This is a genomic window from Pseudomonas sp. KB_12, from assembly GCF_052114545.1.
Taxonomy (GTDB): Bacteria; Pseudomonadota; Gammaproteobacteria; order Pseudomonadales; family Pseudomonadaceae; genus Aquipseudomonas; species Aquipseudomonas brassicacearum.
The window spans coordinates 1-57671 of the sequence record NZ_JBFREY010000030.1 but is presented as its reverse complement, the minus strand read 5'-3'; the positions used below and the strand labels follow the sequence as shown (position 1 = coordinate 57671).

General features: G+C 62.0%; 45 protein-coding genes and 1 riboswitch (1 of these 46 running past the window's edge). Of the genes, 32 read left to right on the top strand and 13 right to left on the bottom strand.

What is annotated here, in order from left to right; all coding sequences use genetic code 11:
* Positions 1-427, top strand: the 3' end of a protein-coding gene (gene putP, locus AB4Z20_RS21870; protein ID WP_253471177.1) for a sodium/proline symporter PutP. 1058 nt of this gene lie to the left of the window's left edge; 427 of the gene's 1485 nt are visible here — the last part of the coding sequence; its start codon lies off the left edge, out of view; the stop codon is at positions 425-427.
* A gap of 88 nt (positions 428-515) precedes the next feature.
* Here the strand turns inward: putP and AB4Z20_RS21865 are convergent, their stop codons facing one another.
* On the bottom strand, positions 516-1010 hold the full coding sequence (locus AB4Z20_RS21865; RefSeq protein ID WP_043042997.1) for a DUF2165 family protein: 495 nt from the start codon (positions 1008-1010) through the stop codon (positions 516-518).
* Between the two features lie 268 nt (positions 1011-1278).
* Between AB4Z20_RS21865 and AB4Z20_RS21860 the strand changes: the two genes are divergently transcribed.
* The 3 genes from AB4Z20_RS21860 to AB4Z20_RS21850 all read left to right on the top strand — a co-directional run bounded on the left by AB4Z20_RS21860 (position 1279) and on the right by AB4Z20_RS21850 (position 4982).
* Positions 1279-3333 carry a type VI secretion system Vgr family protein gene (locus AB4Z20_RS21860; protein WP_258690246.1) on the top strand — a complete coding sequence of 685 codons (2055 nt, stop codon included), beginning with the start codon at positions 1279-1281 and terminating at the stop codon, positions 3331-3333.
* Complete coding sequence (locus AB4Z20_RS21855; protein WP_253471181.1) at positions 3330-4061, top strand: DUF4123 domain-containing protein; 732 nt, start codon at positions 3330-3332, stop codon at positions 4059-4061. Before AB4Z20_RS21860 ends, AB4Z20_RS21855 begins: the two co-directional genes overlap by 4 nt.
* A gap of 81 nt (positions 4062-4142) precedes the next feature.
* Entirely contained in the window at positions 4143-4982 is an 840-nt protein-coding gene (locus tag AB4Z20_RS21850) for a 23S rRNA (adenine(2030)-N(6))-methyltransferase RlmJ (protein ID WP_003197086.1), read from the top strand.
* 218 nt (positions 4983-5200) lie between these two features.
* Here the strand turns inward: AB4Z20_RS21850 and msrA are convergent, their stop codons facing one another.
* The 5 genes from msrA to aceE form a co-directional block, all read right to left on the bottom strand.
* Positions 5201-5848 (bottom strand): peptide-methionine (S)-S-oxide reductase MsrA, encoded by a 648-nt coding sequence (gene msrA / locus AB4Z20_RS21845; RefSeq protein ID WP_214511502.1) that lies wholly within the window; start codon positions 5846-5848, stop codon positions 5201-5203.
* 85 nt (positions 5849-5933) lie between these two features.
* Positions 5934-8627, bottom strand: coding sequence for a putative bifunctional diguanylate cyclase/phosphodiesterase (locus AB4Z20_RS21840; protein WP_320389809.1), 2694 nt, complete (start codon positions 8625-8627; stop codon positions 5934-5936).
* Between the two features lie 182 nt (positions 8628-8809).
* Positions 8810-10201 carry an alkaline phosphatase D family protein gene (locus AB4Z20_RS21835; RefSeq protein WP_442090579.1) on the bottom strand — a complete coding sequence of 464 codons (1392 nt, stop codon included), beginning with the start codon at positions 10199-10201 and terminating at the stop codon, positions 8810-8812.
* Positions 10202-10593: 392 nt separating this feature from the next.
* Entirely contained in the window at positions 10594-12228 is a 1635-nt protein-coding gene (gene aceF / locus AB4Z20_RS21830) for a dihydrolipoyllysine-residue acetyltransferase (protein WP_442090578.1), read from the bottom strand.
* An 11-nt stretch (positions 12229-12239) separates the two neighbouring features.
* Positions 12240-14885, bottom strand: coding sequence for a pyruvate dehydrogenase (acetyl-transferring), homodimeric type (gene aceE, locus AB4Z20_RS21825; RefSeq protein WP_053177864.1), 2646 nt, complete (start codon positions 14883-14885; stop codon positions 12240-12242).
* A gap of 382 nt (positions 14886-15267) precedes the next feature.
* Here aceE and glnE point away from each other — a divergent pair, with 382 nt between their 5' ends.
* From glnE to AB4Z20_RS21750, 15 genes are all read left to right on the top strand, one after another.
* Positions 15268-18219, top strand: coding sequence for a bifunctional [glutamate--ammonia ligase]-adenylyl-L-tyrosine phosphorylase/[glutamate--ammonia-ligase] adenylyltransferase (gene glnE / locus AB4Z20_RS21820; protein WP_442090577.1), 2952 nt, complete (start codon positions 15268-15270; stop codon positions 18217-18219).
* Between the two features lie 342 nt (positions 18220-18561).
* Positions 18562-19596, top strand: coding sequence for a lipopolysaccharide heptosyltransferase II (gene waaF / locus AB4Z20_RS21815; protein ID WP_442090576.1), 1035 nt, complete (start codon positions 18562-18564; stop codon positions 19594-19596).
* A 1-nt stretch (position 19597) separates the two neighbouring features.
* Positions 19598-20656: a lipopolysaccharide heptosyltransferase I gene (gene waaC, locus AB4Z20_RS21810; protein ID WP_442090575.1), complete on the top strand. Its 1059-nt coding sequence runs from the start codon at positions 19598-19600 to the stop codon at positions 20654-20656.
* Positions 20656-21780 (top strand): glycosyltransferase family 4 protein, encoded by a 1125-nt coding sequence (locus AB4Z20_RS21805; RefSeq protein ID WP_253471193.1) that lies wholly within the window; start codon positions 20656-20658, stop codon positions 21778-21780. The genes waaC and AB4Z20_RS21805 overlap by 1 nt, the downstream gene beginning before the upstream one ends.
* Entirely contained in the window at positions 21777-22583 is an 807-nt protein-coding gene (gene rfaP / locus AB4Z20_RS21800; RefSeq protein WP_214511493.1) for a lipopolysaccharide core heptose(I) kinase RfaP, read from the top strand. Before AB4Z20_RS21805 ends, rfaP begins: the two co-directional genes overlap by 4 nt.
* On the top strand, positions 22583-23317 hold the full coding sequence (locus tag AB4Z20_RS21795) for a lipopolysaccharide kinase InaA family protein (protein ID WP_214511492.1): 735 nt from the start codon (positions 22583-22585) through the stop codon (positions 23315-23317). The genes rfaP and AB4Z20_RS21795 overlap by 1 nt, the downstream gene beginning before the upstream one ends.
* Positions 23314-24066, top strand: coding sequence for a lipopolysaccharide kinase InaA family protein (locus AB4Z20_RS21790; protein WP_253471195.1), 753 nt, complete (start codon positions 23314-23316; stop codon positions 24064-24066). The genes AB4Z20_RS21795 and AB4Z20_RS21790 overlap by 4 nt, the downstream gene beginning before the upstream one ends.
* Positions 24066-25526: a lipopolysaccharide kinase InaA family protein gene (locus AB4Z20_RS21785; RefSeq protein WP_442090574.1), complete on the top strand. Its 1461-nt coding sequence runs from the start codon at positions 24066-24068 to the stop codon at positions 25524-25526. Before AB4Z20_RS21790 ends, AB4Z20_RS21785 begins: the two co-directional genes overlap by 1 nt.
* Before the next feature lie 511 nt (positions 25527-26037).
* Positions 26038-27795: a carbamoyltransferase family protein gene (locus AB4Z20_RS21780; RefSeq protein WP_003197115.1), complete on the top strand. Its 1758-nt coding sequence runs from the start codon at positions 26038-26040 to the stop codon at positions 27793-27795.
* Complete coding sequence (locus tag AB4Z20_RS21775; RefSeq protein WP_258690254.1) at positions 27779-28909, top strand: glycosyltransferase; 1131 nt, start codon at positions 27779-27781, stop codon at positions 28907-28909. The genes AB4Z20_RS21780 and AB4Z20_RS21775 overlap by 17 nt, the downstream gene beginning before the upstream one ends.
* Positions 28910-29806: an antimicrobial resistance protein Mig-14 gene (locus AB4Z20_RS21770; RefSeq protein ID WP_214511488.1), complete on the top strand. Its 897-nt coding sequence runs from the start codon at positions 28910-28912 to the stop codon at positions 29804-29806.
* 8 nt (positions 29807-29814) lie between these two features.
* On the top strand, positions 29815-31215 hold the full coding sequence (locus AB4Z20_RS21765) for a PIG-L deacetylase family protein (protein ID WP_442090583.1): 1401 nt from the start codon (positions 29815-29817) through the stop codon (positions 31213-31215).
* A gap of 84 nt (positions 31216-31299) precedes the next feature.
* Positions 31300-32256, top strand: coding sequence for a glycosyltransferase family protein (locus AB4Z20_RS21760; RefSeq protein WP_214511487.1), 957 nt, complete (start codon positions 31300-31302; stop codon positions 32254-32256).
* Between the two features lie 55 nt (positions 32257-32311).
* The gene (locus tag AB4Z20_RS21755) at positions 32312-33076 is read left to right on the top strand and encodes a glycosyltransferase family 2 protein (protein ID WP_442090573.1); all 765 of its coding nucleotides are present in this window, start codon (positions 32312-32314) and stop codon (positions 33074-33076) included.
* Positions 33077-33123: 47 nt separating this feature from the next.
* Positions 33124-34224 carry a glycosyltransferase gene (locus AB4Z20_RS21750; protein ID WP_442090572.1) on the top strand — a complete coding sequence of 367 codons (1101 nt, stop codon included), beginning with the start codon at positions 33124-33126 and terminating at the stop codon, positions 34222-34224.
* Here AB4Z20_RS21750 and AB4Z20_RS21745 read toward each other — a convergent pair.
* On the bottom strand, positions 34213-34815 hold the full coding sequence (locus AB4Z20_RS21745) for a toluene tolerance protein (RefSeq protein ID WP_442090571.1): 603 nt from the start codon (positions 34813-34815) through the stop codon (positions 34213-34215). The genes AB4Z20_RS21750 and AB4Z20_RS21745 overlap by 12 nt on opposite strands.
* 107 nt (positions 34816-34922) lie before the next feature.
* Here AB4Z20_RS21745 and AB4Z20_RS21740 point away from each other — a divergent pair, with 107 nt between their 5' ends.
* From AB4Z20_RS21740 to hldE, 5 genes are all read left to right on the top strand, one after another.
* The gene (locus AB4Z20_RS21740; RefSeq protein WP_442090570.1) at positions 34923-36095 is read left to right on the top strand and encodes an O-antigen ligase family protein; all 1173 of its coding nucleotides are present in this window, start codon (positions 34923-34925) and stop codon (positions 36093-36095) included.
* A gap of 15 nt (positions 36096-36110) precedes the next feature.
* Complete coding sequence (gene msbA, locus AB4Z20_RS21735) at positions 36111-37916, top strand: lipid A export permease/ATP-binding protein MsbA (RefSeq protein WP_253471210.1); 1806 nt, start codon at positions 36111-36113, stop codon at positions 37914-37916.
* 423 nt (positions 37917-38339) lie between these two features.
* Positions 38340-39044: a sulfotransferase family 2 domain-containing protein gene (locus AB4Z20_RS21730; RefSeq protein WP_253471212.1), complete on the top strand. Its 705-nt coding sequence runs from the start codon at positions 38340-38342 to the stop codon at positions 39042-39044.
* A complete protein-coding gene (gene cysC, locus AB4Z20_RS21725) occupies positions 39037-39645 on the top strand; it encodes an adenylyl-sulfate kinase (RefSeq protein WP_253471213.1) in 609 nt (202 codons plus the stop codon). Before AB4Z20_RS21730 ends, cysC begins: the two co-directional genes overlap by 8 nt.
* Positions 39646-39744: 99 nt before the next feature.
* Positions 39745-41166, top strand: coding sequence for a bifunctional D-glycero-beta-D-manno-heptose-7-phosphate kinase/D-glycero-beta-D-manno-heptose 1-phosphate adenylyltransferase HldE (gene hldE / locus AB4Z20_RS21720; protein ID WP_214511479.1), 1422 nt, complete (start codon positions 39745-39747; stop codon positions 41164-41166).
* Between the two features lie 128 nt (positions 41167-41294).
* On the opposite strand, the gene AB4Z20_RS21715 is transcribed toward hldE, so the two are convergent.
* The 4 genes from AB4Z20_RS21715 to AB4Z20_RS21700 all read right to left on the bottom strand — a co-directional run bounded on the left by AB4Z20_RS21715 (position 41295) and on the right by AB4Z20_RS21700 (position 44820).
* Positions 41295-42260 (bottom strand): metal ABC transporter ATPase, encoded by a 966-nt coding sequence (locus tag AB4Z20_RS21715; protein WP_214511478.1) that lies wholly within the window; start codon positions 42258-42260, stop codon positions 41295-41297.
* 34 nt (positions 42261-42294) lie between these two features.
* The gene (locus AB4Z20_RS21710; protein ID WP_253471214.1) at positions 42295-43107 is read right to left on the bottom strand and encodes an aldo/keto reductase; all 813 of its coding nucleotides are present in this window, start codon (positions 43105-43107) and stop codon (positions 42295-42297) included.
* On the bottom strand, positions 43104-44279 hold the full coding sequence (locus AB4Z20_RS21705) for an NAD(P)/FAD-dependent oxidoreductase (RefSeq protein ID WP_320389815.1): 1176 nt from the start codon (positions 44277-44279) through the stop codon (positions 43104-43106). Before AB4Z20_RS21705 ends, AB4Z20_RS21710 begins: the two co-directional genes overlap by 4 nt.
* A 208-nt stretch (positions 44280-44487) precedes the next feature.
* Positions 44488-44820, bottom strand: a complete 333-nt coding sequence (locus AB4Z20_RS21700) for a DMT family transporter (RefSeq protein WP_003197153.1) — start codon at positions 44818-44820, stop codon at positions 44488-44490.
* Between the two features lie 103 nt (positions 44821-44923).
* Here AB4Z20_RS21700 and AB4Z20_RS21695 point away from each other — a divergent pair, with 103 nt between their 5' ends.
* A complete protein-coding gene (locus AB4Z20_RS21695) occupies positions 44924-45814 on the top strand; it encodes a LysR family transcriptional regulator (RefSeq protein ID WP_258690255.1) in 891 nt (296 codons plus the stop codon).
* A 22-nt stretch (positions 45815-45836) separates the two neighbouring features.
* On the top strand, positions 45837-47117 hold the full coding sequence (gene waaA / locus AB4Z20_RS21690; RefSeq protein ID WP_442090569.1) for a lipid IV(A) 3-deoxy-D-manno-octulosonic acid transferase: 1281 nt from the start codon (positions 45837-45839) through the stop codon (positions 47115-47117).
* 107 nt (positions 47118-47224) lie between these two features.
* Here the strand turns inward: waaA and AB4Z20_RS21685 are convergent, their stop codons facing one another.
* Positions 47225-48664, bottom strand: coding sequence for a TolC family outer membrane protein (locus tag AB4Z20_RS21685; RefSeq protein WP_253471218.1), 1440 nt, complete (start codon positions 48662-48664; stop codon positions 47225-47227).
* Between the two features lie 157 nt (positions 48665-48821).
* Positions 48822-48927: riboswitch (TPP riboswitch) on the top strand.
* A 175-nt stretch (positions 48928-49102) separates the two neighbouring features.
* On the opposite strand from AB4Z20_RS21685, the gene thiC reads away from it, so the two are divergent.
* A complete protein-coding gene (thiC, locus tag AB4Z20_RS21680) occupies positions 49103-50992 on the top strand; it encodes a phosphomethylpyrimidine synthase ThiC (RefSeq protein ID WP_253471219.1) in 1890 nt (629 codons plus the stop codon).
* A gap of 170 nt (positions 50993-51162) precedes the next feature.
* Positions 51163-52455 carry a putative hydroxymethylpyrimidine transporter CytX gene (cytX, locus tag AB4Z20_RS21675; protein WP_442090568.1) on the top strand — a complete coding sequence of 431 codons (1293 nt, stop codon included), beginning with the start codon at positions 51163-51165 and terminating at the stop codon, positions 52453-52455.
* On the opposite strand, the gene AB4Z20_RS21670 is transcribed toward cytX, so the two are convergent.
* Positions 52424-53170, bottom strand: a complete 747-nt coding sequence (locus AB4Z20_RS21670) for a DUF3298 domain-containing protein (protein WP_253471221.1) — start codon at positions 53168-53170, stop codon at positions 52424-52426. The genes cytX and AB4Z20_RS21670 overlap by 32 nt on opposite strands.
* 214 nt (positions 53171-53384) lie before the next feature.
* Here AB4Z20_RS21670 and AB4Z20_RS21665 point away from each other — a divergent pair, with 214 nt between their 5' ends.
* The 4 genes from AB4Z20_RS21665 (at position 53385) to AB4Z20_RS21650 (ending at position 57179) form a co-directional block, all read left to right on the top strand.
* The gene (locus AB4Z20_RS21665; protein WP_253471222.1) at positions 53385-54002 is read left to right on the top strand and encodes an NUDIX domain-containing protein; all 618 of its coding nucleotides are present in this window, start codon (positions 53385-53387) and stop codon (positions 54000-54002) included.
* A complete protein-coding gene (locus AB4Z20_RS21660) occupies positions 53993-54445 on the top strand; it encodes a DUF1249 domain-containing protein (protein WP_003186471.1) in 453 nt (150 codons plus the stop codon). Before AB4Z20_RS21665 ends, AB4Z20_RS21660 begins: the two co-directional genes overlap by 10 nt.
* 99 nt (positions 54446-54544) lie before the next feature.
* The gene (gene cpdA, locus AB4Z20_RS21655; RefSeq protein WP_253471223.1) at positions 54545-55360 is read left to right on the top strand and encodes a 3',5'-cyclic-AMP phosphodiesterase; all 816 of its coding nucleotides are present in this window, start codon (positions 54545-54547) and stop codon (positions 55358-55360) included.
* 1486 nt (positions 55361-56846) lie between these two features.
* Positions 56847-57179, top strand: coding sequence for a DUF6124 family protein (locus AB4Z20_RS21650; RefSeq protein ID WP_043042863.1), 333 nt, complete (start codon positions 56847-56849; stop codon positions 57177-57179).
* The last annotated feature ends 492 nt before the right edge of the window (positions 57180-57671 follow it).

Sequence of the window (57671 nt, the reverse complement as noted above, 5' to 3'; positions counted from 1 at the left end):
GACCGAAGACTTCTACAAAACCTTCCTGCGCAAGGGCGCTTCCCAGCTGGAACTGGTCTGGGTCGGCCGCGCCATGGTGCTGCTGGTGGCCTTGGTCGCCATCGCCCTGGCCGCCAACCCGGAAAACCGTGTACTGGGCCTGGTGAGCTACGCCTGGGCCGGTTTTGGTGCCGCCTTCGGCCCGGTTGTCCTGATCTCCGTGATCTGGAAGAACATGACCCGCAATGGCGCGCTCGCCGGCATCCTGGTGGGTGCGATCACCGTGATCGTCTGGAAGCATTTCGCGTTGCTGGGGCTGTACGAAATCATCCCAGGCTTCATCTTCGCCAGCCTGGCTATCTACCTGGTCAGCAAGGCGGGCTCGCCTACCGCCGGTATGCTGCAGCGCTTCGACGCGGCGGAAAAAGATTTTCGCCTGAACCAGTAAGGCCTTCGGCGGGGCCTTGATGGCTCGCAGGACGACTTGCATAAAAACGGCCCGTCTCCAATGGAGGCGGGCCGTTTTTTCATGGGGCTCAGTCCGGATTGGCGTCAGGTTGGTTGAGAAAGATCAACACCCCCAAAATCGCCATATAGAACCTGAACGCAGCGTCCTGGCCATTCCAGATTTCTGATTGCCACATCAGGAACCACTCGCCACCGACCACCATGAAACCAAAGAACCAGACGAAGAAACCCACCGTCAGGCCGGCAACGGCCCAGCGCTTGGCACGGGCGAAAACCGCGGCCTCGGCTTGGCGTGCCAGCCACAGTTCCAGTGCGCCGTAGCCCAGCAACCCTGCCGTCATCGCTTCGCCGAGAATAATCAGCCAATAGGCCCCGTGCCACATCCACGGTTGATCGATGGCCCGATACCGGGCGGCGTTGTCGGGAAAGGTGGTATCCATACTCAGTACGTGATGGACGAAATTGAAGTTGGAGCTGTAGTCCGTGATGTTATTGAACACCGTCAGGAAGGCGAATGCGGCGAGCGCCAGGGTCATTGCGATCTTTGCGTAACGTGTCGTCATGCCGTGCATCCTTTGCTTTTTTTGCGACCAGCACACGTTATCACGGCTGTTACGGCGCCGAGATCCGCCGTGTTGCAGGAAACGGCTGATTCATTCGTGGGATGGTTGCGGTTGGCCGCGATGCCACGAATGTCTATCGGAAAATGCATCACGTCTTGCCGCTTTTAGCTCATTGGCTGTAAGGCAAATCTGTTTTTCCTGACCTCCAATCCACTCCCCCTATCGCTCGTGCAGAATCGCCCGCCTCCACTCAGCAGAGGCACATTGGATGTTCCCGCCTGCCAACCAACCACGTTTCACGCTGACGCTCGACAGCGGGCCGAATGAACTCAAGGTGCTTGAGTTCAAGGGCAAGGAAGCCATCAGCCAGCCCTATCGCTTTGACCTGGAACTGGTCAGCGAGCGGTCTGACCTGGCGCTGGAAGAGCTCCTGCATCGCCAGGCATTTCTGGGGTTCGATGATTGGGACCGTGGCATACACGGTCAGGTCTATAGCGTGGCCCAGGGGGATTCGGGCAAACGCCTGACCCGTTATCAGATCAGCCTGGTGCCCCGCCTGGCCTACTTGCGCCATCGCATCAACCAGCGAGTTTTCCAGCACCTGAACGTGCCCGATATCGTTGCCCGGGTGTTGAAGGATCACGGGATCCTGGCGGATGCCTGCCAGTTCACGCTGGGCGGGCAATACCCCGAGCGCGAGTATTGTGTGCAGTATGGCGAAAGCGACCTGGCCTTCATCGAGCGGATCTGCGCCGAAGTCGGCATCCATTATCACTTCAGGCACCGCCCTGACGGTCATCTGCTGGTATTCGGTGACGACCAGACGGTGTTTCACCGCCTGCCTGAGTCGACGCTATACCTGCCGGACAGCGGCATGGCCGCCGACGAGCCGGCCATCAAGCGCCTGGCAGTGCGGCTCCAGACCCGTACCACTGCCGTGACGTTGCGCGACTACGACTTCCGCAGGCCCGGTTTGTTACTGCAAACCCAACTCGACAATCGACAGCGCCCTGTGCTCGAGGACTATCACTATCCCGGTGGTTTCTGCGCCCGTGACGACGGCAAGCATCTGACCCGACGCGCCCTTGAGCGCCACGGCGCCGACCACTGCGTGGCAGAAGGCGGCAGCAATGAAAGCGCCCTGGTCAGCGGACATTTCATGCGCATCAAGGAGCATCCCCGGGAACCGTGGAATGATCTCTGGCTCCTGACGCAGATCGACCATCATGGCCGTCAACCGCAGGTGCTGGAAGAAACAGCCGCTGGCCCGGATGAATTCCAGGGCTACAAAAATACCTTTCTTGCCACGCCATGGGACGTGTTCTTTCGGCCACCTTTGCATCACGAAAAGCCCCGTGCCCATGGTTATCAGTCGGCGGTGGTGACCGGGCCGGTGGACAGCGAGATCCATTGCGATGAGTTCGGACGGGTCAAGGTGCAACTGGTCTGGGATCGCGACGGACAATGCGACGAGCATTCCAGCTGCTGGCTGCGCGTGGCCTCTGGTTGGGCTCACGATCGCTATGGCGCAGTGATGATCCCCCGGGTCGGGATGGAAGTCTTGGTGGGGTTCATCGATGGCGACGTGGACAAGCCGTTGGTCGTCGGGTGTCTGCCCAACGGCGCCAACCCGGTGCCGCTGGACCTGCCTGCGGACAAGACCCGCAGCGTGTGGCGCAGCCAGAGCAGCCCCGGCGGGGCAGGCTACAACGAATTGCGCATCGAGGATCGCAAGGGCGCCGAGGAGATCTACCTGCGGGCCCAGCGCAACTGGACCCAGCATGTGCTGCATGACCAGCGGGTGCAGGTCGATCACGAGCGCAGCATCGTTGTCGCCGGTGCGGCACGGCACGAGCTCAAGGCCGATGAGCAGCGCCTTACCCACGGTCAACGCCGGACAGAAGTGCGGCAGGACGATCATCTGCTGGTGAGCGGCGAGCGGCATATTCGTGTCACCAGCCAGGTCCTGAATGCCAGCCAGCAGTTTCATGTCAGCGCCGGCCAGCAGGTAGTCTTGGACGGGGGCGCGAGCGTGACCCTTCAGGCCGGCGGCCATTGGATCAACATCGGTGCCGGGGGGATTTCCAGCAGCGTACCCCTCGAGGTCGGTGGGGCGCCGATGGCGGTCATGAGCGCGGCATCCGGCTCTCCAGGCAGCGCCGAGAAGCTGGTCGCTGCGGCGGCGCCCGCGCTTTCCCTTGCGCAGACTCTCAGTTTCCAAGGTTCGGCGCCGTTCTGTGAGGAGTGCGAGCGTTGCAGGAGTGGCGCTTGTGCAGTGCCGCCGGTCGTTCACAAATCTATCGATGTCCGGGGGCGTCCATGAACAGCGATCAATCTCCCCGCGCCTGGCTTGAGGACCACCCCTTGCAGGCCTCCGAGCAACTTTTCGCCATTTTCAGCAATGCCAGTAGCGCCGGGGTGTTGTCGGCCTGGAGGCGCTCGATGAACTCGGTCGCCAGCCCGATCTGGGCCGACACGCCGTACGCCGAGTGGGAAGCGGTCATGCCCTATGTAGGGCTGGTCAGCGCAGACAGTGGGTTTGTTGATTGGATAGCCGCCACCGACTCCCTCGATTGGGGTTGGCTGGCGGTTTCGTGCGTGAGCCAGGAAATCCTTGTCGAACACTTGCGCGGGCTCACGCAGGTGCTGTTGCCCGGTGGCAAGCCGGTCTTCCTGCGTTTTTGGGATGGGCGCTTCATGCGGCCGATCCTGCAATCGACGGCGGTGGAGGCCGGGCAAGTCTTGCCGGTCATCAAGCGCTGTCTGATCAATGGGCAATCCCTTGAGGTCGTGGGAAATGCCCAGCGGCCGGCCCAGGCTTTTCCCTGGTGGCAAGTGCCCGTCGCACTGTTGGACGCAATGACCGAGGGCCCGACGGACTGTCTGCTGGACAACGTGCTCACTTGGCTGGGTGAAGAGCATCCGCATGTGTTCGAGCGGGTCGACGGCAGCGTCCTGCGCTGCAAGATTGCCCACTTTCTTGAGCGATCGGAGCCGACTGAGGCGCAAAAGGCGCCATTGCAGGCGTATTTGCTGCGAGAGCTGGTCTGATGGTGGCCTGTCCGCCGGGCTGCGAACCCCTGACGTCCGACGCGCTTCGAGGTAAACTCGTCGCCCTTCGCAGGAGCCGCCATGAATTATCGCCACGCCTTCCACGCCGGCAATCACGCCGATGTATTCAAACACCTGACCTTGACCCGCCTCATTGCCTTGATGTCGCGCAAGGAGCAGCCCTTCGCCTACCTCGATACCCACGCGGGCATCGGGTTGTACGACTTGCAGGGTGACCAGGCCAACCGTACCGGTGAGTACCTGGAAGGCATTGCGCGGTTGTGGGGCGAGAGCGATCTGCCGCCGCTGACCGCCGATTACATGAAGGTGCTGCACGAGATGAACCCGGACGGGCAGTTGCGCTACTACCCGGGCTCGCCGGAGTTGGCGCGGCGCCTGACCCGTTCGCAGGACCGTGTGCTGCTCAATGAGAAACACCCTGAAGACGGCGTGTTGCTCAAGGACAACATGAAAGGCGACCGTCGCGTGGCGGTCCACCTGGGTGAGGGTTGGCATGTGCCGCGGGCGCTGCTGCCGGTGGCAGAGAAGCGTGCCCTGATGCTGATCGATCCGCCCTTCGAACAGCTGGACGAGATGCAGCGCTGCGCCGCCTCCCTCAAGGAAGCCATTGGCCGGATGCGCCAGACGGTGGCCGCGATCTGGTACCCGGTTAAGGACCAGCGGATGTTGCGCCGCTTCTACCAGGACCTGGCCGGCACGGGCGCGCCGAAGCTGTTGCGGGTGGAGCTGCTGGTGCATCCACTGGCGACGCCCAACAGCCTGAACGGCTCCGGCCTGGCGATTGCCAATCCGCCGTGGGGGCTGGAGGAAGAGTTGCGTGAACTGCTGCCGTGGCTGTCGAAAAAGCTGGGGCAGACCCAGGGTGGGTGGCAGATGGATTGGTTGATCGCTGAAAGCTGAGTTTTGCTGGCGTCTGGAAGGGCGCTATCGCGAGCAAGCTCGCTCCCACATGGGATGTGAGGTGTTCACAGAACTGCAATTGACACAAATCCCTGTGGGAGCTGAGCTTGCTCGCGATGACGGTGGTTCAGCTGCATCGACGCTGAATGTGCCGCCGCGTCGCGGGCAAGCCTTGCTCCCACAAGCTCAGCTTCCACACTGGGTCTGGGGTTTAAAAGTCAGATCGGGCAGGTCACGCCCGTACCGCCAATCCCGCAATAGCCTTCAGGATTTTTCGCCAGGTACTGCTGGTGGTAAGCCTCGGCGAAGTAGACCGTCGGTGCTTCTTCGATTTCGGTCGTGATGGTGCCTTTGCCTGCCTTGGTCAACTCGGCCTGGAATACTTGCTCGCTGTGTTTGGCCGCCGCCAGTTGAGCCGGGTTGGTGGCATAGATCACCGAGCGGTACTGGGTGCCGATGTCATTCCCCTGGCGCATGCCCTGGGTCGGGTTGTGCAGTTCCCAGAACATTTTCAGAAGCTGCTCGTAGCTGACTTTGGCCGGCTCATAGACCACCAGTACCACTTCACTGTGGCCGGTCAGACCCGAACAGACTTCTTCATACGTCGGGTTCGGCGTGAAGCCGCCGGCGTAACCCACCGCTGTACTGACCACGCCTTCGCGCTGCCAGAACTTGCGCTCCGCGCCCCAGAAGCAGCCGAGGCCGAAGATCGCGAAATCCACGTCCATGGCAAACGGGCCGAGCAGGGGCGCGTCGTGGACGAAGTGTTTTTCCGGCACGGTCATCGGCGTTTCACGGCCAGGCAGGGCTTGTTCTTGAGTAGGGAGCACGTTTTTGTTCACCAGGATTTCCGAGCGCAAGACCATTTATCAGTCCTCTCAGTCAGATTGAGTTGAGCGAAATAGACCGTCAGTGTGCCTCAGAAAAGCCGCCGCAAGCTATACGCAGCTGTCAGACCAGAGGCCCGCGCGGGTAGCGCTTGAGCTTTTCGACCAGCTCGGCGCCGGGGATTGGCCGGTCGAACAGGTAGCCCTGGCCGACGTCGCAGCGGTGGCGCCGCAGAAACGCCAGTTGCTGGGCGGTTTCGATGCCTTCGGCCACGACCTTGAGTTTCAGGTTGTGGGCCATGGCGATCACCGCCGAGGTGATTTCCATGTCGTCCTGGTTGTCCGGGATTTCGTGGATGAAGCTGCGATCGATCTTGATGATGTCGATCGGGAATTTCTTCAGGTAGCTCAAGGACGAATAACCGGTGCCGAAGTCGTCCATGGCCAGGGTCAGCCCCAGGCGCTTGAGCTGGTCGAGCTGCAAGTGGGTGTCTTCGGTGGCTTCCAGCAACAGGCCTTCGGTCAGCTCCAGTTCCAGCAGCCGGGCCGGCAGTTGTTCCTCCTTGAGGATGCTGGCGATGGAGGCGACCAGGTCCGGGTCGGAAAACTGCTTGGGTGACAGATTGATCGCCACTTGCAGGTTACCCAGGCCGGCTGCGGTCAGCTGTTTGCTCATGCGGCAAGCCTGGCGGGCGATCCATTTGCCGATGGGAATGATCAGGCCGGTTTCTTCGGCCACGCTGATGAACTGGTCCGGGCGGATCATGCCCTTTTCCGGATGGTTCCAGCGCAGCAGCGCTTCCATGCCCAGCAGGCGGCCGCTGCGCAGGCACAACTTGGGCTGGTAGAACACGTCCAGTTCGTTCTGGGTCAAGGCGCGACGCAGGTTGTTTTCCACGAACAGCTTGTAGCTGGCCTCGGCATTCAGTGCTTCGGTGAACACCTGGACCTGGTGCTTACCGTTGGCCTTGGCCTTGTGCAGGGCGAGGCCGGCGTTGCGCATCAGGGTCTGTGGATCGCGGCCGTGCAGCGGCGCGCAGGCCAGGCCCACGGAGCCGGTCACGCTGATCAACTGGTTATCGACGAACATGGGTTTGTCGAGGGTCATCAGCAACTGGCTGGCGATCTGTTGCCCGGCCTCCAGGCTCGTGTCGTCCAGCAGGACCGCGAATTCGTTACTGGCAAATCGCGCCAGGCTGCCGCTGGGGCTCAAGCTGTTGCGCAGGCGCCGGGCCAGGCTGATCAGCAGTTTGTCACCGGTCTGGTGGCCGAGGCTGTCGTTGATGCGCTTGAAGTTGTCGATGTCCACCAGCAGCAGGCTGATGGGCGAATCACTGTCCCGGGCGAAGCGTTCATCGAGGTTGCGAATGAACGCCGGACGGTTGCCCAGGTTAGTCAGGTTGTCGGTGTACGCCAGGCGCTCGATGCGCTGCTGGGCCAGCTTGGTCTGGGTGATGTCTTCGTAGATGCCGATGTAATGGGTCAGCTCACGGTTGTCGCCGTAGACCTTGGAAATCGACAACTGGCCCCAGTAGGGCTCCAGGTTCTTGCGCCGACTCTTGAACTCACCCTGCCAACTGTTGCTCTGGGCCAGCGCCGAGGGTGCGTCGAACAGCAGTTCGCTGAGGTTCTCCAGGGCCGGCAGTTCCGAGAGGCGTTGGCCGTGGACTTCTTCGGTGGTGTACTGGGTGATCGCGGTGAAGCTCGGGTTGACGTACTCCACCACGCCGTCGCAATTGACCAGCAGGAACGCGTTGGCGCTCTGCTCCACGGCGCGCTGGAACAAGTGCAGGGCGCTGGTGGCGATGCGTCGATTATGGTTGTTGATGACCTGGGCGAACTGGTCCGCGAGCTCGCCGGCAAAGGCGATTTCATCCGACTGCCAGGCGCGGGTGGCGCCTACTTGCTCCAGGCACAGCACGCCCACCACCTGGCCGTCGATACGCACGCTGGCGTCGAGAATGGCATTGACGTCACGGGCGCGCAGGCTCTCGGCCATTTCCCGGGTGCGCGGGTCGCGTATCGCATTGTGGGCGTCAATGGCGCGGCTGGTCTGCAGCGCTTCCATGTAGTCGGGAAAGTCGTTGGCGTCGATCACCGCCGGCAGGAAATAATCCTGGGACGCGCGGTTGTAGGCGGAAATCGGAACCAGTTTGCCATCGTCCAGATTCCAGAGGCTGGCGCAGTCGATCTGGTAGATGTCGCAGGCGCTGCGGGTGATCAGTTCGGCGGCTTCGAGCAGGGAGTTGTTGGCGCTGTAGCGTTGACGGGTCAGCAGCAGGATCAAGTCCTGTTGGGCGCGTACCCGGTCCAGGTGCTGGAGTTGCTCTTGCTGGGCGCGCTGGTTCAGTTCCAGGGCGATCTGCAGGCGTGAATTCTGGGTTTCCAGGTCCAGGGCCGGCACGGAGGGTTCGCCTTGCAGCAAATCGTCCACCGCCAGCAGGTAACCGCGCAGCAGATGACGATTGTGTTGCTTATAGGCCTCACCCGTCTCCAGCACGTTCATCGGACCCTTGGCGGTGTGGAGCGTGTAGCGAATCTGGTAATGCGTGGCCTGGGCCAATTGTTGCTGGATGGCATCGTGCAACTGATAGCGTGCTTCGGGCTCCATCAAGCTGGCGTAAGGCGCACTGACCAGCGAGCACAGCTCTACCGCCGGCAGGCCGAAGTATCGCTCGCAGTTGGGATCGAGGAACAACAGCGCCCAGCTTGCTTCATTCAGCCGTTCGAAACGCAGCATACCGAGCCGCGAGGGCACCGGTAACTGCGTCACTACCTCGGCCGCCATACGGCTGGCGGCATCGGGTTGGCTTTTCATGGGGAAACTCGCTTCGAAAATGCTGATCGCGCCGGGCTGACGCCCTCGTTATTACGGATTGGCGCAAGGTTGCATCATTGCGGCACTGGCTGACAAGAGAGATGAAGGCCAAGTGCTATAAACCCTTTATCGGCCGACAAGAGGATTTCTCCAGTCGCCGACCGATCAGAGGGCAAGGAAGATCATTGCAGTGGGATATCGACCGCCTGCAAGGGGTTGCCGTCCCGGTCGTGGAAGGTGACTTGAAGGCTCTGGGCCGTGACATGCAGGCAGGCGAAGTTGTCCTGGCTCACCACTTTGCTGGTCAGTTCATAGTGGTACTGACCGCTTTTGGTGCGGGCCATGGGGCTGTGGAAAATAAAATCCGAGACTTTCGCAAAAGGCAGCAATTTACTGTTGTAGAACGGTGAGGAAACGACGGTATTGACCTCGAAATCAGGATCCGCGCTGTGACGCAGGCGGCTGGTCATGGAGCCGTGGACATCGCCCGAGACGAAAATCACGTTTTTGATCCGATGGCGGCGTATGGTTTCCAGCAGGCGCAGGCGTTGTTCCGGGAAGGCCTGCCAGGCGTCGCCGTCATCGTGCCTGCTGTCAGGGAAGAACATGACGCTGGTCACGACGAGTTTGACCCGGGCGGGGCTGTCGATGAGCCATTGGAGCAGGGACTGTTCCTGTTCCTCGTCGAGAATGCGCCGATCGTGCGCCGACAGGTTGCGTTGCGTCCGACTGTCGGTGACGAACCATTGGATATCGCCGTGGGTGAAGGTGTACCAGTAGCGGGTTAACGACTTGTGTAATGTTCCGTCGCTCGACAGTTCATGGGCGGGCCCGTGGCTGGCCTGATAAAGCCCATAAGCGCCCATGGCATTGGCGTATAGAACGTCGTCGTTGACGGTTTTCCTGGCGGGCCAGTTGTCTTCGATCTCATGGTCGTCAAGGATCATGTAGGTAGGGGTGCCAGACATCAGTTTGCGGATATGCGGCTGGCTAAATACCGATCGGTATCTGAAAAGGATGTTCTGATAGGTTCGGTCCGGTCCGATGACATTCAGGTCATCCAGATAAACCTGATCGCCGGTCATCAATACCGCGCTGATCGGTGGGTCGGCCTGCGCCACGATGCGGTTGATACCGGCAAAGGTGCGGTCCCCAAGCCCAGGTAGCAACGGGGTGCCGGCGGCGATTCGCAAGTAGCGACAAGAGCCCACGATGTAAGCGCGTGGCGCATCGGTTTTGCTGGCCGGCGTGCGTAGGCAGTAGGTGTTCCTGGGCCATTGCAGCGGCAGTTCCTGGACGGTTTCCATGGTATGGGTCGGGCTCAGGGGGCTGAACCAGCCGGCCTGGTACTCGTAGGCGGTGTCGGGTTGAAGGCCTTTCAACACGATGACATCGGACATGTCGCGGTAGGCCTTCAATTGGACAAAGTGCCCTTTCGACCAGCGTGTATCGCCTTGGCGCCGGTGGCGAATACCGGCGAATACCCGGTTGTTGCCGCGATCGCCCCGCAGGAATATCCGGGCGTGGTCCGTTGTCGTGTGGCCGACAATGGGGCCAACGGTAGGTTTGAACATATTCGAATCCATTCGAAGTTTCAGTAGTGGGGGCAAGCATCAAGTTGCCATGAGGCTCTGATGCTAAAGCTCGATGCGGGATAAATATTGATCGAGGAGAGGGCGCAAGTTGTGGGTAATGACTAACAGGGGGCGTAGTCATTTCAAACTTGCGGGGTAGGAAAGTTGCCGCGCCGCCTGACCTTCCGTCATCGCGAGCAAGCTCGCTCCCACAAAGGACTTGTGCTGCTCCTGTGGGAGCGAGCTTGCTCGCGATGAGGCCGGCACATCCAGCATCCAGGCTGGAATTCCAGGCAAAAAAAGCCCCGCCAAACGGGCGGGGTTGAGGTACGAGCGTGGCGCTCGGAAAACAGTGCTCCGAATGACCCTCCGCAAGGGAGGGCCGCCCGGTGTTACAGCAGGATGGTGCGGATGTCGCCCAACAGGTCGCTCAGACGCTTGGTGAAGCGTGCAGCGGCGGCGCCGTTGATCACACGGTGATCGTAGGACAGCGACAGTGGCAGCATCAGCTTCGGCTGGAAGGCTTTACCGTCCCAGACAGGCTGGATGGTGGCCTTGGAAACACCCAGGATCGCCACTTCCGGCGCGTTGACGATCGGCGTGAAGCCGGTGCCGCCAATGTGGCCGAGACTGGAAATGGTGAAGCAGGCGCCTTGCATGTCGTCGGCGGTGAGCTTCTTGTTCCGGGCTTTTTCGGCCAGGGCAGCGGCTTCGGCAGCCAGTTGCAGCAGGCTCTTCTGGTCGACGTTGCGGATGACCGGTACCAGCAGGCCTTCCGGGGTGTCGACGGCAAAGCCGATGTGCACGTATTTCTTGCGGATCACAGCCTTGCCGCTTGGGGCCAGGGAGGCGTTGAAGTCCGGCAGTTCCTTGAGCAGGTGCGCACAGGCCTTGAGCAGCAGCGGCAGTACGGTCAGCTTCACGCCGGCCTTTTCCGCCACGGCTTTCTGCGCGACGCGGAAGGCTTCCAGCTCGGTGATATCAGCCTGGTCGAACTGAGTCACGTGCGGGATGTTCAGCCAACTGCGGTGCAGGCTCGACGCGCCGATCTGCATCAGGCGAGTCATGGCCACTTCTTCGGTTTCGCCGAAGCGGCTGAAGTCCACCGCGGGGATCGGCGGAATGCCCGCGCCGCCAGTGGCGCCTTCGGCCGGTGCGTTCTTGGCCTTCTGCATCATGGCCTTGACGTAGGCTTGCACGTCTTCTTTCAGCACACGACCGTGAGGGCCGCTTGGGCCGACGGCGGACAGCTCGACACCGAATTCACGGGCCAGCTGACGCACCGCAGGGCCGGCGTGCACCTTGGCACCGCTTGGCGCAGGCGCGGCGGCAACCGGAGCAGCCTCGGCCTTGGCGGCTGGCGCGGCAGCCGGAGCCGGAGCGGCTTCAGCTTTGGCGGCAGGCGCAGCGGCTTGGGCTGGCGCGGCAGGTGCGGCGGCACCGGCTACTTTCAGCTTGAGGATGAAATCGCCTGTGCCCACTTCATCTTCCAGCTTGACCGCGATGCTTTCCACCACGCCGGCAGCCGGCGATGGGATTTCCATGCTGGCCTTGTCGGATTCCAGGGTGATCAGCGACTGGTCGGCTTCGACGGTGTCGCCCACCTTGACCAGCACTTCGATGATCTTGGCCTTGCCCGACGAGCCGATGTCCGGGACATGAATGTCCTGGACCGTGGCAGCGGCAGGCGCTGCAGCCGGAGCTGGAGCTGCCGCAGCAGCCGGTGCAGCGGCAGGTTTTTCAGCCGCCGCCGGTGCAGCAGTCGGAGCAGCCGCTTCAGGTGCCGCAGCGGCGCCTTCGACTTCCAGCTCCAGCAGTTCGTCGCCTTCTTTCAGGCGGTCGCCCAGCTTCACTTTCAGGCTCTTGATGACACCGGCCTTCGGCGCAGGCACTTCCATGCTGGCCTTGTCCGATTCAAGCGTCAGGATGCTCTGGTCGGCTTCGATACGGTCGCCGACCTTCACAAACAGTTCAATTACTTCACCTTCACCGCTGCCGATGTCAGGTACGCGAATGAGTTCGCTCACGAAAATTCTCCTCAGCAGTCCAGTGGGTTGCGTTTTTCTGGATCGATGCCGAACTTGACGATGGCCTCGGCCACCACCTTGGGTTCGATATCGCCACGGTCAGCCAGGGCTTCCAGGGCTGCCAACACAACGAACTTACGGTCGACTTCGAAGAAGTGACGCAGTTTCTTGCGGCTGTCGCTACGGCCGAAACCGTCGGTGCCCAGCACTTTGAATTCCTTGGAAGGAACCCACTGGCGGATCTGCTCGGCGAACAGCTTCATGTAGTCGGTAGAGGCGATGACCGGACCTTTGCGGCCGTTCAGGCATTCTTCGACGTAGCTCAGCTTTGGCTTCTGGCCAGGGTGCAGGCGGTTGCTGCGTTCTACGGCCAGGCCGTCGCGACGCAGTTCGTTGAAGCTGGTGACACTCCAGACGTCGGCGCCGACGTTGAATTCTTCACGCAGGATCTTCGCTGCCTCACGCACTTCGCGCAGGATGGTGCCGGAGCCCATCAACTGGACGTGGTGCGCCGCTTCGCGGGTGTCTTCTTCGAGCAGGTACATGCCCTTGATGATGCCTTCCGGGGCGCCGGCCGGCATGGCTGGCTGCTGGTAGGACTCGTTCATCACGGTGATGTAGTAGAAGACGTCCTGTTGCTCTTCGGTCATCTTCTTCATGCCGTCCTGGATGATCACCGCCAGCTCGTAGCCGTAGGTTGGATCAAAGGTGCGGCAGTTCGGGATGGTGGCAGCCAGGATGTGGCTGTGACCGTCTTCGTGTTGCAGGCCTTCGCCGTTCAGTGTGGTCCGGCCAGCGGTGCCGCCGATCAGGAAGCCACGGGTGCGGCTGTCGCCAGCGGCCCAGGCCAGGTCACCGATACGCTGGAAGCCGAACATCGAGTAGAAGATGTAGAACGGCAGCATCGGCTGGTTGTGGCTGGAGTACGAAGTGCCGGCAGCGATGAAGGAGCTCATGGCACCTGCTTCGTTGATGCCTTCTTCGAGGATCTGGCCTTTCTTGTCTTCCTTGTAGAACATCACCTGGTCTTTATCGACTGGCTCGTAGAGCTGGCCGACGGAGGAGTAGATGCCCAACTGACGGAACATGCCTTCCATACCGAAGGTACGGGCTTCGTCCGGGATGATCGGGACGATGCGCGGGCCGATTTCCTTGTCCTTGACCAGTTGCGCGAGGATCCGCACGAAGGCCATGGTGGTGGAGATTTCACGGTCGCCCGAGCCGTCGAGGATAGCCTTGAGGGTATCCAGCGATGGGGTTGGCACGCTGAAGCTTTGCGCGCGGCGCTGCGGCACGAAACCGCCCAGTGCAGTGCGGCGCTCGCTCAGGTAGCGGGCTTCGGCGCTGTTTGGCTCTGGCTTGAAGAACGGCAGGTTCTCCAGTTCGTCGTCTTTGACCGGAATGTCGAAACGATCACGGAACAACTTCAAGCTGTCGACATCGACTTTCTTGGTGTTGTGCGCAGTGTTCTTCGCTTCGCCGGCACCGGTGCCATAACCCTTGATGGTCTTGGCCAGGATGACGGTAGGTTGTTCTTTGTGGTTGACCGCTTCGTGGTACGCCGCGTAGACCTTGTACGGGTCGTGGCCGCCACGGTTGAGTTTCCAGATCTCGTCGTCGGACAGGTCTGCAACCATTGCCTTGAGTTCAGGCGTGTTGAAGAAGTGTTCACGCACGAACGCGCCGTCTTTGGCTTTGTAGTTCTGGTACTCGCCGTCGATGACTTCGTCCATGCGACGTTGCAGGATACCGTCGACGTCCTTGGCCAGCAGTGGGTCCCAGAAACGGCCCCAGATGACTTTGGTCACGTTCCACTGGGCACCGCGGAATACGCCTTCGAGCTCCTGGATGATCTTGCCGTTGCCGCGAACCGGGCCGTCGAGGCGCTGCAGGTTGCAGTTGATGACGAAGATCAGGTTGTCGAGCTTCTCGCGGCCGGCCAGGGAGATCGCACCGAGGGATTCCGGCTCGTCGCACTCGCCATCGCCCAGGAAGCACCAGACTTTCTGCTTGCCTTCCGGGATGAAGCCACGGGCTTCCAGGTACTTCATGAAACGTGCCTGGTAGATCGCCTGGATCGGGCCCAGGCCCATGGATACAGTCGGGAACTGCCAGAAGTCGGGCATCAGCCAAGGGTGCGGGTAGGACGACAGGCCCTGACCGTCCACTTCCTGGCGGAAGTTGTTCATCTGCTCTTCGGTGATACGGCCTTCCATGAACGCACGGGCGTAGACGCCTGGGGAGGTGTGGCCCTGGAAGTAGATCAGGTCACCGCCGTGTTCGTCGGTCGGGGCCTGGAAGAAGTAGTTGAAGCCGATGTCGTACAGGGTTGCGCTGGAGGCGAAGCTGGAGATGTGACCGCCCAGGTCAGAATCTTTCAGGTTCGTACGCATCACCATGGCCATCGCGTTCCAGCGTACCAACGAGCGAATGCGGCGTTCCATGAACAGGTCGCCAGGCATGCGTGCTTCGTGGGTGACGGGGATTGTGTTGCGGTACGGCGTGGTGATGGCGTAAGGCAGTTGCGAACCGCTGCGGGTTGCGAGTTCGCCCATACGGGTCATCAGATAATGAGCACGGTCTTCGCCTTCTTTGTCGAGAACCGATTCCAGGGCGTCCAGCCATTCCTGGGTTTCGACGGGATCGAGGTCTTGCATGGCTTGCTCCAGGGCGGAAAGGCTACCAGAATCGGTTGCCTGAGTTTGCGACTGGCCTTGTGGGCAGACGATATAAATTCTTGGATTGCCGAAGGTTGTTTCGGCGGCGTGTAGTTTTACTACAAATCGTCGGCCGTTTCAGCCTTTCGAATGTATAGACGAGTAGTAAAACTACACATGAGCGGCTTATGGCCCCTCGTTTCGTTGTGAGAATAATCGTTACTGTTGGTCTTTAGCCAACTCGAACAGGTAAAAACTTGATGCCGGCTGCCAATAAAATCAGATTTTCAGCTATTTATCATCTTTGTTCGACAGTCGATCAGGTAGTGTCTTCTGAAAAAACACTACATCCAGCCTCTCCCGCGCCGATCAAGGATAGACCATGAGCCTGCCCTCGCTTGCCCCAATACCGCAAACGGTACCGGCCATTCTCCAGTCATTGGTCAGTCGTGCCGAGCAGTCGTTCCGTGCGGTGGTCGCCTTGTTCGACGACGACCACGGGCTGTCGGCCTGGACCCCGCAGCGTTGGGAGGCGTTCAACCGTATTGCCGCCGCCAGCGACTTTTTCATCGAGCAGAGTGTCCGCGACCCGGTGATGCTGCTGGAGCTGGTGCGCAGCGGCGAGCTGGACCGCAGCCTGGCGCCCGGTGAAATGTGCGCGCAGATCGGTGCCGCCGTGCAGGCCGCCGAGACTGAAGACGAGCTGGGCCGCGTCCTGCGCCGCCAGCGCACCCGCCAGCAGGTACGGATCATCTGGCGCGACCTGACCCGCCAGGCCGACCTGGTCCAGACCTGCCGCGACCTCTCGGACATGGCCGACACCTGCATCGACCAGGCCTATCAATGGTTGTACCAGCGCCTCAGCCAGCAATTCGGCGTACCCACCGGACGACGCAGCGGCGAGCCGCAGCAGATGGTCATCCTGGGCATGGGCAAGCTGGGTGCCGTGGAGCTGAACCTGTCGTCGGACATCGACCTGATCTTCGCCTACCCCGAGGGTGGCGAAACCGTGGGCGTCAAGCGACCGCTGGATAACCAGGAATTTTTCATCCGTGTCGGCCAGCGCTTGATCAAGGCTCTGGATCCGATGACCGTCGACGGTTTTGTCTTCCGCGTTGACATGCGCCTGCGCCCCTACGGCTCGGCCGGGGCGCTGGTGCTGAGCTTCAATGCCCTGGAGCAGTATTACCAGGACCAGGGCCGCGACTGGGAACGCTACGCCATGATCAAGGCGCGCGTGGTGGCGGGCGACCAGGTGGCGGGCGCGCAATTGCTCGACATGCTGCGCCCGTTCGTCTATCGCCGTTACCTGGATTTTTCCGCCATCGAAGCGCTGCGCACCATGAAGCAGTTGATCCAGCAGGAGGTGCGGCGCAAGGGCATGGCCGACAACATCAAGCTGGGCTCGGGCGGCATTCGTGAGGTGGAGTTCATTGCCCAGGCGTTCCAACTGATCCACGGCGGTCGCGACCTGAGCTTGCAGCAGCGTCCGCTTCTCAAGGTGTTGGGGACCCTGGAAGGCCAGGGCTATCTGCCGGCCAAGGTGATCGACGAGCTGCGCCAAGGCTACGAATTCCTGCGTTATACCGAACATGCGATCCAGGCCATCGCTGACCGCCAGACCCAGATGTTGCCGGACAACCCGCAGGACCAGGCGCGCATTGCGTTCATGCTGGGTTTTGCCGACTGGTCGGCCTTTCACGAGCAATTGATGTACTGGCGCGGGCGTGTGGCCTGGCATTTCGGCCAGGTCATCGCCGACCCGGACGAAGAGGCGGGTGGCGAAAGCGAAGTGGTGGTGGGCGGCGAATGGTTGCCGTTGTGGGAAGACAGCCAGGATGAAGAGGCGGCGTGTCGTCAGTTGGAGGAGGGTGGCTTCGTCGACGCACCCAAAGCCCTCAAGGCCTTGGCCGCCCTGCGCGGCAGCCCGCAACTGCGCGCCATGCAGCGCCTGGGGCGCGAGCGTCTGGATGCCTTTATTCCACGCCTGCTGGCCCAGGCCGTGGAACATGCCGATCCGGACCTGGTGCTGGAGCGGGTGCTGCCCTTGGTCGAGGCCGTGGCCCGCCGTTCGGCCTACCTGGTGCTGTTGACGGAAAACCCCGGCGCCCTGCGTCGTTTGCTGACGTTGTGCGCAGCGAGCCCGTGGATTGCTGAACAAATCACCCGTTTCCCCTTGCTGCTCGATGAATTGCTCAATGAGGGTCGGCTGTTCAAGCCGCCCTTGGCGCCGGAGTTGGCGGCGGAGTTGCGTGAGCGCCTGACGCGCATCCCCGAGGATGACCTTGAGCAACAAATGGAGGCGCTGCGGCATTTCAAGCTGGCGCACCGCCTGCGGGTGGCCGCCTCGGAAATCTCCGGCAGCCTGCCGCTGATGAAAGTCAGCGATTACCTGACCTGGCTGGCCGAGGCGATTCTCGAACAAGTGCTGGCCCTGGCCTGGCGCCAGACGGCCGCCAAGCACGGCGTGCCATTGCGCACCGATGGCAGCCTGTGCGATCCGGGCTTCATTATTGTCGGTTATGGGAAAGTCGGCGGCCTGGAATTGGGGCATGGTTCCGACCTGGACCTGGTGTTCATCCACGATGGCGACCCGCACGCGGAAACCGACGGCCCCAAACCCATCGACGGTGCGCAGTTCTTCACCCGGCTGGGCCAGCGGATCATTCACCTGCTGACTGCCCAGACCAACTCCGGGCAGCTGTATGAAGTGGATATGCGCCTGCGGCCATCCGGGGCGTCGGGGTTGCTGGTCAGTTCACTCGGGGCTTTTGCCCGTTACCAGGAGAGCGAAGCCTGGACCTGGGAGCATCAGGCGTTGGTGCGGGCGCGGGTGCTGGTGGGCAGCCAGGACGTGGGCCAGGCGTTCGAGAAGGTCCGCGTCCAGGTGTTGGGACGCAAGCGTGACTTGCCGACGCTGCGCCAGGAGGTCAGCGAGATGCGCGCCAAGATGCGCGACAACCTTGGCAGCAAGGCCACTGCCGCCGGGACCGCGCCGAATGCCTTCGAGGCCACGGCGCCCTTCGACCTCAAGCAGGATGCCGGAGGTATCGTCGATATTGAATTTATGGTGCAATACGCGGCCCTGGCGTGGTCCGAGGAACATCCGTCGCTGGTGCGCTACACCGATAACATCCGCATTCTGGACGGGTTGCAGGAGGTCGGGCTGATGCCGGCCGAAGATGCCACGCTGTTGCGCGAAGCCTACAAAGCCTACCGCTCCGCCGCTCACCGCCAGGCCTTGCAGAAAGATGCCGGGGTGATCGCAGGCGACCAGTTCGTGGATGAACGCCAGCAGGTACTGCGGATCTGGCGGGAGCTGGGCCTGAGCTGAAGATTTAAATGTGGGAGCGAGCTTGCTCGCGATGACGGAGTGTCAGGCGACATTGATGTTGGATGTGCCGGCCTCATCGCGAGCAAGCTCGCTCCCACAGTGGATTTGTGGTGTTGCACCGTGCTGAAGACATATGCAGACCCCTTGTGGGAGCGAGCTTGCTCGCGATAGCGGAGTGTCAGGCAGCATTGATGTTGGATGTGCCGGCCTCTTCGCGAGCAAGCCCGCTCCCACAGGAGATGGGTGGTGTGTTGTAGATTAGGGCAACAGGCAACGACCTAAGCCACAGTGATTCTCGAGGCGGGGAGGCGTAGGCCTCCCCGTATCGTTTTTGGAAAGCACATGAATATTCTGATCGTTGGGCCCAGCTGGGTCGGTGACATGGTGATGGCGCAGACACTGTTCCAGTGTCTGAAGCAGCGTCATCCGCAGTGCGAAATCGACGTCCTGGCCCCAGAGTGGAGCCGGCCGATCCTTGAGCGCATGCCAGAGGTACGCAAGGCCTTGAGCTTCCCGCTCGGCCACGGCGTGCTGGAATTGGCGACCCGTCGGCGCATTGGCAAATCCCTGGCCGGTCAGTACGACCAGGCGATCCTGTTGCCCAATTCGTTGAAATCGGCACTGGTGCCGTTCTTCGCCGGCATCCCCAAGCGCACCGGCTGGCGTGGCGAGTTTCGCTACGGCCTGCTCAACGACCTGCGCACGCTGGACAAAGAGCGTTATCCGCTGATGATCGAGCGCTTCATGGCCCTGGCCTACGAGCCTGGGACCGAGTTGCCCAAGCCGTATCCACGACCGAGCCTGCAGATCGACCCGGTCACCCGCGAAGCGGCGCTGGCCAAGTTCGGCCTGAGCCTGGACCGTCCGGTATTGGCCCTGTGTCCGGGGGCCGAGTTCGGTGAGTCCAAGCGCTGGCCGGCCGAGCATTACGCCCAGGTTGCCGAGGCGAAGATTCGCGAAGGCTGGCAGGTCTGGCTGTTCGGCTCGAAAAAAGATCATCCGGTGGGCGAGGACATCCGCTCGCGACTGATCCCGGGCCTTCGGGAAGAATCGGTAAACCTCAGCGGCGACACCTCCCTGGCCGAGGCCATCGATCTGTTGTCCTGCGCCGATTCGGTGGTCTCCAACGACTCCGGCCTGATGCACGTGGCTGCGGCCCTGAACCGCCCATTGGTGGCGGTCTACGGTTCCACCTCACCGGGCTTTACGCCACCGCTGGCCGACAAGGTCGAAGTCGTGCGCCTGGGTATCGAATGCAGTCCGTGCTTCGACCGCACCTGTCGCTTCGGTCATTACAATTGCCTGCGCCAGCTCATGCCGTCGTCGGTGAACGAGGCCCTGGAGCGTCTGCAGGGCACACCCGTGGAGGTTCGGTAACTTGCGGGTATTGCTGATCAAGACCTCTTCGCTGGGGGATGTGGTCCACACCCTGCCGGCGCTGACCGACGCGGCGCGGGCGATTCCTGGCGTCAAGTTCGATTGGGTGGTGGAAGAAGGCTTCGCCGAAATCCCCACCTGGCACCCGGCCGTGGGCAAAGTCATTCCGGTAGCGATCCGTCGCTGGCGCAAGAACCTCTGGCAAACCATCAAGAGTGGCGAATGGCGACGCTTCAAGCAGAGCGTGCGCGCCGAAAAGTACGACCTGGTCATCGACGCCCAAGGCCTGCTGAAAAGCGCCTGGCTGACCCGCTACGTCAAGGCCCCGGTGGCCGGCCTGGATAAAAATTCGGCGCGAGAGCCCCTGGCGGCGCGCTTTTATTCCCGGCGCCTGGCGGTGGCTCGCGGTCAGCATGCGGTCGAGCGCGTACGACAGCTATTTGCCCTGGCGCTGGGTTATGACTTGCCGCAGACCCAGGGCAGCTATGGTCTCGACATCGACCGACTGGTGGAATTGCCACGCCCCTATCCCTATGTGGTGTTCCTGCACGGCACGACCTGGGAGTCCAAGCATTGGCCCGAACTTTACTGGCGCCAGCTCACCGAACGCATGGGGCAGTTCGGCGTGGTGGTAAAACTGCCGTGGGGCAACCCGGCCGAGAAGGCCCGGGCCGAACGCATCGCCAGCGGGCTGCGCAATGCCTTGGTGCTGCCGAAGCTGAACCTCGGCGGGATGGGCAAGGTGCTTGCCGGTGCCCAGGCCTGTGTGGCCGTGGACACCGGTCTCGGTCATCTGGCCGCGGCCCTGGACGTACCGACCATTTCGCTGCTCGGCCCGACCAATCCGGTGCTGACCGGCGCCTACGGCAAGGGCCAGATTCACCTCGCCAGTGATTTCCCTTGCGCACCGTGCATGCAGAAACACTGCACTTACCCGCCGACCGCCGAAGATGCCCGGCGGTTTGATCTGAAACGCGAGCAGCCCCTGTGCTTCACGCGTCTGAACCCCGAGCGTGTTGCCAGCCACCTGAGCACGTTATTGGCTGAGGAGTCGCGCTGATGCAATTGGCTTTTGTCCTTTATAAGTACTTCCCCTTCGGTGGCCTGCAGCGTGACTTCATGCGCATCGCCCTGGAGTGCCAGCGACGCGGTCACCAGATCCGCGTCTACACGCTGATCTGGGAGGGTGACGTGCCGCCCGGCTTCGAAGTGCTGGTAGCGCCGGTCAAGGCGCTGTTCAACCATCGCCGCAACGAGAAGCTCAGTGCCTGGATGGAGGCCGACCTGGCCAAGCGCCCGGTGGACCGTTTGATCGGCTTCAACAAAATGCCTGGCCTGGACGTGTACTACGCCGCCGACGGCTGCTTCGAAGACAAGGCGCAGAACCTGCGCAATTCGCTGTACCGGCGCTGGGGCCGCTACCGGCATTTCGCCGAGTACGAGCGGGCAGTGTTCGCCAAGGACGCCAAGACCGACGTGCTGATGATTTCCGAAGTCCAGCAGCCACTGTTCATCAAGCACTACGACACGCCGCTTGAGCGCTTTCACCTGCTGCCGCCGGGCATCGCCCAGGACCGCCGTCGGCCCGCCGATGCCGACGAGATCCGCGCGGCGTTCCGGGCCGAATTCGAACTGGCCGATGACGACCTGCTGCTGGTGCAGATCGGTTCCGGGTTCAAGACCAAGGGCGTGGATCGCAGCCTCAAGGCCCTGGCCGCGCTGCCCGCCGAATTGAAAAAACGCACCCGGCTGTTTGTAATCGGCCAGGACGACCCCAAGGTATTCCAACTGCAGAGCGCCGCACTGGGGCTCGGTGACAATGTGCGGTTCCTCAAGGGGCGCAGTGACATCCCGCGTTTCCTGCTGGGTGCCGACCTGTTGATCCATCCGGCGTACAACGAGAACACCGGCACCGTTCTGCTCGAGGCGCTGGTGGCCGGGTTGCCGGTGCTGGTCAGCGCGGTGTGTGGGTACGCCCATTACATCGCCGAGGCCGACAGTGGCCTGGTGTTGGACGAGCCGTTCGAGCAAGCACAGCTCACCGAGTACCTGGGTCGCATGTTGAACGATGCCGATGCCCGGGCGGCCTGGAGCCACAACGGTCTGGCCTTCGCCGAGACGGCCGACCTCTACAGCATGCCGCAGCACGCGGCCGATGTGATTTTGGCGGAGCACGCACAATGAAGTTGATGCTGGCCGAACCGTTCAAGAGCCTTTGGGCCGGGCGCGATGCGTTCGCCGAAGTCGAGGCGCTCAAGGGCGAGGTCTATCGCGAACTTGAAGCCCGGCGCACCTTGCGCACGGAGGTGGACGGTCGTGGTTTTTTCGTGAAGATCCACCGCGGCATCGGTTGGGGCGAGATCTTCAAGAACCTGTTCACCGCCAAGTTGCCGGTACTCGGCGCAGGGCAGGAATGGAAAGCGATCCAGCGTTTGCAGGAAGTCGGCGTGCCGACCATGACCGCTGTCGCGTACGGCGAGAAGGGTAGCAACCCGGCAGACCAGCACTCGTTCATCGTCACCCAAGAGCTCGCGCCGACCGTCAGCCTCGAAGACTTCAGCATCGACTGGGTCAAGCAGCCGCCGCAACCGGCACTCAAGCGTGCCCTGATCGCCGAAGTGGCGCGCATGACCGGCATGATGCACCGCGCCGGGGTCAACCATCGCGACTGCTACATCTGCCACTTCCTGCTGCACACCGACAAGCCGGTGACGCCTGCCGACTTCAAACTTTCGGTGATCGACCTGCACCGTGCCCAGACCCGCCCAGCCATCACCACTCGCTGGCGCAACAAGGACCTGGCGGCGCTGTATTTCTCGGCGCTGGACATCGGCCTGACCCGGCGCGACAAACTGCGTTTCCTCAAGGGCTATTTCCAGCAGCCACTGCGCCGGATCCTCGTCGAAGAAGCGTCGTTGCTGGCCTGGCTCGAAGGCAAGGCCAACAAGCTGTATGCCCGCAAGCAGCGATACGGGGACGCGCTCTGATGTCAGGCTGGAAACTGGAACCGGCCTACGCCGATCTGGCGCAGGATTTCGGCAGCCTCGAGGCAGTGTTCGCGTTGCAAGGGGAGCGTTTGACCCGTGATCCGTTGTCAGAGGTGATCCGGGTGCAGCGCAACGGCGTGAATTACTACGTCAAGCGCTACGTCGGAGCCGGCAAAGGCTTGCGGCGTTACCTGGGCAAGCCGCGGGTCAAGTCCGAATGGCAGAACCTCAAGCGCTTCGCCAAATGGGGCATTCCCACCGCCGAAGTCGTGGGCTGGGGCTTGGAACGAAGCGGTGCGACCTATGCCCGTGGCGCGATGATCACCCGCGAACTGCCGCAAACCGAAGACCTCTCGGCTCTGGCCGAGCGTCGCGATCCGAGGCTGGCCGACCGCGCCTGGGTCGAAGGCGTGAGCCGGCAACTGGCCGGTTACACACGGACCATGCACGAGCAGCGCTTCACCCATAATGATCTGAAATGGCGCAACCTGCTGGTCGATGACCAGGCGAAACTGTTCCTGATCGACTGCCCGAACGGCGACTTCTGGCGCGGTTTCTGGCTCAAGTACCGTATCACCAAGGATTTGGCATGCCTGGACAAAGTGGCCAAGTATCACTTGTCGGCCACGCAGCGCTTGCGGTTTTACCTGCAATACCGCCAGCGCGACCGGCTCGATGCGTGCGACAAGAAACGCATCCGTCACGTGGTGAGATTTTTCGAGGGGCGTGAATGACTGATTTTCTGGCCGCTGAAGACCGGGCGTTGTTGCAACGTCATGGCCTGGACAGCTTCGAGGCCTTGTGGGTACGGCAACTGGATGCGGTGGACGAACCCAATACCGCGGGTGACGGCTGGAGCAGTGTGTTCCGGCTGGACCTGGAGGGGCAGGGTTATTACCTCAAGCGCCAGAGCAATTACCTGACCCGGACCTTGTCCCACCCGTTTGGCGAGCCAAGTTTCTCCCGGGAGTTTCGCAACATCAGCCGTTATCGCCAGCTGGGCATTCCGGCCCTGCAAGCGGTGTTCTATGGTCAGCGCAAGGTGAACGGTGAGGTGCGGGCGATCCTGCTGACTCGTGCCCTGGACGGCTGGGATGACCTGGATTCACTGGTGCAGCGCTGGTCGAGCCTGACGGCGGCGCAGCGCACCACCATCCTCAACGCCTGTGGTTTGCTGGCGCGGCGCCTGCACGGCATGCATCAGGTGCACGGTTGCTTCTATCCCAAACACATCTTCCTGCAAGCCAGCGCCGACGGTTATCAGGCGCAATTGATCGACCTGGAAAAGACCCGGCCGCTATTGTTCGGCCTGCGTGATCGGGTCAAGGACCTGGAGCCTTTGCTGCGTCGCGCCTCTGTCTGGAGTGAGGCCGATGTGCGCCAGTTACTGTCCAGTTATCTGGACCAGCCGCTCGACAGTGGACTGGTCGACCGCTGGATGATCCGTCTGAACGCTCGGCGCAGCCACAAGGAAGCCCGTTGATGCATCTGTCCGAATTGAAAAATGCCGGCCGCAGCCCCGGCCTGCCCCTGAGCCTGGAACTGGCCGATGCCGCCGGCCCGGCTACGTTGCAACTGCTTTCGCTGTTGCGGGTGTTGCCGGGGCAACGTTACGTCGGCGCGGGCGTCTGGCGTGGCCGGCCGGTATTGGCCAAATTATTGGTGGGCAGCAAGGCCGCCCGGCATTTCCAGCGGGAACTGCAAGGCGTGCGCCTGCTGGCGGAGCAGGGGTTGACCACGCCGTTGTTGCTGGCCGATGGCCTGAAAGAGGGGGAAGGTGGTTGGCTGTTGTTCGAATTGCTCGAAGGCGCCGAGAGCCTGGGGGATGCCTGGAAACAGGTCGAACACCTGCCATTGCTGGCCGACGAACAGGCGGCGGTGCTGGCCGAAGCCCTGGGCGCTATCGCGCAATTGCACGGCAAAGGCCTGTGGCAGGAAGACCTGCACCTGGACAATCTGCTGCGTCACGACGGCAAGCTCTACTTGATCGACGGCGCCGGCATCCGCGCTGAAACTCCAGGCCAACCGTTGTCGCGGCAGAAAGTCCTGGAGAACCTGGGAGTGTTTTTCGCCCAGCTTCCCAAAGCCCTCCAGCCGTTCAATGAAGAGCTGTTGGTGCATTACCTGCTGGGCAACGCCGAACACGCGCTGCCCATGGAAGCGTTGCAAAAACAGATCGACAAGGTGCAAGCCTGGCGCCTGAAGGATTTCCTCGCGAAAGTCGGGCGCGAGTGCAGCCTGTTCAGCGTGCAACGCGGGGCGTTTGGCCTGCGGGCGATCCGCCGCGATGAAGAAGCGGCCATGACACCGGTGCTGGAGCAGGCCGATGCATTGCTCGACCAGGGCCACCTGTACAAGACCGGCGGCGCGGCCAGTGTCGGCAAAGTCGAGGTGAATGGTCGTACCTTGGTGATCAAGCGCTACAACATCAAGAACTTCGCCCATTGGCTCAAGCGCTTCTGGCGTCCGAGTCGCGCCTGGCATTCCTGGCGCGAAGGCCATCGCCTGGCCTTTCTCGGCATCGCCACGCCCAAGCCCCTGGCGCTGCTGGAAAAGCGTTTCCTGTGGCTGCGCCGCGGCGCTTACCTGGTCACCGAACACCTGGCGGGGCCGGACATCATCGAGCGCTTCGGCCCTTACGTGGAGAGCGGTGAAGCCCCCGAGACGGAATTGCTGGCGCTGGATCGTTTGTTCGCCGACCTCATCCGCGAGCGCATCAGCCATGGCGACTTCAAGGGCCACAACCTGTTCTGGCAGCACGACCGCTGGGCGCTGATCGACCTCGACTCCATGTGCCAACACCGCACCCACGCCAGCTTCGCCCCGGCCTACGCCCGGGATCGCGCGCGGTTCATGCGCAATTGGCCGCAGGACAGTGCGTTGTATCGGGTGATTGATCTGCGGGTGCCCAAGGGCGTCGATAGCGCGCCATCTGTCTTGTAACCGGTCACCGTGGCGAGGGAGCAAGCTCCCTCGCCACGGACCGTGTACACCCTTTAGACCGGACGTGAAACGCACCGCTGCTATCGCGAGCAAGCTCGCTCCCACAGGTTTTTGTATCGTCTGCAAACATTGTGAGCATCCGCAAAACCATGTGGGAGCGAGCTTGCTCGCGATAGCGGTGGTTCAGCTACAGGGATGCTGACCGCACTACGGGGAGGAAGGTTTGGGGGAATCTGCGCTCCAGAAAGCGAAAAGCCCCGATGAAACTCACCGAGGCTTAGACGCCGACCGGGATCTCCCAGTCCATTTGCGCGAAGCCTATGTTGGTGGCCATGGACTGTCAATGAACGCCCGAGCGGCAAAACCCACAAGCCCGCCACTCACCGCTAGAGGCTTAAGGCCGCTTTTAAGCTATAATCCCGCCCTTTAGCTGCTTCGTGCCCTGGGCGCGCGGCACATCAATTTTTCGAGGCGCTTGTCGCCCGTATGCAGACATAAGAGGCTAGACCCTGTGGCATTGACGATTCTTGGCCTGTCCGGCGCCCTTAGCCATGATCCTTCCGCTGCGCTGTACATTGACGGCAAGCTGATCGCGGCGGCCGAGGAAGAGCGCTTCGTACGCGATAAACATGCAAAGAACCGCATGCCCTACGAGTCGGCGAAGTTCTGCCTGGAGCAGGCCGGCATCAAGCCTTCCGACGTCGATGTAGTGGCGATCCCCTTCGCCCCGATCAGCCTGTTCGGCGAGGCGCGCTGGCACTACGCCAAGCGCTACTGGTACGCCCCGGACCGGGCCCTCGACGCGATCCTGATGGGCAACCGTCGCTACAAACGCTATCGCCGCAAGATCGTCTGGTGCCTGGAGCAACTGGGCTTCGATCCGAAAAAGATCAAGATCGAGCCGGTCGAGCATCACCTGGCCCACGCCTCAAGCGCTTACCACTGCTCGGGCTTCCAGGAGAAAACCGCAATCCTGGGCATCGACGGCAAGGGCGAATACGCCACGACCTTCTTTGGCTACGGCGAAAACGGCAAGATCCACAAGATCAAGGAATTCTTCGACCCGGACTCCCTGGGCGGCCTGTACGGCGCGATCACCGAGTTCCTGGGCTTTGAAATGCTCGACGGTGAGTTCAAGGTCATGGGCATGGCGCCCTACGGCGATGCCACCAAGTACGATTTCTCGCGCCTGGCTTCTTTTGAAAACGGCGAGCTGGTGATCAACACCGACTACGCCAACGTGATCGGCCTGCGTCGCTATAAAGAGAAGGGCAAGGGCTTCTACTTCTCGCCGAAGCTGATCGAATGGCTCGGCCCGAAACGTGAAGGCGACATCGCCGACGAGCCGTACATTCACTACGCGGCGAGCATGCAAGCGCTGTTCGAGAAGCTCGCGCTGCAAATGATCGACCACTACCTGGGCGACGTGCTCAAGGAAACCGGCAAGCTGGCCTTCGCTGGTGGCTGCGCGTTGAACGTCAAGCTGAACCAGAAAATCATCGCCCGTGACGACGTCAAGGAGCTGTTCGTGCAACCGGCTTCCGGCGATGCCGGTACGGCCGTGGGTGCGGCGGCTTATGTGTCCCACGCTCGTGGCGTGCCAGTAGAGAAGATGGAACACGTCTACCTCGGCCCGGCCTACAGCAACGAAGATGTGATCGCTGCATGCGCCCGTCATCCGAGCAAGCCTGCGTGGCGCAAGATCGACAACACCCCCGAGCGCATCGCCAAGATCATGGTCGACGGCAACCCGGTGGCCTGGTTCCAGGGGCGCATGGAGTTTGGTCCGCGTGCCTTGGGCGGTCGTTCGATCATCGGTTGCCCAAGCGCCAGCGGCGTGGCCGATCGCATCAACGAGCAGATCAAGTTCCGCGAGCGCTGGAGGCCTTTCTGCCCGTCGATGCTCGACACCGTAGCGCCGCAGATGATCAAGGTCGACCACCCGGCGCCATTCATGACCTTCACCTTCGAAGTGGCCGAAGAATGGAAAACCCGCGTGCCGGAAGTCGTCCATGAAGACGGCACGTCCCGGGCCCAGGTGCTCAAGCGCGAATACAACCCGCGCTACTACGACATGATGAAGGCCCTGGAAGTCCTGACCGGCAATGGCGTGTCGCTGAATACCTCGCTCAACCGTCGTGGCGAACCGATGATCTGCTCGCCGACCGACGCGCTGAACATGTTCTTCGGTTCCGACCTGCAGTACCTGATCATGGAAGACATCCTGGTGGTCAAAGACGGCGTGGACGCTTATGACACGCTCGGCTGAGCGACATGTGCTGCAGTTCTGCCACGGTTATGACGGGCCGTTCCTGGACTGCGCCCGTCAGTACGCCAGCCTGTTCACGGGCACTGGCTATCGCGTGACCACGGTGTTTCTCACCGGGGCGGCGGATGCACAAGTCGCCGCCGCTTGTGCCTCGGACGAGGTGCTGTTCATGGAGTACAGCTCCAGTGCCATTCGTGGCCTGAAGCTGGGTGCCATCGGCGATCTGCGCAAGATTGCCGCCTCACGCAATTTCAGTTTCTGCATTGCCCATCGCTTCAAGCCGATCTACATCGCCCTGCTCGGTACCCGCTTGCCGGTGATCGGCGTGCATCATGCCTTCGGTGACTACCAACGGCGTACCCGCCGGCTGTTCGCCCAGGTTTTTCGTAAACGCCTGAGCCTGCTCGGGGTTTCCGATGCGGTGCGTGACGACATGCGCCGCTGCCTGCCGAAGTGGCCGGCCACGCGGATCCAGACGCTCTACAACCGCATCGACCTCGATGCCACGCAGGCCAGCCTGGTCTCCCGCGAGGAGGCACGACAGACCCTGGGGCTGGATGCGCAGGCCTGGATTGTCGGCAATGTCGGTCGCCTGCACCCGGACAAGGACCAGGCCACGCTGCTGCGCGGCTTTGCTGCGGCGCTGAAGTATTTGCCGGCCAACAGTCAGCTGGCGATTCTTGGCAAGGGCCGCCTGGAGCAGGACCTCCGGGCATTGGCGCTGGAATTGGGCATCGCCGATCGCGTGCTGTTGCTCGGCCAGGTGCCCGAGGCGCGCCGTTATTTCCGCGCGTTCGATGTGTTTGCCCTGAGTTCCGACCATGAGCCGTTCGGCATGGTGCTGCTCGAAGCCATGGCCGCCGGTGTACCGTTGCTGGCCACGGCCTGCGGGGGGGCCAAGGAAGTGGTCGAAGGTGTGGGCATCCTGTTTCCGCTGGGCGACGCCGAGCACATGGCCCAGGGGCTGCAACACCTGGCGGCCATGGACGATCTGCAGCGTCGCCAATGCGCCGAGCTGATGCTCGACCGCTTGCGCGAGCGCTTCTCGGATCGCGCCGTACGCGAGGCATTCTGGCGTTTGCCCCAAGTCACCGAACTGGCGCCGAGGGCCTGAATGTTCAATCGATTCCAAGGCTGGCGTGAGCGCGGCTGGACAGCCGTAGACGCGTCGATTTATGCCCAGGCCTGGCAGCGTTTTGGCGGCAGTGTGGCGACCCATCCCCTGGTGGTCGAGCGCCTGGCGGCCCTGGCCGGGATTCCCGTGCGTTATCTGGCGTTCGAGCAGAACGGTGAACTCAAGGCGGCCATACCCACTTGGGGCCGCGACCTGGCGTTGTCCAAGGACGTGCTCAAGCGCAGCGGCAAGAAGGGCTTGTTCGACCTGGGCAATGCCGAACTGATCCTGCCGGCGGCGCCCGATGCACAAGCGCCGTTGCGTCATCGCGGGCGTTACCTGTCGGCCCTCAACGAGGGGCGCTTCAGTGGCTTGAAGTTGCAGCAGGAGCAACTGGCCATGGCTCGCACGCCGGAAGAACTGTCCAAGAAGTTTCGCTACAACCAGCGCCGTGAGCTGCGCTTGCTGGAAGAGGCGGGCGGGGTGGTACGGCCGGTCGGCGAGTTTTCCAGCGCCGAGCTGGCCTCGATCTACTGCGACCTGTTCCTGCGGCGCTGGGGCTTTGCGGCCACCGGTGCCGAGCGCATGGGCGAGGTGATCGAGTTGCTGCGCGAATGGCTGATCGGTTCGGTGATCTTCCTCAACGATGCGCCGATTGCCATTCAATTGGTGTATCGCGTCGAAGCGCCCGAATGGATCAGCGTCGAGTACATCAACGGTGGTGTCGACCCACAGACTCGCGAATTCAGCCCCGGCAGCGTGTTGAGCTTTCTCAACACCCAAAGCGCCTGGGAACATGCCCGTGCCGCCGGCAAGCCGTTGCGTTTTTCGTTCGGCCGAGCGGACCGGGAATACAAGGACCGTTGGTGCAACCCCGTGCCGGTGTTTACCGTATGAACCCACCGATCAGTCGCAAGCAACAGTTGCTCAAGCGCCACCGTCGCAACAAGCGCGTGGGACTGCTGCTCGCCCTCATCGCGCTGGCCTTGCTGGGGGTGGCGGTGGCCTGGTGGTTGCCCCTGGTGCTGGCGGTGCTGGGTTGGATCGCCCATGAGGCGTGGTTCGCCGATCATCTGTTCTATTCGCCCAGGGATGATTACCAGTACAGCTTCCCGCCGTTCACCCAGCAACCCAAGGTGCACCTCAATGCCGGGCGGCTGCGGCTGGACGAAGGCGTGATTCTGGACGATGGCGCGACGCTGATTCTCGCGTTGCGGGTCAAGAGCACCCGGCTGGGGCGCTTCATCGACCCGGTTGTCGAATTGTTGGGCGGCGAACGGGACCTGCAAACTTTCGAGCGCGGGGTCAACGGCCTGCGCTATCTCAATCTCAGCGAGCAGGGCCCGGCATTGTCCCGAGGCGAGCTGCGCCTGCGCGGGCGCCATTGCCGTTTGCTGGGCGAGCCGACGCTATGGTCCTTCACGCCGCCGCAAGTGCAGCACCAGCGGGTGATGGTCATCGCTCCCCATGCCGACGATGCGGAGCTGGCCGCCTACGGCTTGTACAGCCAGGCTGACGAAGCCTGGATCGTCACGCTGACCGCCGGTGAAATCGAAGCCGAACATTATCGACAGATGGGCTTGGATCGCGTTGAAGCGGCGCGGCTCAAGGGCCGTTTGCGCGCCTGGGACAGCATCGCCGTACCGCGTTGGGCCGGGGTGCCTGAAGCGCATTGTGTGCAGTTGGGTTACTTCTGCCTGCAACTGGCGGCCATGCAAGCGGCGCCGAGCCAGCCCCAAGGTTCTCGCGAGGCTGACCTGAGCGATACCCGGCTGTTCCGTCAGTTGAACCCGTTCCTGCTGCCTGGCGATGCCGACGGCGCGCCGACCTGGAACAACCTGTTGGCGGACCTGCGTGAACTGCTGCTCAAGGCGCGTCCCGAGGTCATTGTGTTGCCGCATCCGACCCTTGATCCGCACCCGGACCATCTCTGCGCCCATCATGCTGTCCTGCAAGCCCTCGAAGGCCTGGAGTGGCAGCCGAGCACGCTGTTGGGCTACGCCAATCATTTGCACGACAACGACCGTTGGCCCATGGGGAATACGGGTACGGGCATTGCGTTGCCGCCGTATTTCGATCCGGCCCTGCCAATGCATCCTGTCAGCCTGCCGCTGGCAGTGCCTGGACAGCGTGACAAGGCCATGGCGCTGGGCATGATGCACGATCTGCAACCGCGCGCGCCGTTCAAGCGTCGCCTGCGCCGTGGCCTCCAGCGCCTGCTGGCCGGGCGCGCCGGCTCGGCGTATGGCGAGAACGAATTTTTTCGCAAGGCTGTACGTCGCCATGAATTGTTCTGGCGGCTGTAAAGGCCCAAGGCGGGGCGTCTTTGCGCTGCGGCGCAAAAAGGCCCCCGGTTATTTATCAAGTCGTTCGGTGCCGCAAGGAAGACGATGAAAGTTCTATTTCTGGTGCAGAAAGAACAGCGGGCCATTCTGGACCGGCTCTACGAAGGCGTGGCCGCTCATTGCGAGTGCGACTTGCGCTGGCTCGACAGCAAGGAACAACGCAACCTGCGGGGATATTTCCGCCGCCATGTGGACGTCTCGCGTTATGACCGGATCGTATTTTTCCTGCGCTTCAAGCAGGAGATCCGCCAGGCCGGCTTCATCCGCACGATCCCCAACCTGGTGATCCTCGAGCACGATGCCTACCAGAATTACATTCCATGCAAATACACCGGCAAGTTCAGTGCGCATTACCGTCGCCTGCCGTGGGTGCGGGTGATCAGTTCCGGCTTCATGGTGACCGAACGTCTGCGTGGCGAAGGTTTCGATGCGGTTTTCGTGCCCAAGGGCTACGATCAGTCGTTATTGCAGGATCAGGGCCGTGAGCGGGACATCGAGTTGGCCTTCGTTGGTAGCACCAACAGTGTTGCCTACAGCGGTCGCAAGGCGCTGCTGGATGAGCTGGGACGCGTTGAGCCGCTGGTCGTGACCCGGACCAAGTCCGGCGAAGAGTATTGCGAGACCCTCAACCGTATCCGCTTTTTCGTCAGTGCCGACGTGGGCATGGGCGAATTCATGATCAAGAATTTCGAGGCCATGGCCTGCGGTTGTGTGCTGCTGGCGTTCGATCAGGGCGTCGACGAGGCGCGCGCGTTGGGGTTGCAGGACATGCACAACGTGGTGTTGTACCGTGACATTGCGCAGCTCCAGGAAAAGCTTTCCCGGTTGCGCGCCGACCCCGAGCTGGCGCGCAGTGTGGCGCGCAACGGCCAGGAGCTGGCGCTGGAGCAGTTCAGTTTCGCGCGCATCGGGCAGAAGATTGTTGAAGCACTGGAGCCGCCCTTGCGGCCTCGGGCTCCGCTGAGTTTGCTGGAGACATTGCGCCTGAGGCTGGGCGTTTGACACGAACCGTTCAGTCATCCGATTCAGGGGTGGCGTTTGACTAGATGGTATTGCAGTGCAGTTTTCCGACGAGAGTGATATTACCCTTGTGGTAACCAGTTGCGGCCGGTGCGATCTGCTCAAGCGGACCCTGGAGAGCTTCGACCGCTTCAATACCGCGCCGATTCGTGAAGTCTTCATTACCGAAGATGCCGGTGACGAAGGTGTACATGCCGCCATCCCCGCTCACTGGAAGGACCGCACGAGGGTCTTCGTCAATCGGCCGAAGCTGGGGCAACTGGCCTCGATCGATCTGGCGTACGAGCATGTCAAGACGCCTTATGTCTTTCACTGCGAGGATGACTGGGAGTTCTATCGCCCGGCCTTCGTCGAGGATTCGCGCACGATCCTGGAGCTGCGGCCGGATATTCTCCAAGTGTGGTTGCGCAACTATGTCTACGACTTGTGCGTACATAGCCCCTACATTCACTTGGGCGAACGTGAAGTCATTGGTGGCGTGCCCTGTTATCCATTGATTTCAGACAAGCCCGAATGGCAAAGCTTCTCGCTCAACCCAGGCCTGCGACGGTTGAAGGAGTATGGCCTCTGCGCACCCTTTGCCAGTTTCGGTGGCGAAAAGGCTCTGTCTATGCGCTATGCCCAGCTGAACTTGACGGCGGTTACGCTCGAAGGAGATGCTATTTTGCACACCGGATTCGGGGTTCATGTGGAAGTGCCCGTGGAGCGCCGGCGCAAGGAGCGCCGCAAGCGCCGCGAGCACGTCAAGTTGTCCTTGGTTTTCTTGCTCGGAGTCTGCATCGGCTGGCTTATCAACTATTAATCCCGCCAAGCACGGATCCTGGTCCGCGATAAAAGGTTTGCTGCTCGATGAGCGTTATCAATGTCATGTGGGCGGGCGGTTCGCCGTTCGCTTCGGTACACAAGGTCCATAATCAGATCCTCTCGCGGATGGAGCCTGCGATGCCTGTCAAGACGTGGCTCTTGCAGGGGGCGGCGGCTGCCTGTCGGGTGGATGTCGGGGCGGCGCTTGAGTGGAATATGACCTCGGCCCAGCTCAAGGGACGACATGTCTGGCGCCTGCTCAAGCCCTTGATGCACAGCCGTTTCCGCCAGGAATTTCTCGACAGCGATGCTCGTGTGGTGTTGCTTGATGGCGTTGGCGTGGCGCGTACCTTGTTGCCGGTCCTCAAGGATCTGCCGCAGATCCGCGTGGTGGTGATTTTCCATGGTGCGACACGGCTCAATCCCGCGGGCCGTGAACTGTTGCGTGGCTTCCCTGCCTCACGCCTGACCCTGGCCGCGGTCTCCGAAACCCTCGCGATGTCGCTCCAGGACGAGTTGGGCATCCAGGTGACTGCGCTGCGTAGCGCGTTCGATCCGGCGGCCTTCCAGTCTGCACTGCTGTCTCGCGAAGAGGCGCGTGCTCGGCTGGGGTTGCCTGGCGCAGGGGGGCGGGTATTTGGCGCCGTAGGACGGCTGGTGGACAACAAGGGGTTCGCCAGTCTGCTGGAGGCGTTTGGCCGGGCGGCGGCCAACCATCCCGATTGGCGCCTGGTGATTGTCGGTGAAGGGCCTCGGCGCGAGACGCTGCAAGCGCGAATCGCCCAGCCGGATCTGGTCGACAAGGTCTTGCTGACAGGGCATCTGGAAGATGTCGCGACGCTCTACAGGGCGTTTGATTGGGTGCTGATCCCGTCCTTGGACGAGGGCCTTGGGCTGATCCTCCAGGAGGCTGTCCTGGCTGGTGTCCCGGTGCTTGCCAGCGAACTTGCGGTCTTTCGTGAGCAGTTGGGCGACACCGGCTGGTACGCGCCGCTCAATGACGAAGAGGGCTGGAGCGAGGCGATCAGGCGGGCGGCACAGACTCCGTCCAGTGCGGTCGCGGCGGTCCAGTATCAGGCGCTGGCACCTGACGAGGCCTGGTCGAGTTTCAGCCAGACCGCCCGGCAGTTGATCTCAGGCCAATAGGGCACGTTCCAATGCCTGCATTGGAAAGCTCCCGTTCAGGTTCTCCCGGGCAATATAACGAGCGAAATGTTGCAAGTTCCGGCGTGCCAGGTAGCGTGGCAGCGGCGAGCGCAGGAAGCGCATGTCGGCCACATCAATCAGTCCCAGTTTGTTTTCCGGCGTGACGACGATGTTGCCCAGGTGCAGCGAGCGGAAATAAATACCGCTGGCGTGCAGGCTGCGGATCAACTCGACCAGCGCCGGAAGGGTATGCTGCCAGCTGAAATTTTCCTGATTCGATAATTGACGCAGGGTTTTTCCCGGAAGAGGTCGATACAGTACGGCGGTCATGCCGGGTTTTTGCAATTTGTAGAAGGCCAGCACTTCGAGGGTCGGTACACCGAGCTTCTGCAGGCGGGCTGCATTATTGATGAATCGCGTTGAATAGGGCCTTAGAAGGGCCGAAGAAAAAAACCGCTTGCGGCGAAACAGCTTGAGGATATTACCATCCTGCAGCAGATAGACTTTTGGGCCGTAGCTGTCGGCCTCCAGAATGCTGGCGCCTTCAATCAATTGATTCAAAGCGGCTTGGGGAAGCCGTGAGGATTGCATCGTAGGGAAACCTTGTTGAAAGAACCGGTGCCGTGGCGGGCCATGATGCCCAAAAGTTTTTGTTTTCACCATGTCGGCTTGGTTGGTACACCGTTTAGGAGTGATAGATGCAGGCGACACGTTGGGCGCAGGGCTGGATGGCCTTTGGCTTGTTATGGTTTTTGCTGGCGATAGCCCTGGCACCGACCAACAAAATCTATCAGCAAGGGTTGGTTGCATTCGTCTGGTTGCCGGTAATCGTCTTCGCCTGGCCCGCCCGCCATCGGCTGGTGGAGTTGTGGCGCGCCCAAAGGGTGATCTGCACGGCATTGCTGGCGTTGATGCTCTGGGCGTTGGCCACACTGTTCTGGGCCGAGGTGGCAGAGCCTGTCCGTGAGGTCAAGCGACTGCTCTACATCCTGACATTCCTGTTGTTTTTCCCGATTTTTGCCGACGGCCGACCCGAGCGTGTGATTCGTATCATGCAATGGGGTGGCCTGGGGCTCGCGCTGACGGCCTTGATGGCCATCATCCATTTCTACGGGTATGCGAACAATCACTGGGATGCTCGCCTGGAAGGGCTGGGGGAATTGTCCCATCCGATCCTCGGTGGCTACGTGATCGGATTGGCGGCTATCTGGTTGCTGCACTGGATGCCGCGTCATATAGGGTTGCAAGTGCTTTGGGTGGTAGCCCTGGGCGTGTTGGCCGTCTTTGTGGTCGCGAGCCAGAGCCGCGGCGCTGCGCTGGCCTTGCTGCTTAGCGTACTGGCCATGCCAATTTACTGTCGGGGGCAGCGTGCCCGGATTATCGCCGCCACGGCCCTGGTGCTGGCGATGCTGACCTTCTGGCTGTTCGAGCCGTTGGTCATGGCGCGCGGTGCCTCCTATCGTCCCGAGATTTTCATGTCGAGCCTGCGCATGATTGCCGAGCGTCCGTGGGGCGGTCTTGGCTTGGCAGCCGACTATCGGGTTATCAGCCACGGCATCCAATTTGATCATGCCCACAATCTGTTCAGCCACGTCACCATCCAACTCGGGCTGCCGGGGTTGTTGTTGTGGTGCATCGTCTGGTTCTCCGTGTTGCGCGAAGCCTGGCGTGCCCGGGACAGCCTGCTGGGTCGGGGCGTGCTTGGTATGTGGGTGTTTTCGTTCCTGGCGATGCAGTTCGACGCTGCGAGCCTGACCGGAACCGCTCGCGCCGAATGGTTCATTACCTGGTTGCCGATTGGCCTGGCCGGCGTTTTGACCTGGGCGCGGGCCAATTCCGGTGGCTGTGATAAAATTCCGCGTTCTTCCTAACCAGTGAGCCCGACGATGAGTGACGCACCGCCCAAAGCGGAACAGGATTCCAGCCTGAAGATCTATTTTCGGTTGCTGGGATACGTCAAACCCTACGCGGGCATTTTCCTGCTGAGTATCGTGGGTTTCGTGATATTTGCTTCGACCCAGCCCATGTTGGCTGGGATTCTCAAATATTTCGTCGACGGCTTGAGCAACCCCGATGCGGTGCTCTTTCCCAACGTGCCGTATCTCAAGGACTTGAAACTGCTGATGGCAGTGCCGCTGCTGATCGTCCTGATCGCGGCCTGGCAGGGCCTGGGGTCGTTCCTGGGCAACTATTACCTGGCCAAGGTTTCCCTGGGGCTGGTGCACGACCTGCGGGTCGAGTTGTTCAAGAAATTGCTGGTGCTGCCCAATCGCTATTTCGACACCCACAATTCCGGGCACCTGATCTCCCGGATCACCTTCAACGTGACCATGGTCACCGGTGCCGCCACCGATGCCATCAAGGTGGTGATCCGCGAAGGTCTCTCCGTGGTCTTCCTCTTTGCCTACCTTGTATGGATGAACTGGAAGCTGACCCTGGTGATGTTGGCGATCCTGCCGCTGATCGCGGTCATGGTCAGCAGCACCAGCAAGAAATTCCGCAAGCAGAGCAAAAAGATCCAGGTGGCCATGGGCGACGTGACCCACGTTGCTTCCGAGACCATCCAGGGTTACCGCGTGGTGCGCAGCTTCGGCGGCGAGGCCTACGAAGAGCAGCGCTTTACCAACGCCAGCCAGGGCAATACCGATAAGCAATTGCGCATGACTCGCACCGGCGCGGTCTATACGCCAATGCTGCAACTGGTGATCTACACCGCCATGGCGGCCCTGATGTTCCTGGTGCTGTTCCTGCGTGGCGACGCGACGGCGGGTGACCTGGTGGCCTACATCACGGCCGCGGGTTTGCTGCCCAAGCCGATTCGGCAGCTCTCGGAAGTCAGCTCCACCATCCAGAAAGGCGTGGCCGGTGCCGAGAGCATCTTCGAGCAACTGGATGTCGAACCGGAGGTCGACAGGGGTACGGTCGAGCAGGAGCGGGTCAGCGGTCGTCTTGATGTGCGCAACCTGAGCTTTACCTACCCCGGCGCTGATCGCGAGGTGCTCAAGGACATCAGCTTCACCGCGGCACCCGGGCAGATGATTGCACTGGTGGGCCGTTCGGGCAGCGGCAAGTCGACCCTGGCGAGCCTTATTCCGCGCTTCTATCACCATGAGCTCGGCCAGATCCTGCTCGACGACGTGGAAATCGAAGACTACCGCCTGCGCAACCTGCGTCGTCATGTCGCCCAGGTGACCCAGCATGTCACGCTGTTCAATGACACGGTGGCCAACAATATCGCCTACGGCGACCTGGCCGGTGCGCCACGGGCGGATATTGAAAAGGCGGCCCGGGATGCCTATGCCATGGACTTCATTGAGCAGTTGCCCAATGGCCTGGACACCGAGGTGGGTGAAAACGGCGTGCTGCTGTCCGGCGGCCAGCGCCAGCGCCTGGCCATTGCAAGGGCGTTGTTGAAGAACGCGCCGCTGCTGATCCTCGACGAGGCCACTTCGGCGCTGGACACCGAGTCCGAACGGCATATCCAGGCCGCGCTGGACCAGGTCATGAAAGGCCGTACGACCCTGGTCATCGCGCATCGTCTGTCGACCATCGAAAAAGCCGACATGATCCTGGTAATGGACCAGGGCCGTATCGTCGAACGGGGTACCCATGGCGAGCTCCTGGCGCAGAATGGCTACTACTCGCGTCTTCATGCCATGGGACTGGACGCCCCTGCCCAGAATATCGCCTGAGTTCGGATCCCTGGCTGGGATAGCGGCTTCGATCAACTGTGGGAGCGAGCTTGCTCCGGGCGGCGCTCCGACGATAGCGGCGTGCCTGGGCCGGTGATCTTGAATGTGCCGGTGCCATCGCGAGCAAGCTCGCTCCCACAGGTCCGGCGTCGGACACAGATGTTGTGCGCGCCTCAGTGCCAATGTGGGAGCGAGCTTGCTCCGGGCGGCGTTCCGACGATAGCGGTGTGTCTGGGGCGGTGATGTTGAATGTGCCATGCCATCGCGAGCAGGCTTGCTCCCACAGGTTTGTATCGGAATCCTTACCTGCCTTGACCAACCCACAATAAATCTGCGACCCGTGACTGCTAAGGTCTGGCCACAGGATTTTCCTGGACCAACTTCAGTCATCGAGGGGGCCATCCCTCTCGCGCGTGGACGTGCATGCTGCAACGCTATCTGTGGAAGTTACTGCCCAAATCGCAGCGCTCCTTTCTGTTGGGGCGCCTGTCGGTTGTCGATCGGCAGGTCGTGAACAAATCGATGTCGGCCAATTGCCGTTTCCCCGAAGCTTTCGCCCAGCGCGGCTGCCTGTTCATCCATGTGCCCAAATGCGCCGGTAGCAGTATTTGCGTGGGGCTTTTCGATGGCTACACCCCGGGCCACCTGCCGTTGTATTGGTACGAAGAGCAGTTCGCGCAGCAGTACGCCGCCAGTTTCAAGTTTGCCTTTGTTCGTGATCCGCTGGAACGTGCATATTCGGCCTATGCTTTCCTGCGGGGCAACACGTTGGGGCCGCGCGATCATGCGGCTCAGAAACTGGTCGGCCAATACCGCGACTTCGATGATTTCGTCGCGCGCTGGCTGCACCCGGAGAACATCACCCGGCAATTGCATTTCGCTGCCCAGACAGATTTCCTCACCGATTCCCTCGGCCACCTGGCGATGGACTTCATCGGTTATCAGGAATACCTGGGCAGGGACTATCAGCGGGTGTGCGAGCATCTGGGACTGGCTGCGACGTTGCCCCATGTGAACCGCACCCGGCAGCGCGCTGCGGTGCCGGTAAGGGAAATTTGCTCGGTACGGACCCGTCGGCTGGTACGGCGGGTGTACCAACGTGACTACGAGATGCTTGGTTATGAATGAAACGTCAAAGGTATCGATGCAACAGGTGCAGATTCGTCCTTTTGCCCAGGCGCTCACGCCCGAGGATCGGGCCGCCATCAAAGCCCAGCGCCCCCGCTGCATCTGGCTGACAGGGCTGTCGGGGGCGGGCAAGTCGACGCTGGCCAATGCCCTGGAAGTGCAGCTCAACCAGATGGGCCTGCACACGGCCCTGCTCGATGGCGACAACCTGCGCCAGGGGTTGTGCCGGGGCCTGGGCATGGATGCCGAGGCCCGCAAGGAAAATATCCGCCGCATTGCCGAGGTGGCGCGCTTGATGGTCGATGCCGGCCTGATCGTCATCGTTGCGGCCATCTCACCGTTTCGCGCTGACCGGGAAGCGGCCCGACATCTGTTCCCCGAGGGCACCTTCGTGGAGGTTTATGTGAGTACCCCTTTTGACGTCTGTGCCCAGCGTGATCCAAAGGGGTTGTACCGCGAGGCCCGTGCCGGGCGGATCAAGAACTTCACCGGGCTCGACAGTCCCTACGAGGCGCCGCTTGCGCCGGACTGTGAGATCAACACCAGCGAGGTGGAGCTGGCCCAGGCTTGTGCGCGACTATCGGCGTTGCTGCAAATCTGATCGAGTCCCCATCCTGGCTTCGCGTTGCTGCCATGGACAAGCCTTCGCCAACCCTGTGCTAATATCGCGGCCCTGTTCATTTTGTATGTGGGATGCTCCATGAAGTTGTCCATGCCGCGATTCGATCAAGCCCCTGTATTGGTGGTCGGCGATGTCATGCTCGACCGCTATTGGCATGGCGGTACCTCACGGATTTCCCCTGAGGCGCCGGTACCGGTGGTCAAGGTCGAGCACATCGAGGATCGCCCCGGTGGTGCCGCCAACGTTGCCCTGAACATCGCCGCCCTCGGCGCGCCGGCTTCCCTGGTGGGCGTGACCGGCGACGACGAGGCTGCCGACAGCCTGACCAACAGCCTCAAGGGCGCGGGCGTACGTGCGATATTCCAACGCATTGCGCACCAGCCGACCATCGTCAAGCTGCGGGTCATGAGCCGTCACCAACAACTGCTGCGCATCGACTTCGAAGAACCTTTCGCCACCGATCCGCTGGCCCTCGGTGCCGAGGTCGACAACCTGCTCGAAGGCATCAAGGTCCTGGTGTTGTCGGACTACGGCAAAGGCGCGTTGAAAAACCACCAGGCGCTGATCCAGGCCGCGCGTGCCCGTGGCATTCCGGTCCTGGCCGATCCCAAGGGCAAGGATTTTTCCATTTACCGTGGCGCCAGCCTGATCACGCCGAACCTCAGCGAATTCGAAACCATCGTCGGCGGTTGCGTCGATGAACACGAATTGGTGAGCAAAGGCGCGCAGCTGATGCAAGACCTCGACCTTGGCGCCTTGCTGGTGACCCGTGGCGAGCATGGCATGACCCTGCTGCGCCCCGATCACCCGGCGTTGCACCTGCCGGCCCGTGCCCGGGAAGTGTTCGACGTGACGGGTGCCGGCGACACCGTGATTTCCACCCTGGCCGCGGCGATCGCTGCCGGCGAGGAATTGCCCCATGCGGTCGCCCTGGCGAACCTGGCGGCAGGCATTGTCGTCGGCAAGCTTGGCACGGCAGCCATCAGCGCCCCCGAGCTGCGCCGCGCCATTCAGCGCGAGGAAGGCTCCGAGAGAGGCGTTCTGGGCCTGGAGCAACTGCTGTTGGCCGTTGACGACGCCCGTGCCCACAACGAACGAATCGTCTTCACCAACGGCTGCTTCGACATTCTGCACGCGGGCCATGTGACCTACCTCGAGCAGGCCAGGGCGCAAGGTGACCGCCTGATCGTCGCGGTCAATGACGATGCGTCCGTGAGCCGTCTCAAAGGGCCTGGTCGTCCGATCAACAGCGTCGACCGGCGCATGGCGGTCCTGGCCGGCCTGGGTGCGGTGGACTGGGTGATCAGCTTCAGCGAGGGTACGCCGGAAAACCTGCTGCGCCAGGTCAAGCCGGATGTGCTGGTCAAGGGCGGGGACTACGGGATCGACCAGGTCGTGGGTGCGGACATCGTCACCGCCTACGGCGGCACCGTGAAGGTGTTGGGGCTGGTGGAAAACAGCTCGACGACGGCGATTGTGGAAAAAATTCGCAACAACTGATGTTGTGGGAGCGAGCTTGCTCGCGATGGCGTTGGATCAGTCAGTATTCATTTGACTGATACACCGCCATCGCGAGCAAGCTCGCTCCCACAGGGGGCCGTTGTCCAGCTAGAAAAGGGGCATCAGTCCTAACGAGCCGCCTTGCGCGGCACGATCTTCTTGAGCAATTGCCGGGCCTTGCCCTTGAGTCGGGTCAGGCCTGACTCCTTGCCCGGTGGCGTCAGCCCTTGTTGGCGCAGCCAGTCCTTCCAGCGAATCCGCTCGTCTCGCACCAGCCAGCCGTCCTGCTTGGCAAAGCTCTCCGCCAGGTACAGCCCACGGGTGCTGGCCGGGTACAGCTGGTCCTTTTTCAAGGTATACAGCTCGGGCATGGGTTGGCCGTCCTGTAGCGGCATCAGGTACAGGTCCGGCCGCTTGCGGTCCAGGCGCGCGACCAACTGGTCGCCTTCCAGACGCTCATCGACGTGAAACAGGCTCAGGGACTTGGCTTCCTTGGGCACATCCAAACGCAAGTCATAGATCAGTTGCAGCGATGCCGTCGGCAGGTGCACGTAGGCCCGTGGTCGCTCGATCAGTTGCAGGTTGGCGCTGCGCACCGGGCGGGCCGAGCCCGACAGGGGAGTCAGCCGAAACGGCAAGGCTTCGCGGTAATGCAGGGCGGTGGCGTAGGGGGCCGGCAGCCAGGTGTCGTTGAAACGCCCGCCAAGCCAACCTTCCGGGGTTTCCAGCAGGCATTCTTCGGCAATTTCGCTGATGGCGGTAAGCAGTGGCAGGTTCAACTCGTGGGCCGGGACGTAGCCGGAAATCAGCTTGAGCACCACATCGCCGCGATCCTGCCGGCGCTGGCGCACCAGTACCCAATAGTCGCGGTTCTGCCAATGCAGGGTCAGGCGCACAGAAACGCCCAGGTTTGCCAACTCCAGGGAAAAGCGCTCGGCATCGGCCACGGCTACCGGGCGGCGGCGCTGCAAGGTCTGGGCGAAATTCAGCGGCATCCCGACGCTCTGGTAAGTCAGGCCTTCGGGTGTCGCTTCGACGAACAGGGGCAGGGTCTTGAAGTTGCTGGGATTCTTTCTGATGAGCGTACGCGGCATGTCGGCTCCTTCCTTAAGGCCGCGTAGGGCGGCGTCAGTTTTTACGCAGGACCTGGGCTACGGTCGCGACGTTATGGGCGAGGTGCAGCGGATTGATGGTGCCGACAATAGCACTGGCGACCCCAGGATGCTCAAACAACAGTTCGAAGCTGGCGCGAACCGGGTCTACCCCGGGGCTCAGGCAGACGTGGCCGCTGGCCAGGGCCTTTTTCACCAGGATCGCCTTGCCGTGTTCGTTGGCGTAGTCAATGACAGCCTTTTCGTTTCGTTCGTTCAGATTGTAGGTGACCATCGCACAATCGCCTTGTTCCAAGGCTTTCAAGCCACCGTCGACAGTCTTGCCGGAAAAACCGAAGCCGCCGATCTTGCCCTCGCGCTTGAGCGCCGCCAGGGTCGGGTAGACCTCGCTGTCGTTGAGGATCGCCAGGTCGTTGCCATCCGAATGTACCAGGACCAGGTCGATATAGTCGGTTTCCAGGCGCTTGAGGCTGCGTTCCACCGAGAACCGGGTATGGGCGGCGCTAAAGTCGTGGCGTGACTGGCCGTCGCTGAATTCTTCGCCGACCTTGCTGACAATCACCCAGTCCTGGCGTTGGCCGCGCAGCAGCGGGCCGAGGCGCTCTTCGCTGCGGCCATAGGCCGGCGCGGTGTCGATCAGGTTGATACCCAGGTCGCGCGCCAGTTTGAGCAACATGCGCGCTTCGTCGTCATCGGGGATCTGAAAGCCGTTGGGGTATTTGACGCCTTGGTCGCGACCGAGCTTGACGGTACCCAGGCCCAGGGGGGAGACCCGCGGGCCGTCATGGCCCAGGGGGCGATAGAGGTCATGCAGGGTCGGTTGGCTCATGGCAGCAGTTGCTCCCAGGCAGGGACGCCCATCGGCGGCTTCGGCAGGTCCGGCAGTGGGGCCGGGTGGCTTGGCTGGATGCCATCGCGTTGCAGGGCGTTGACCACCCGATCGGCGAAGTCCGGGGCCAGGGCCAGTTTGGTCGGCCAGCCCACCAGCAAGCGATCCTGTTCGGCGAGGAAGGCGTTATCCGGGCGGGTCAGGCCCGACTGCAACGGTTCGGCGCGGTCAACCCGCAGCGTGGCCCATTGCGCGGTGCTCAGGTCAATCCAAGGCAACAATTGGCCGAGTTCTTTCTGGGCGGCGGCGATCTGCGCGGCAGGCTCGCGGGTCACGCCATCACCTTCGGCCAGATCGCCACCCACGTACCAGACCCATTGGCCATCGGCCGCCGGATGAGTGGTCACGGTGACGCGCGGCTTCGGTCCGCCGCCCAGGCAATGGGCGTAGAGCGGCTTGAGGCTGGGGCCCTTGACCAGGACCATGTGCAGCGGCCGGCGCTGCATGGCTGGCTGGTCCAGGCCCAAGGCGTTGAGCAGGTCGGCGGTGCCGCCCCCGGCGCTGAGGACAATACGCTGGGCGCGAATCTCGCGGCCATCGACCTTGAGTCCGATCAGCTCGCCCCCTTCGCGCAGCGGTTCGATGTGCTGCCCGGCCAGCAAGCTGTCGCCGGCCAGTTCCGCCAGGCGCGCGATCACGCTCGGCACGTCCACCACCAGCTCGGCCAGGCGATAGACCTTGCCCTTGAAGCGCTTGTCTTGCAGGGCCGGCGGCAACTGGTCGCCCTTGACCTGGTCGACCCGCCCTCGCACGGCCTTGCTGGCAAAGAAACTGGTGAGGTTGCCGGCCAGGGTGCCGGGGGACCAGAGGTAATGGGCATCGGACAGCATGCGCACGCCGGACAGGTCCAGCTCACCTTCACCTTTCAGGGCTTCGCGCCAGCGACGCGGCATGTCGGCGATGGCTTCCGACGCACCGCTCAGGGCGCCATGCAAGGCGTACTTGGCGCCGCCATGGATGATGCCCTGGGATTTGACGCTCTGCCCGCCGCCGAGGCTGGCGCTTTCCACCAGCACGGTCGAAAAACCCTGGCGACGCAGGCGTGCATTCAGCCAGAGGCCGGCGACGCCTGCGCCGACAATCAGAATGTCGGTGGAAATAACGGATGGCATGAGCGACCTCAGTGTTCAAGACGAGGGCGCAGTATACAGACTCAATGCAGAGGGAATTTGTTGGCGGTCAACCTGTGGGAGCAAAGCTTGCTCGCGATACGGGCGCCTCGGTTCCAGAGAGGCCGCGTCGTTTTCATCGCGGGCAAGCCTTGCTCCCACAGACTTCCCCTTGCCGAACATGTGTTTTCAGTCCTTTTAATCCGTGTTTTCAGTGGCCAGCAGTCTTGGAAAAGAGTTGGATCACGACAACCCCAAGCACAATCAACGCCATCCCCAGCATCGCCGGCACGTCCAGTTTCTGCCCATAGATGAACAACGCCGCGACACTGACCATGACGATCCCCAGCCCGGCCCAGACCGCATAAGCCACGCCCACCGGTACGGTGCGCACCACCAGCGTCAGCATCCAGAACGCGGTGCCGTAGCCGACGATGACCAGCAGCAAAGGCAGAGGCGTGCTCAGGCCCTTGATCGCTTTCATCGAAACGGTGGCGATGACTTCGGCACAGATGGCGATGGCCAGGTAGTAGTAGGCGTTCATGGGCGGTTCCTCTTCGACGGTTGCGTCTTTCGATGGGGCCATTCTAGAGATGGGTCAGATGCGGTAAAGTCATTACCTATCTGGAATCAAGATAGGTTGAGCCATGAACGTGCAGTGGAACCTGGAGCAACTGCGGCTGTTTGTCGGGGTCGCCGAGAAACGTTCGTTTTCGGCTGTGGCCCGGGATCAGCGCAAGGCCCAATCGGCCATCAGCAGTGCAATTGCGTTGTTGGAGACGGATTTGGGCGTGAGCTTGTTCGAGCGCAGCAGCGGCCGTCAGCCCAGGCTCACCGACGCGGGCGAAGCCCTGCTCGAAGAGGCCCGGGAAGTGCTGCGCCAGTGCGAGCGCCTCAATGGCCGGGCCCTGGCGCTGATGCGTGGGCAGGAAGCATCGTTGCGCCTGGCCCAGGACGAAGCCATGCCCTATCAACCGGTCATCGACAGCCTGGCGGCCCTGGCCGAGCAATTTCCCACCCTCGAAGTGCAACTGGCCAGCGCCGCCCAAGGCGATGTGGCGCGCAAACTGGTGGAGCGCCGCGCCGACCTCGGCTTGCTGTTCTATCACGACCAGATCCCCGAGGCGCTGGAGCGCCGGGTGCTGGGCAGCGTCGAGATGGTGACGGTGTGCGGCAGGGGCCATCCACTGGCGAACCATGATTATGTGACCTGCCGGGAAATGGCCCGGCACCGCCAGTTGTTGATGGCCACCCAGTCCAGTGTCTATCCCGGCAGTGAACAGGCCAGCCCGCAGGTCTGGCGGGCCGACAGTTTCTATGTGTTGGCCGAATGGCTGAGGAGTGGCCTGGGCTGGGCCTGGCTGCCACGGCATGTAGTGCAATACCCGGCGTACCTGGGCGACATGGTCGAGCTCAGCAGCGAATGGACCCCGCCGGCGCTGGTGGTGGAACTGGTCTGGCGCCGCGATGAACCCCTGGGCCCGGCCGCGCGTTGGCTGGCGGAACGTTTTGCCGTGCAGTTGCAGGCGATTGGCTGAAAAACCGATAAACTCCGCCGCCATGAACAGAACTCTCTATAGCGCGTTGTTTTACCTGGGGCTGCCACTGGTAGCGATTCGGCTGTGGTTGCGGGCCCGCAAGGCGCCGGCTTATGCCCGGCGCATTGGCGAGCGGTTCTCCTGGGGGCTGCCGGTCATGGTGCCGGGGGGCATCTGGGTCCACGCGGTGTCGGTGGGCGAGAGCATCGCCGCCGCGCCAATGATCCGCGCCTTGCTGCAACGTTATCCACAGCTGCCGATCACCGTCACGTGCATGACGCCCACCGGTTCGGAGCGGATCCAGGCGTTGTTCGCCAACGAGCCGCGCATCCAGCATTGCTATTTGCCTTACGACTTGCCTTGCGCCGCCAAGCGTTTTCTCGACCGGGTCCGGCCGTCCCTGGCGGTGATCATGGAAACCGAGCTGTGGCCCAACCACATTCACCAATGCGCCAGGCGCGGCATTCCCGTGGCCCTGGCCAACGCACGGCTCTCGGAGCGTTCGGCGCGGGGCTATGGGCGTTTTCCCAAGCTCACCCGGCCGATGCTCGCCGAGATGAGCCTGTTCGCCGTGCAGACCGAAGCCGAAGCCGAGCGTTTTCGCCAGTTGGGCGCGCGGGCGGAAACCGTCGAAGTCACCGGCTCCATCAAGTTCGACCTGAGCATCGCCCCGCAACTGCTCGAAGACGCCAGCGCCTTGCGCCGTCAGTGGCAGGCAACCGAGCGCCCGGTGTGGATCGCCGCCAGTACCCATGAAGGCGAGGACGAAGTGGTGCTGGCCGCCCATCGTCGGTTGCTCGACAGTTATCCCGATGCGTTGCTGATCCTGGTGCCGCGTCATCCTGAGCGTTTCGATTCAGTACACCAGTTGTGCGAAAGCGAAGGCTTTGCCACGGCCCGGCGCTCCAGCGCACAACCGGTCACCGCCCAGACGTCGGTGTTGCTCGGCGATACCATGGGTGAACTGCTGTTTCTCTACGCGTTGGCCGACAGCGCGTTCGTCGGTGGTAGCCTGGTGCCCAACGGTGGACACAACCTGCTCGAGCCGGCGGCGCTGGCGAAACCGGTGCTCAGCGGGCCGCATTTGTTCAACTTCCTCGAAATCGCCGCGCAACTGCGCGCTGCCGGTGCGCTGGCGGAAGTGGACGATGCCGAAAGCCTGGCCCTGGCAGTGCAGCGCCTGTTCGAACTGCCCCGCGATGCCCAGCGCATGGCCGAGGCGGGGCTTGCGGTGATGCGCACCAACCAGGGCGCGTTGCAGCGCTTGCTGGATGGGTTGGGGCGGTTGCTAGCCGGAGGCTAATCGCTGGCCTGGCCCGTAGGAGCTGCCGAAGGCTGCGATCTTTTGATCTTTCGCTTGGGATTCAAGTGTCTGGGAAAAGATCGCAGCCTCGTTGCACTCGACAGCTCCTACTGCGCCGGCCGTGAGCGCAATTGCGCCGCTGCCGCCTGGGCCAGGTCCGGCGGCAGGAAGTCGCGGTCCGGGTTGTAGTCGGGCTTGAGGTAGCGCGACAAGTCCTGCAGATCCGCCGGGCTCAACGTCCCGGCCGCCTGCTTGAGACGCAGGTTGTCGAGGATGTAGTCGTAGCGGGCGTTGTTGTAGTTGCGCACCGAGGTGTACAGCTGGCGCTGGGCGTCGAGCACATCGACGATGTTGCGGGTGCCCACCTGGTAACCGATTTCCGTGGCCTCCACCGCGCTCTGGTTGGAGATGATCGACTGACGCCGGGCCTGGACCTGCTCCACGTCGGTGTTCACTGCGCGGTGCAGGTTGCGGGTGTTTTCCACCACCTGCCGGCGCAGGGCTTCGCGTTGCTGCTCTGTCTGGGTGAGTTGCGAGTAGGATTCGCGCACCTGGGAGCTGGTCAGCCCGCCACTGAAAATCGGAATGTTCAGTTGCAAGGCCAGCGTGCGCTGATCGACGTCGCCGCTGTAGGTGCGACCAAAGGCGTTCGGATTGCTGAAACCCAGGGCGTCGTTGTCGCCTTTTTCGTATTTCGCCACGGCGTCCAGGGTCGGCGCGTGACCGGCCTTGCGTTGGCGTAAAGTGTCTTCGGCGGCATCGACGGCGTAGTTGCTGGCCAGCAGGTTGAGGTTCTGCTTGGCGGCGGTGTCGACCCAGGCCTTGGCGTCGTTCGGCGTCGGCGGCAGGATCGGCAGGGTGTGGACGATGCCCTGGAGCGAGTTGTACTGGCGGTTGGTCAGGGTGATCAACGCCTCGAAGGCATCGTCGACCTGGCGCTGGGCGAGGATCCGGTTGGCCCGTGCGGTGTCGTAGCTGGCCTGGGATTGCAGCACATCGGTCTTGTCCGACAAGCCTACGTCAAAACGTTCGTTGGACTGGTCGAGTTGGCGCTTGAACGCGGCTTCCTCGGCTTTGGTCGAGGCGAGGTTGTCCTGGCTGCGCAGCACGTTGAAGTAACTCTCGGCGCTTTGCAGGATCATGTTCTGCTCGGTAGCCGACAGTTGCAGCGAGGCCTGTTCATTCACCGACTTGGCGGCCTGGAACTGGAACCAGCGATCGGCACGGAACAAGGGCTGGGACAGCGTGGCCTGGTAGGAGCGGGCGCTGCGGTTGGCGACCGCGGAAGGCTGGTCGATGTCGGTGCGCACATTGGCGACTTCCGCACCGCCGGACAGGTTCGGCAACAACCCGGCGCGAGCCTGGGGCACCACTTCCTTCTGGGCGCCATACTGGGCGCGGGCAGCGGCCAGGTCGGCGTTGTTGTCCACCGCTTCCTGATACACGCTCACCAGATCGGTTTTGTTGGTCAAGGGCGCTTCGGCGGCCCATGCCATTGCGTTGGACGCACAAGACACGGCCAAGGCCAGTGAAAGTTTGCGCAGCATGAGGCTATCCCTAGTTCACAATGAGAGTGCGCTTAAGTGGCGCGCGGCGTAGCGAGTGTAGTTGCGCCTGGGCACGGCAACAATCCTGTATATGCGCCATTCATCACGCCTTTTGCCCTGGCGATGGCGTTCTCTCGTGGTTGTGTCTAGACTGGCCGGGTTCTTGTCGGGGTGCCTTGCTATGAGGCTGAGATCGAATAATTTCGGATCCCGTTGAACCTGATCAGGTTAGCGCCTGCGTAGGGAACAAGATTTCTCGTCACCCGGCGAGTCCTCTTGTGCTTCGTCCGGGATGTTGTTCGACCATCGACTTTCGATTTTCGAGCATGCTCGAGCAGCAAGCACAGCGTCCGCACTTTCGTGCAGGGGCGCGTCCATTCGTTACAGGTTCGCTCCGACAAAAATCCACTGCCTGGATGTGTGTCTGGAGAGCCCGTGATGACGACAAAATCAAAAAACGCGACCAACCTAAGTGAATCGGCCCAGGTCGATCAGCAATCGGTTCAGCCCTTTACCCGCTCGCAAAAAATCTATGTCCAGGGCAGCCGCCCGGATATCCGCGTGCCCATGCGCGAAATCAGCCTCGACGTGACCCCCACCGACTTCGGCGGCGAAATCAACGCGCCGGTTGTGGTGTACGACACCTCGGGCCCCTACACCGACCCGAACGTGATCATCGACGTGCGCAAAGGCCTGGCCGACGTGCGCTCTTCGTGGATCGAAGCCCGTGGCGACACCGAGCGTCTTGCCGGCCTGAGCTCCAACTTCGGCCAGGAACGCCTGGCTGATCCCGAGCTGACCAAGCTGCGTTTCGCCCACGTGAACAACCCGCGTCGCGCCAAATCGGGTGCCAACGTCAGCCAGATGCACTACGCGCGCAAAGGCATCATCACCGCCGAGATGGAATACGTCGCCATCCGCGAAAACATGAAGCTGGAAGTCGCCCGCGCCGCTGGCCTGCTGGACCAGCAGCACGCCGGCCACAGCTTCGGCGCCAGCGTGCCGAAAGTCATCACCCCGGAATTCGTGCGTGACGAAATCGCCCGTGGTCGCGCGATCATCCCGGCCAACATCAACCACACCGAACTGGAACCGATGATCATCGGCCGTAACTTCCTGGTGAAGATCAACGGCAACATCGGCAACAGTGCGCTGGGTTCGTCCATCGAAGAAGAAGTGGCGAAGCTGACCTGGGGCATCCGCTGGGGTTCGGACACGGTCATGGACCTGTCCACCGGCAAGCACATCCATGAAACCCGTGAGTGGATCATCCGCAACTCGCCAGTGCCGATTGGCACCGTGCCGATCTACCAGGCCCTGGAAAAAGTCGGCGGCGTGGCTGAAGACCTGACCTGGGAGCTGTTCCGCGACACGCTGATCGAACAGGCCGAGCAGGGCGTCGACTACTTCACCATCCACGCCGGCGTGTTGCTGCGCTATGTGCCGATGACCGCCAAGCGCGTCACCGGTATCGTCAGCCGTGGCGGTTCGATCATGGCCAAGTGGTGCCTGGCGCACCACAAAGAGAACTTCCTCTACACCCACTTCGAAGACATCTGCGAAATCATGAAGGCCTACGACGTCAGCTTCTCGCTGGGTGATGGCCTGCGTCCGGGCTCGATTGCCGACGCCAACGACGAAGCGCAGTTCGGTGAGCTGGAAACCCTCGGCGAGCTGACCAAGATCGCCTGGAAGCACGATGTGCAATGCATGATCGAAGGCCCCGGCCACGTGCCGATGCAACTGATCAAAGAGAACATGGACAAGCAGCTCGAGTGCTGCGACGAGGCGCCGTTCTACACCCTCGGCCCACTGACCACCGACATCGCGCCGGGCTACGACCACATCACCTCCGGCATCGGTGCGGCGATGATCGGCTGGTTCGGTTGCGCCATGCTCTGCTACGTCACGCCGAAGGAACACCTGGGCTTGCCGAACAAGGATGACGTGAAGACCGGGATCATCACCTACAAGATCGCCGCGCACGCAGCCGACCTTGCCAAGGGCCACCCGGGCGCGCAGATCCGTGACAACGCCTTGAGCAAGGCGCGTTTCGAGTTCCGTTGGGAGGACCAGTTCAACCTCGGCCTGGACCCGGATACCGCCCGCTCGTACCACGACGAAACCCTGCCGAAGGACTCGGCCAAGGTGGCGCATTTCTGCTCGATGTGCGGGCCGAAATTCTGCTCGATGAAAATCACCCAGGAAGTGCGCGAGTACGCGGCCAACCAACGCATTGAAGCGGTGGATGTCGATGTCGCCCAGGGCTTGGCGGAGCAGGCTGAGCGGTTCAAGAAGGAAGGTAGTCAGCTTTACAAGAAAGTCTGATTTGAGCTGAGGGCGGTGGTGTTTTCACCGCCCCCATCGCGAGCAAGCTCGCTCCCACAGAGGGTTTCTGTTGTTCACAAGATTTGTGTACGCAGCAGGCCCCCTGTGGGAGCGAGCTTGCTCGCGATAGCGGCCAAAAAAACAACAAATATCCCTCTGAGATAACTCCCTTGAACATCCAACCCAGCACCTACTCCCCAGACACCGTCGTCCCCCTGGACAAGCGCGTCTTCGGCGCTCGCGATCTGTTTTCCCTGTGGTTTTCCCTGGGCATCGGCCTGATGGTCTTGCAGGTCGGCGCCTTGCTCGCGCCGGGCCTGGGCTTGAGTGGTTCGTTGCTGGCGATTTTCCTCGGCACGCTGGTGGGCGTCCTGCTGCTGGCGGCCGTCGGGGTGATCGGCAGCGACACCGGCCTGTCGGCCATGGCCGCCCTCAAGCTCAGCCTCGGCGGCAAGGGCGCGAGCGTGCCGGCGGTGTTGAACCTGCTGCAGCTGATTGGCTGGGGCTCGTTCGAAATCATCGTCATGCGTGATGCCGCCAGCCTGCTCGGTGCCCGGGCCTTCAGCGAAGGCAGCCTGGGCTCCAACCCTCTGCTGTGGACGCTGTTCTTCGGCGCCCTGGCGACCCTGCTCGCGGTCAGCGGGCCGTTGACGTTCGTGCGCAAGGTCCTGCGCAAGTGGGGCATCTGGCTGCTGCTGGCGGCGTGTATCTGGCTGACCTGGAACCTGTTCGCCAAGGCTGATCTGGTTGCGCTGTGGGCCGAGGCGGGCGACGGCTCGATGCCGCTGGCGGTGGGCTTTGATATCGCCATTGCGATGCCGCTGTCCTGGCTGCCGCTGATCGCCGACTACTCGCGTTTCGGCAAACGCGCCAAGAATGTCTTCGGCGGTACTGCCGTGGGGTTCTTCATCGGTAACGTCTGGCTGATGAGCCTGGGCGTGGCCTACACCCTGGCGTTCGCGCCGAGCGGTGAAGTCAACGCGTTGCTGCTGGCCCTGGCTGGCGCCGGGTTGGGCATTCCGCTGCTGCTGATTCTGCTGGATGAGTCGGAAAACGCCTTCGCCGACATTCACTCGGCGGCGGTCTCCAGTGGCATGTTGTCGGGGCTGAAGGTCGAACACCTGGCCTTGGCGATTGGCGTGCTCTGCACCTTGATCGCCTGCTTCGCGCCGTTGGCGCAGTACCAGAACTTCCTGTTACTGATCGGTTCGGTATTCGCGCCGCTGTTCGGCGTGGTGCTGGTGGACCACTTCATCTTGCGCAAGCGCAGCAGCCAAGTGGTATCAGCCGCGTTGCGCTGGCCGGCCCTGTTGGCCTGGTTGGGTGGGGTGAGCACTTATCACTTGCTGGCCAACTTCTATCCGGACATCGGCGCAACCCTGCCGTCGCTGATTCTGGCAGGGTTGCTGCAACTGTTGCTGGGTCGGGCTTTCAGCTACGGCCGGGGAACAGCTCGGGCTTGAGGATGCCATTGAGGCGTGGGTAAGCGATCTTCAATTCGATGTGGCCCAAGGCGTATGGCGCGATGGTGCTCACTTCGTACTTGAGGATCACCCCGCCGTAGGTCAGCGCCACGTGTGGGGTTTTCTGGAAGGACCACTGTTTCAGGAACTCGGGTTCCTGATCCAGCTTGGTGCTGATCAGCCAACTGTTGTGGGCGACCTGGGCAGCTTTCCAGAACGCTTCTTCCTGGCCCGGTAGCAGCATGTCCGACAAGGTCAGCACCTTGTGTTCCTGGCGCGAATAGTTGATGAAGCCGCGGCCCGGCGTGCCGTGGGCGCCGCCGGTGTCCAGGTAGCTGGACAATTCGATGATCACCAGGCCGTCATGTTGCTCACGTACCTTGGCCTGCAAATAGCTGCTGTTGCGGGGCGCGGCGTTGCGCAGGAACTGCTCGCGATAGGCGGCAAGCGTCGGCGCCGCCGGGGCGTCCGGGGCGGTGCGGGTCATTTGCAGCAGGCGTTTTTCGACGATGCCGTCCAGGGCCGGCTCGGAGGGAAAGTGCAGGGTATCGATGTTCACCAACGGGCAGTCGGCACTGGCGCAACCTTGTTGCAGTTGTTCCGACGCGTCGCGGGTGGTTTCCAGCGGTGCGCGGTAATTGGGTTGGAACAGGCTTTGGCAAGCGCCCAGGGTCAGGGCAATGGCGGCCACGGAGGCAGTTTTGAAAAGCGACATGGGCGTCCTTCATGAAACAGGGAAAGGCGAAAAGTTACCCGCTTCGACTGCCAGCAGGACAATCAGTTCGCCACTAAGCTCATTAGAGTTCTTTCACCTTCTGCCGTCCATCCCGATGAGTGGAAAGGGGCTGCATCAAAGGGTACGGGCGCGTTAGGATGGCGCGAAGCCGAGGTTGGAACCTCGTATTGATCCATTGCACACGAGGATTGTCATGACCGATTTCGCCAACGCCGCACCGAGCACCGTGGACATCGTCAAGCGCGAGAGCTGCTTCCAGGGTTTCTACAAACTCGACCGTGTGCACTTGCGTCACGAATTGTTTGCCGGTGGCATGAGCCGCGAAATCAGCCGTGAATTGTTCGTGCGCCATGACGCGGTGTGCGTGTTGCCCTACGACCCGCAGCGCGATGAAGTGGTGTTGATCGAGCAGTTTCGCGTCGGTGCCATGGACAAGGGCGCCAACCCTTGGCTGGTGGAATTGGTGGCCGGCCTGATCGACAAGGACGAACAACCGGAAGAAGTTGCTCATCGTGAAGCGCAGGAGGAAGCTGGGCTTGCCTTCGCTGCGCTTTGGCCGATGACCAAATATTTTCCATCGCCGGGCGGCAGCGATGAATTCGTGCATTTGTACCTGGGGCGTTGCGACAGCGTGGGGGCCGGTGGCCTGCATGGCTTGGAGGAAGAAGCCGAAGACATTCGTGTGAAGGTCTGGGCTTTCGAAGATGCCTTGCAAGCCGTGCGCGACGGGCGTATCTGCAACGCGGCCAGCATCATTGCCTTGCAATGGCTGGCCTTGAATCGCGATGAAGTGAGGGGGCTATGGTCCTGAACAAGCTGCGCGATCGCTATCGCGTCGATCTGGTGGGGTTGCAGGCCGCCTGCGAGGCCAACTACGCTCGCCTGATGCGCTTGTTGCCGGACATGCGCAACGATCCGGCGCCGCGGCGTATCGCCGTGACCCACGGCGACCAGATGCTGGGTGTGTTGGCGCTGGAAGTGCTGCAGACCTGCCCCTACACCACCACGCTGCAAGTGCGCCAGGAGCACAGCCTGCCCTGGCTGCCGGTGCCGCAGCTGGAGGTCCAGGTCTATCACGATGCGCGCATGGCCGAAGTCGTCAGCGCCGAACATGCACGACGCTTTCGCGGCATCTATCCTTACCCCAATGCGTCAATGCACCAGCCGGATGAAAAAGCCCAGTTGAACCTGTTCCTGGGCGAGTGGCTGAGTCATTGCCTGGCGCTGGGCCATGAGTTCGAAGTCGTTCGGTAGTTGTGAACCGGTTCCGGTTCGCGGGTTTCCCCTTTCGATCATCCCCCAGCATAATTGCGGCTTCATGCAACGGCGTGACTGCGCCTGGGAGAGAGCGATTTGCCGAGCGTATCCAGCTTGACCACTGCCGATGCGGCGTTGCTGGTCCAACTGTCTGACAGCCATTTGTTCGCCGAGGCCGATGCCTCGTTGCTGGGCATGAATACCTGTGACAGTTTGCGGGCGGTCATTGACTTGGTGCTCAAGCAGCAGCCGGACATTGACCTGATGCTTGCCACGGGGGATTTGTCCCAGGACGGCACGTTGGAATCCTACGCGGCGTTTCGGCAATTGACTGCGCGAATCGATGCGCCGGCGCGGTGGATTCCGGGTAACCATGATGAGCCGCAGGTGATGCTCAAGGCGACGGTCAAGAGTGCGTTGCTCGATCCGGTGGTGGACATTGGCAACTGGCGCGTGACGATGCTGGACTCCGCGGTGCCTGGTTCGGTGCCGGGTTTTTTGGCCGAGGAGCAGTTGATTTTGTTGGCCAATGCCTTGAGCGAGGCGCCGGAGCGGCATCACTTGGTGTGCCTGCATCATCATCCGGTGTCGATTGGGTGTGCGTGGATGGAGCCGATTGGGTTGCGTAATCCTGAGGCGCTGTTTGCGGTGTTGGATCGGTTTCCTCAGGTTCGGGCGGTGTTGTGGGGGCATGTGCATCAGGAGGTTGACCGGGTGCGCGAGGGGGTTCGTTTATTGGCTTCGCCTTCGACCTGTATTCAGTTTGAGCCGGGGAGTGAGGATTTTGCGGTGGGCTCGCAGGCGCCGGGGTATCGGTGGTTGCGGCTTTTGCCGGATGGGCGGTTGGAGACGGGGGTCGAGCGGGTGGTTGGGTTTGCGTTTACCCCCGACTATGGCTCCAACGGGTACTGAGGACGAGGCGGCCTGACAGCCGGCCTGTCTCTCCCGGTTGTACATCTTTCAGATCTGTGGGAGCAAAGCTTGCTCGCGATGGCGGCCTGACTGAGTACATATCCATTGCTGCGGTAACGGCCGCTTAGGGTTCCGCCCTGACGGCGGGTCACTTTTGAAAAGCGCAAAAGTAACCAAAACGCTTCTGCCCCACCACTCGGCACCTCGCTAAGGCTCGGTGTGCCCTCACTCCGGCATTGCTCCGTGGGCCCGCCGCGAAGGGCCATCCATGGCCCAGCGCGGCTAACCCGGCATCCATGCCGGGATGCCCACTGCGCAATGCCTGCGTTCGGCCATCGTGGTTAACGGGGCGCCCGAGATCAACGTCCACGCCGAGGCGGCCTAGTAGCCGACCTGGCTCTCCCGGTCGTACACCCATCAGACATGTTTGAGCAGGACCTGTGGGAGCAAAGCTTGCTCGCGAGGCGCGCCTGATAGCCGACCTAGCTCTTCCGGTCGTACTCCTATCCCATTGTGGGAGCGAGCCTGCTCGCGATGGCGGTCTGATTGAGTACATATCCATTGCTGCGGTAACGACGGCTTAGGGTTCCGCTCTTACAGCGGCTCACTTTTGAGAAGCGCAAAAGTAAGCAAAACGCTCATGCCCCACCACTCGGTGCCTCGCTTAGGCTCGGCATGCCCTCACTCCGGCATTGCTCCGTGGGCCCGCCGCGAAGGGCCATCCATGGCCCAGCGCGGCTATCCCGGCATCCATGCCGGGATGCCCACTCCACAACGCCTGCGTTCGGCCATCGTGGTTAACGGGGCGTCCGAGATCAACGTCCACGCCGAGGCGGCCTAACAGCCGACCTGGCTCTCCCGGTCGTACACCCATCAGACTTGTTTGAGCAGGACCTGTGGGAGCAAAGCTTGCTCGCGAGGCGGCCTGATAGCCGACCTAGCTCTTCCGGTCGTACTCCTATCCCATTGTGGGAGCGAGCCTGCTCGCGAAGACGGCGGCACATTCAGCATTGATGCAAGCAGACCCACCGCTATCGCGAGCAAGCTCGGCTCCCACAGGGATCGGCGGTGGACACGGATCTTATAAACGACCCAAAACCTGTGTGGGAGCGAGCTTGCTCGCGATGGCGGCCTGACAGCCGACCAGGATTGTGGGAATGGTCGGACAATCCTCCGGGCTGCAGCAGATTTTTCCGACGAGCTCTGGCGGTTGCCGGGTGGGAAGGGCTGTCGCTAGTCTTTTCCCGTCGCTGCAAATTCAGCGGCCGGGCCTGGAAACCCGATGAGTACGAAGGCAGATCAGCGAGTCACGTGAGATACTGCGGCGCTTTGAGCGTTCAGTGCTGCGTTATGGCGGCTGTGCGCGGGAGACTTTCAAGTCTGCCGGGTTTCCTTCGACCTTGGTTTCCAGCCCGCGCATAGCTGCCACCCTCTCGCCTGGAAACGGGAGATGGCGGTTCCACTACGCAAACGAAGGATACGCATCATGTTCAAAGCCACACCCAATCCCCCCGAAACCGATCCCCAAGAACTCGATGAAGCCGCCAAGCGCGCCATCGACCACTATCTCGACCCCAAACCTCAAGCCAAAAAGAAAAAGCCCTCAGGTCAACTGTTCACCGTCGTGGACGGCGTCGACACCGAAAGCCTGCTGGCCAACCTCAGCGAAACTTTGGCCTCAGCCGATGCCATGGTCAGCGACCTTGTCTTCGACCTGAAAGGCTCGCGACGCCATGTTGCCCTTGGCATTCAGCAACTGATTGAGCTGGGCGCTTTATTGGCGAATCGGATGCTGGACAACGTCAATACACAACCCTGACCACACCGCGCGCAGAAGCGAGCAAGCTCGCTCCCACAATGGGATCTGAGTACGACCGGGAGAGCCAGGTCGGCTGTCAGGCCGCCTCGCGAGCAAGCTTTGCTCCCACAGGTCCTGCTCAAACAAGTCTGACGGGTGTACGACCGGGAGAGCCAGGTCGGCTACTAGGCCGCCTCGCGGTGGACGTTGATCTCGGACGCCCCGTTAACCACGCTGGCCGAACGCAGGCATTGTGCAGTGGGCAACCCGGCATGGATGCCGGGTTAGCCGCGCTGGGCCATGGATGGCCCTTCGCGGCGGCCCACGGAGCAATGCCGGAGTGAGGGCATGCCGAGCCTAGGCGAGGCACCGAGTGGTGGGGCAAAAGCGTTTTGCTTACTTTTGCGCTTTTCAAAAGTGAGCCGCCGTCAGGGCGGAACCCTAAGTGGCCGTTACCGCAGCAATGGATATGTACTCAATCAGACCGCCATCGCGAGCAAGCTCGCTCCCCCC

What these genes read in the sequence shown, in the direction of transcription:
- msbA (WP_253471210.1), top strand. Translation starts at nt 36,111, where the DNA reads ATGAGTGACGCACCGCCCAAAGCGGAACAGGATTCCAGCCTGAAGATC.
- AB4Z20_RS21660 (WP_003186471.1), top strand. Translation starts at nt 53,993, where the DNA reads ATGGTCCTGAACAAGCTGCGCGATCGCTATCGCGTCGATCTGGTGGGG.
- cysC (WP_253471213.1), top strand. Translation starts at nt 39,037, where the DNA reads ATGAATGAAACGTCAAAGGTATCGATGCAACAGGTGCAGATTCGTCCT.
- aceE (WP_053177864.1), bottom strand. Translation starts at nt 14,885, where the DNA reads ATGCAAGACCTCGATCCCGTCGAAACCCAGGAATGGCTGGACGCCCTG.
- AB4Z20_RS21840 (WP_320389809.1), bottom strand. Translation starts at nt 8,627, where the DNA reads ATGAAAAGCCAACCCGATGCCGCCAGCCGTATGGCGGCCGAGGTAGTG.
- AB4Z20_RS21790 (WP_253471195.1), top strand. Translation starts at nt 23,314, where the DNA reads ATGACTGATTTTCTGGCCGCTGAAGACCGGGCGTTGTTGCAACGTCAT.
- thiC (WP_253471219.1), top strand. Translation starts at nt 49,103, where the DNA reads ATGACGACAAAATCAAAAAACGCGACCAACCTAAGTGAATCGGCCCAG.
- AB4Z20_RS21775 (WP_258690254.1), top strand. Translation starts at nt 27,779, where the DNA reads ATGACACGCTCGGCTGAGCGACATGTGCTGCAGTTCTGCCACGGTTAT.
- AB4Z20_RS21740 (WP_442090570.1), top strand. Translation starts at nt 34,923, where the DNA reads ATGCAGGCGACACGTTGGGCGCAGGGCTGGATGGCCTTTGGCTTGTTA.
- waaA (WP_442090569.1), top strand. Translation starts at nt 45,837, where the DNA reads ATGAACAGAACTCTCTATAGCGCGTTGTTTTACCTGGGGCTGCCACTG.
- AB4Z20_RS21705 (WP_320389815.1), bottom strand. Translation starts at nt 44,279, where the DNA reads ATGCCATCCGTTATTTCCACCGACATTCTGATTGTCGGCGCAGGCGTC.
- msrA (WP_214511502.1), bottom strand. Translation starts at nt 5,848, where the DNA reads ATGGTCTTGCGCTCGGAAATCCTGGTGAACAAAAACGTGCTCCCTACT.
- AB4Z20_RS21710 (WP_253471214.1), bottom strand. Translation starts at nt 43,107, where the DNA reads ATGAGCCAACCGACCCTGCATGACCTCTATCGCCCCCTGGGCCATGAC.
- AB4Z20_RS21650 (WP_043042863.1), top strand. Translation starts at nt 56,847, where the DNA reads ATGTTCAAAGCCACACCCAATCCCCCCGAAACCGATCCCCAAGAACTC.
- hldE (WP_214511479.1), top strand. Translation starts at nt 39,745, where the DNA reads ATGAAGTTGTCCATGCCGCGATTCGATCAAGCCCCTGTATTGGTGGTC.
- AB4Z20_RS21795 (WP_214511492.1), top strand. Translation starts at nt 22,583, where the DNA reads ATGTCAGGCTGGAAACTGGAACCGGCCTACGCCGATCTGGCGCAGGAT.
- AB4Z20_RS21860 (WP_258690246.1), top strand. Translation starts at nt 1,279, where the DNA reads ATGTTCCCGCCTGCCAACCAACCACGTTTCACGCTGACGCTCGACAGC.
- AB4Z20_RS21670 (WP_253471221.1), bottom strand. Translation starts at nt 53,170, where the DNA reads ATGTCGCTTTTCAAAACTGCCTCCGTGGCCGCCATTGCCCTGACCCTG.
- AB4Z20_RS21745 (WP_442090571.1), bottom strand. Translation starts at nt 34,815, where the DNA reads ATGCAATCCTCACGGCTTCCCCAAGCCGCTTTGAATCAATTGATTGAA.
- AB4Z20_RS21665 (WP_253471222.1), top strand. Translation starts at nt 53,385, where the DNA reads ATGACCGATTTCGCCAACGCCGCACCGAGCACCGTGGACATCGTCAAG.
- AB4Z20_RS21770 (WP_214511488.1), top strand. Translation starts at nt 28,910, where the DNA reads ATGTTCAATCGATTCCAAGGCTGGCGTGAGCGCGGCTGGACAGCCGTA.
- AB4Z20_RS21695 (WP_258690255.1), top strand. Translation starts at nt 44,924, where the DNA reads ATGAACGTGCAGTGGAACCTGGAGCAACTGCGGCTGTTTGTCGGGGTC.
- AB4Z20_RS21865 (WP_043042997.1), bottom strand. Translation starts at nt 1,010, where the DNA reads ATGACGACACGTTACGCAAAGATCGCAATGACCCTGGCGCTCGCCGCA.
- AB4Z20_RS21785 (WP_442090574.1), top strand. Translation starts at nt 24,066, where the DNA reads ATGCATCTGTCCGAATTGAAAAATGCCGGCCGCAGCCCCGGCCTGCCC.
- rfaP (WP_214511493.1), top strand. Translation starts at nt 21,777, where the DNA reads ATGAAGTTGATGCTGGCCGAACCGTTCAAGAGCCTTTGGGCCGGGCGC.
- AB4Z20_RS21760 (WP_214511487.1), top strand. Translation starts at nt 31,300, where the DNA reads ATGAAAGTTCTATTTCTGGTGCAGAAAGAACAGCGGGCCATTCTGGAC.
- AB4Z20_RS21715 (WP_214511478.1), bottom strand. Translation starts at nt 42,260, where the DNA reads ATGCCGCGTACGCTCATCAGAAAGAATCCCAGCAACTTCAAGACCCTG.
- AB4Z20_RS21730 (WP_253471212.1), top strand. Translation starts at nt 38,340, where the DNA reads ATGCTGCAACGCTATCTGTGGAAGTTACTGCCCAAATCGCAGCGCTCC.
- glnE (WP_442090577.1), top strand. Translation starts at nt 15,268, where the DNA reads ATGAGCCTGCCCTCGCTTGCCCCAATACCGCAAACGGTACCGGCCATT.
- waaF (WP_442090576.1), top strand. Translation starts at nt 18,562, where the DNA reads ATGAATATTCTGATCGTTGGGCCCAGCTGGGTCGGTGACATGGTGATG.
- AB4Z20_RS21685 (WP_253471218.1), bottom strand. Translation starts at nt 48,664, where the DNA reads ATGCTGCGCAAACTTTCACTGGCCTTGGCCGTGTCTTGTGCGTCCAAC.
- AB4Z20_RS21855 (WP_253471181.1), top strand. Translation starts at nt 3,330, where the DNA reads ATGAACAGCGATCAATCTCCCCGCGCCTGGCTTGAGGACCACCCCTTG.
- AB4Z20_RS21750 (WP_442090572.1), top strand. Translation starts at nt 33,124, where the DNA reads ATGAGCGTTATCAATGTCATGTGGGCGGGCGGTTCGCCGTTCGCTTCG.
- AB4Z20_RS21850 (WP_003197086.1), top strand. Translation starts at nt 4,143, where the DNA reads ATGAATTATCGCCACGCCTTCCACGCCGGCAATCACGCCGATGTATTC.
- AB4Z20_RS21700 (WP_003197153.1), bottom strand. Translation starts at nt 44,820, where the DNA reads ATGAACGCCTACTACTACCTGGCCATCGCCATCTGTGCCGAAGTCATC.
- AB4Z20_RS21805 (WP_253471193.1), top strand. Translation starts at nt 20,656, where the DNA reads ATGCAATTGGCTTTTGTCCTTTATAAGTACTTCCCCTTCGGTGGCCTG.
- AB4Z20_RS21835 (WP_442090579.1), bottom strand. Translation starts at nt 10,201, where the DNA reads ATGTTCAAACCTACCGTTGGCCCCATTGTCGGCCACACGACAACGGAC.